Raw genomic sequence first — 49905 nt, 5'->3', positions numbered from 1 at the left:
TATATATGGCAGCACTGGAACTCGATAAAAAATGGACCATGCCTCTCAGAGGATGGTCTCAAGTCTATTCTCAGATCGCTATATTGTTTGAGGATAGGATACAGTGAAAATTGAACTTACACAGTTAGTGAGACAGTCTCGGGAGTGTCTACTGTTTGCGATAACTAATTGCAATCTACCAGTAACGGATATCTCCAACGTCTAAATGAACAAAGCCTGCCCTGGGATAATAACCTACTCCTCCTCCTTGCAATTCCATGGCTGCGACTCTTATAGCTCTTGATGAGTATCCCGGCACACGTATATCAACAGCCTTTCCGTACATATGGAGACTGTTCTTTGCGACCCCTTTTTTCCATTTTCTTAATTTTGCATTAGTCTGCGGGGAACGGTATCCGGATACAATATGAAGCGGTTCGGAAATTCTCAATTTTTCCTGTAAAGCAAAAAGCAGGTCTAAGAGGTTTGTATCAATCACTTCGATAGCTTCCGTTAAGTGATCGCGGAATATATGATTTACATCTGACAGCACATCTGTCAGGTACTGGCCATTGCTCCAATAATCAGCTTTCAGTTGCTCCCCTGTATAAACATTATAAAAGAACAATGAACGGTCCGGGGATAGAATATCCTTAACTGCTGAGAAGGCCTTGCGAGGGATAAAACTTGAGGCGATAGTTACAAGCCCTCCAGTTAGTAATCCTCTTCTGCTTACCATAAGATCTAATACAGACTTTATTTTTTTCTCAAATAAATTCAATGTATTACACCTCCTTTTAGAAATAAGGTAAAGTATATCATTTAAAGAAAGGATTTTGCAAACAACACAATAGATATGTCCGGGAAATCCTCCATCGCAAATGACCTCAACAGGGTTTATTCTTCCGCCTCTTTGAACTGACCGGGGAACACACCGTTACTTCTCATTTGATAATAGCTAAAAAAGGAACTAACCTTAAATGGCTAATTCCCTTGATGTTAATAGTGAGCCTGGAAGGATTCGAACCTTCGACCCGCTGATTAAGAGTCAGCTGCTCTGCCAACTGAGCTACAGGCCCTTCTCACTTCTACGCGCCTGAGAGGATTCGAACCTCCGACCCTCGGCTTCGGAGGCCGATGCTCTATCCATCTGAGCTACAGGCGCATTTTTTAGCTTTAAGCTAAAACCTGACCGCTAAAGGCTGAATGCCAAAATTTTGCTCTGCAAAATTTTGGGGTGAGTGACGGGGCTTGAACCCGCGACCCTCTGAGCCACAGTCAGATGCTCTGCCAACTGAGCTACACTCACCATGTAAGAAAGTAAATTGTGACGAGTGAATAGTGAACAGAAAAAACTTGTCTTCTTTACTTCTTTTCACTGACCACTTGTCACTGCAAATTTTGCAAAGCAGAATTTGCATGGCGCGCCTGAAGGGATTCGAACCCCTGGCCCACTGCTTAGAAGGCAGTTGCTCTATCCGACTGAGCTACAGGCGCATCCTAACAAATGTAGGGGCACAGCGCGCTGTGCCCCTACATTTGGCACGATGTATTTTAATCGAGACGCCTGAATATGGCAAGTATATGGAGAGAAAATTTCCGGAAGCGCTCAGTCCTCTTCGATCGTTATGGCGTCTACGGGGCAATTCTCCTCGGCCGCCTCGCAGCAGCCGGCAAACTCGCAGGCATCAGGATCGATCACCTTTGACTTTTCGTCAATAAGCTGAAAAACCGCAGGGCATATTTCCGCGCAATTGCCGCAGCCGATACACAATTCCTCGTCAACAACGGGTCTCATTTCTTCTTTTCTTTGTCTCCTCAATTACAGCGGCAGCCAGAAGCGGAAACATTATTTCGTGATGGCCGGTCAACGCGTATGAATTGCCTCCTGAAAGCACGGGCCGCCTCAGGACATTTTCACGGCCTCTGTAGTGCTGGGTAAAATCCATATTGACGGTCGTAAAATTTTTCACATCGAATTTGAGGTTCCTTGTAACCGCGACAGCCTTTAAAAAAACCTCGGGCAGGACAACGGCCGAGCCGAAGTTTATATACACCCCGCCCTTAAGGCCAGCGACAACCGATGAGAAAAGCTTGAAATCCCTCATGCTCCCCTCTCCTATGGAGGCCCCATCCGCTTCAGGGTGCATGTGGATGATATCGGTGCCTATCGCAACATGCACAGTTGCAGGGACATCCAGTCTCGCTGCCGCCGCCAGGATACTTAATTTCCTGTAAGCCGCGCTGCTCTTTAAAATATATTCGCCAACCGCTTTGCCGATGCCGAGACCTTTCTTCACCCCATCTTTAATAGCCTTGTTCAATTCCGCGCCCGTCTCCTCTGCCATCCCGAATGTTCCACGGCAAAGTTCAACGTCAACATCTTCCGAAGTCTGACCCATCAGGCTGAGCTCAAAGTCATGGACTATGCACGCGCCGTTCATTGCGATAGCGGTGATCAACCTTTTCTCCATGAGGTCGATGATAAGGGGTGAAAGGCCCACCTTTATGGGATGGGCTCCCATGCCGAGGACAACCGGTTTATCTTTCTTTCTTGCTTTAATTATTGCATTGACTACGGATTTGAAATCTCCGGCGGCAAGAATATCCGGCAGCGTGTCGAGAAAATCCTTGAAGCTTCCTCCGCCGAAGGGCCTCCCGATCTTATTAAGCCGGACCTTGCTTTTTCTGCGCTTCAGGCGGCAGGTTGTTATTTTCTCTAATGATAACGGGATATATTTATTAATCACATTGAAAATATAACCTCCGGATATTTATTAGTCAAGAGATATAATCATTCCAGCGTGATAGATTTATATGCCATCAGAGACTGCTATGGCACATAAATTTTTACACTTTCCTTGACAAGAAGAAGGTGAAAATTATTAAATAAATGATTCTTACACACTTCATGGAGGCGAAAATATGAAAAAAAGGAATTACCTGTTTACATCTGAGTCTGTAACCGAAGGGCATCCCGACAAGATCGCAGATCAGATATCCGACGCAATACTCGACACAATCATAGCATCAGATCCAAGGGCGAGGGTTGCGTGTGAAACAATGCTGACAACCGGTCTTGCATTTGTCGCGGGAGAAATTACTACTGACTCTTATGCAGATATCCCTACGATAATAAGGGAGACCATCAGGGACATCGGTTACACCAGGGCTAAATATGGTTTCGATTATGAGACATGCGCTGTAATCACCTCCATACATGAACAATCACCGGATATCGCCATGGGCGTTGATACGGGCGGCGCAGGAGACCAGGGGCTTATGTTCGGATTTGCCTGTAATGAAACCCCTGAACTCATGCCGATGCCGATAATGCTTGCGCATAAACTCGCCATGAGGCTGACTGAAGTAAGAAAGAAAGATATCCTCAGCTATCTAAGGCCCGACGGAAAGACACAGGTCACCATCGAATACAGAGACGGCGTGCCTCTCAGGGTTGATACAGTCGTGGTCTCTTCACAGCACAGCCCTGAGATCACATTAAAAGAGATGAAAGAAGACATCATTGAAAAGGTCATAAAACCTATTATCCCCAAAAAACTCCTTGACGAAGAGCATATCACATATCATATCAATCCCACGGGAAGGTTTGTAGTCGGCGGACCGATGGGGGACACTGGACTGACCGGAAGAAAAATAATTGTTGACAGCTACGGCGGTGTAGGGAGTCACGGCGGCGGATGTTTTTCAGGCAAGGACCCATCGAAGGTCGACAGGTCGGCCGCGTACATGGCGAGGTACGTGGCAAAAAATATTGTTGCCTCCGGACTTGCCGACAGGGCGGAGCTGCAGATCGCATATGCGATAGGCGTCCCTGAGCCTGTGTCCATTCTTGTCAGCACAGGTAACACAGGAAAAATTCCCGACGCAGAAATTGAAAAATTGGTGAGAAAGCTTTTTGATCTGAGGCCAGCGGCGATCATAAAGAAACTCAATCTAAGAAGGCCGATATTCAAAAAGACTGCCGCATACGGCCATTTCGGAAGAAGCCTGCCCGAATTCACATGGGAAAAGACAGACATGGCAGAGAAACTTAAAAAGGCCGCAAAGTAATGGGGAAACTGTTTCCGCTATTCTCTGAAGTTTTATAAATAATAACCATCTGATAACCCCGCATAATTTTCTGCGGGGTTATTTTTCTTGTAATAGAAGATAGAACGCATTACGCGTAACGCATAACGGTTTTTAAAGGGAGGAAATTATATGTCTACAGCAGCATTAAAAAATAGCGCTACTGACTATAAAGTAGCTGACATCAGCCTGGCTGATTGGGGTAGAAAAGAGATCGAGATCGCTGAACAGGAAATGCCCGGTCTCATGTCAATAAGGGCGAAATACAAGGCGGCAAAACCTCTCAAAGGGGTCAGGATATCCGGCTCGCTTCACATGACCATTCAGACAGCGGTACTTATAGAGACCCTCGTTGATCTGGGCGCAAGCGTAAGATGGGCGAGCTGCAATATTTTCTCAACACAGGACCACGCCGCAGCGGCAATCGCAAAGGCAGGCGTTCCGGTTTTCGCATGGAAAGGCGAGACGCTTGAAGAATACTGGTGGTGTACTTTGAAGGCCTTAACATTCCCGGAAGGAAAAGGCCCCCAGTTGATCGTTGATGACGGAGGCGACGCGACCCTGCTTATTCACAGGGGGTATGAGGCGGAAAACAATTCCGCGATACTTGATGAACCCACGGACATTAAAGAGCTTCAGATCATTAACGACACACTGAAAGCCCAGTTGCAGGAAGACAGCCAGTGGTGGCATAAAACCGTTAAGGAATGGAAAGGCGTCAGCGAAGAAACCACTACCGGCGTTCACAGGCTATATGAAATGATGAAGAGCGGGACCTTGTTAGTCCCCGCGATCAACGTTAATGATTCTGTTACCAAATCAAAGTTTGATAATCTCTACGGCTGCAGGGAATCTTTGCCGGACGGGATCAAGAGGGCAACGGACGTGATGTTGGCCGGAAAGGTCGCGGTCGTATGCGGTTATGGAGACGTCGGCAAAGGCTCAGCAAGGTCATTGAGGGCCTTCGGGGCAAGAGTGATTGTCACTGAGATAGACCCCATCTGCGCGCTCCAGGCAGCAATGGAAGGCTATGAAGTGACAACTGTGGAAGACACCCTCGGCACCGGGGATATTTATGTAACAACGACCGGGAATGTAGACATTATCACAATCGACCATATGGCAAAGATGAGAGACCAGGCGATCGTCTGCAACATCGGACATTTTGATAATGAGATCCAGATGAACAAACTGACTGTCTATCCCGGGGTCAAAAGGATAAATATCAAACCGCAGGTCGACAAATATGTTTTCCCTGACGGACACGCCATCTTCATTCTTGCGGAGGGAAGATTAGTAAACCTCGGCTGCGCAACCGGACACCCTTCATTTGTTATGTCCAACAGTTTTACCAACCAGACATTGGCCCAGATGGACCTTTGGAAAAACAGGGACGTCTATGAAAAGAAGGTGTACAGGCTTTCCAAACAGCTTGATGAAGAAGTCGCAAGACTCCACCTCGAAAAGATCGGCGTGAAGCTGACAAAGCTCTCCAAAGAACAGGCGGATTATATCGGAGTTCCTGTCGAAGGCCCGTACAAGCCGGAGCATTACAGGTATTAAACATAAACATCATTCCCGCGAAAGCGGGAATCTATGAATATAGAAAAAAGGACGGATCAAAAAAATCCGTCCTTTTCTTATTGCCTCAAAACTACTAACGCCCTCTTATGCAAATCTTCATTCGCAGACGCGAGGAGAGAGGTTGACCTCTTGACGCCGATCTCAATTTCATCAATGTCTTTTCCATTGATGTCTGTGACAATCCCGCCTGCTTCTTTTATCAGAAGATATCCTGCCGCGAAATCAAAGCTCCTTGATTGTGAGGGAACAACGAACACACTGACAGCGCCCTGCGCGAGAAACGCCATGTCGAGAGCGGTTGAGCCGAAACATCTTGCCCGGCGAAAAAGGGAAATGAGTGGCATGATCCTCAGAATATCTTCCTTCGGGGTTTGTGCCTCATAGGCGATGACTTTCAGTGTGTCATCCCGTTGTGTCGTAATCGGTGTTCCATTTAAAAAACTTCCCTTGCCCTTTATTGCCCAGAATTCATCACCGCTTATTAAATTGATAACGTAGCCCAGGGCGGTATTGCCTATAGTGTCGCCGTCAATGATCGCTATTGAAGTGGAAAACAGCGGAACGCCGCTTAATGCGTTCCTGCTTCCGTCAATCGGGTCTAATAAGAGCTTCACCCCGCCGCCTCGGATTTCCTTGGTCCCGCATTCTTCAGAGACGATCGTGACGGGAATGTTTAATTTTTCCGCTTCTTCAATGACAATGTCCTCAGCCCTCTTGTCAACTGCCTGTGTGGTATCACCGCTTGCGCCTTTGCCAAGTGGAGCCGCCTTGCGCAATTCTTCAAGGTGGGAAGAGATCTCTGCTCTTAGCCGTGTCCCTATTTTTCTTAAGTTTGTAATGTTCATTATAGATTCCATAGTCATTGACTTGAAAATACATTTGAAACTGTCATTCCGGCAGTCCTTAAGCCGGAATCCAGTTCCTTATAAAAAATACTTCTGGATTCCCGCTCAACAGACTGCCAACAGTAGGTGCTTTAGGCACGGGAATGACATAACCTGTCACGCGTTACGAGTCACGATATATTCATTCACCTTCTCTACTTTAAATGATTCATCATTCAGAACGCCATGCACAAAATTGAAGATCTTTCTCCTGTTCTCAGGCGTCACGTCTGGATAGAAAACCGGATTGGCAATCACTGCCCCGCGAAATGCATAGAACGGCGCGACTACTTCGAGAAGTTCCGCGTCTCCGGTCTTTTGAATGTACTCGTCATAGAACAATTTCAACGCCTCAAGGTAAGTCCCCTGCACTTTACCGTAATGATTGATCGAGAAGAAGATGTAATTGACCGTCAACGCCGTTACATCATCAGCAGCCTCGCCCCACGGCCCCCTGCTTCTGTCAAGAAGGACGAAGTCAACGGGCGCCGCGAGTTTGGAGTCCCGTTTTTTTGGATTTAAAATTTCCAAACTCTTGACTCTCAAGTCTTCACTATTAGCTTCCCTGAACCATATATTACCCGGATGAAAGTCGCCGTGTATCTGGCAGAGCCTTCTGGACTTTGGTTTCAATCCTGCCCGCCAGTCCACACACTTTTTTTCGATCTCCGCCATTTCTGAATAGCTGATGGTCCCGTCCGGATATGTATCGAACACCCCCATCAAGCATTCGCCGTGCCCGATAGTGTCTCTCACCTTTCGCCAGTAAAGATGCCGCGATTCCTTTTTGACCGCATGGATCTCCGCGAGATAGGAAGTCATCGACTTTATCTTTTCCATATCGGCAACTGTAAGTTTTGCCTTTTTGGAGAATGCGGTCAGGTCGTTGAAGTAATGTCTGCCTTCAGCCCTTTCCATCAGGAGGTAATATTCCCTGCCTCCGCCGATGGATTTTATTGAGCCGTCTTCCATTTCAGACAGCACATCAACTGCCTTCACGTGCTTGGGGAGATTTTTGAATTCATCAAGATCAAGGAGAAATACCCCTGCCCTGTCCGCCGGGTAATCATGCTCAAGCCCTTCCGGGAAGAGGCCTTTTATCACATATGAGTTACGGCCCTGCTTCGTCTGCATGTCGATCAGGAAGCCCGCGCCCTGCACGCCCTGGCCGAGCTTTTTGATCTCTACGTGGACAACGTCCTTGAATTCTCTCTTGATGTAATCCGTAATCGCTTTTTCGTTAATCATATTGACAAAATAAGTTAAAAGTTGAGAGTCAAAAGTGTAAAGTTTCACAATACATCGTCTTTAACCTCTTAACTCACAACTTTTACTCCGGTTGCACTGCGGACGCGGCATACATCCGCCTGTCGTAATTGTATCACTGCATAAGAAGCGATACAAGGATAAGCAGCGGCAAGTTTAATTTATTGACACGCTATCATCAATACTAAACCTTACGGTTCTTGTGTATGGATGATCACTGCCGTATAAGCTCTTACATTCATGGAAGGGAACTGACTTTGCTTAAGCATGGATATTTGTTGTTTTACACTTCCGCAGTTATAACCTGTTGCTGACGACCTTTACTTCTTCCAGTTTCTTCAATGCTGCACCTGAATCTATTGCCTCGTTTGCCGTTTTTATCCCCTCTGAAAAACTCTTTGCCCGGCCTCCTGTTATCAGCGCCGCTGCCGCGTTCATAATAACAACATCTCTCCTCGGTCCTTTTTCTCCTTTGAGTATTTCAATTGTTATCTGCGCGTTTTCCTGCGCGGTCCCTCCGGTGAGGTCTGTTTTTTTAGCTGCTTCCAGACCGAGGTCTCCCGGAGAAATAAAATAAGTATCGACCCTGCCGTCTTTCAACTCGGAGATCTTTGTCCTGTCCGTATTGGTTATCTCATCAAGCCCGTCTTCGCCGTGAACGACAAAGGCATGTTTTACCCCGAGGTTGGCAAGCACCTTTGCCAGTGTCTCAGTAAGCGCGTCATGAAAGACCCCCATCACCTGTCTTTCCGCGCCTGCGGGATTTGTCAGAGGCCCTAAAATATTGAACACCGTCCTGATCCCCATCTCTTTTCTTGGCCCGATCGCGTATTTCATCGCCGGATGAAACAGGGGCGCGAACATGAACCCGAACCCGGTGGACTCAAGGCATCTTTCAACCTTATGCGGTTCGAGGTCAATCTTTATCCCGAGTGCCTCAAGCACATCAGCGCTTCCGCATTTGCTTGATACCGAACGGTTGCCGTGCTTTGCAACAGGAACTCCGCAGGCCGCGACAACAATCGCCGTAGTAGTTGAGATATTAAACGTGTGTGACATGTCTCCGCCAGTGCCGCAGGTGTCAACTGTAAAAGCGGGGGCCTTTATCTTCGTCACTTTTTCGCGCATCACCTTTGCCGCTCCGGTGATCTCCTCAACGGTCTCTCCCTTTATCCTGAGCGCGGTGAGAAATGACGCGATCTGAGCGTCAGTAGCCTGGCCTTCCATGATGTCCCTCATGGAGGCAATCATTTCGTGTTCGGAAAGATTTTTCCCTTGCACCAATAAACTTATCGCCTCTTTGATCATTGCAATCCCCCTTAAAATTTTTAATTGATGAATGACAATTTTATCATAGATGAGCGTGTCTTAATAAGACCGGCGATAAGCTTAACCGTTTATACTGTCACCCTGAACTTGTTTCAGGGTCTGTTAGTTTGCTGAAATTATCAGATGCTGAATCAAGTTCAGCATGACATAGGAAAAGGTTACTAATCCACTTCATCAAGCTTTACGAGTGTACCGATCTTTGAACCGTATCTGAATACGGTTATTCCTTTGCAACCTTTTTCATAGGCGAGAAGGAACGCCTTCGCAACGTCGTCACGCGTTGCCCTGTGTTTGAGGTTGATCGTTTTGGACACAGCATTGTCCGTGAATTCCTGAAACGCGGCCTGGACCTCTATATGATCTTCAGGCGCTATCTCGTGCGCGGTTATGAAGATCTTTTTAATATCATTAGGGATATCTTTGAAGCCCCTCAGGTCGCCTTTTTTGCTTACCTGCTGAATAAGTTCGTCGCTGTAGAACCCCCTTTGCCTTGCAGTCTCAAGAAACAGGGGATGTATCTCATAAAGCTCCGTGTCAAGGACAAGCCTTTTATACGCGATCGCGAAAAGAGGTTCAATGCCGCTTGAACAGTCGGCAATTAACGACAGCGTGCCCGTAGGCGCGACGGTGGTGGCGGTTGCGTTTCGCAGGCCGCCTTTTGATACAAATTCAGGAGTGTCATAGATCGAACCATAAAAATTGGGGAAGGCCCCTCTCTGCCTCGCGAGTTCCGCCGAAGCTTCCCGCGCATGACCTCTGATGAAACTCATGACCTCACGCGCTAATTTGTACGCCTTTGGAGAATTGTATCTGATGCCGAGTCTTATCAGCATGTCCGCCCAGCCCATAACTCCAAGGCCTATCTTCCTGTTGCCTTTATGCATCCTCTCGATTTCCGGGACCGGATATTTGTTCACGTCAATAGCGTCATCCAAAAACCGAACACCAAGCCGCACGAGGGATGCAAGAAGGTCCCAGTCGATCCCAAAGGCTGAAGGCTGAAGGCTGAAGGCTGAAATATTTTCAACTTGTTCTTTGCTTCTGACTTCTGACTTCTGTTTTCTGACCTCTTTTACTATCTTCGACAGGTTTATAGACCCTAACACACATGCCTCGTAAGGCAATAACGGTTGTTCGCCGCAGGGGTTTGTGCTTTCGAGCTTTCCGATATGCGGAGTCGGGTTGGCCCCGTTGATCCTGTCAATGAAGACAAGCCCGGGATCGCCGGTTTCCCACGCGCTTTCAACGATCTCGTCAAAGACCTTTCTTGCCTTCAACCGTCCCGTAGCCTGATCACTGCGCGGGTTTATCAGGTTATATTCAGAATCATTTTTCAGCGCGTTCATGAATTCATCCGTGACCGAAATTGAGATGTTGAAATTTGTAAGCTCTTCTTCATGACGTTTTATCTTGATAAACTCAAGCACGTCGGGATGGTCGATCCTCAATATGCCCATGTTCGCGCCGCGCCGCGCCCCGCCCTGCTTGATGACCTCGGTCGCGGTGTTGTATATCCTCATGAATGAGACAGGTCCGCTCGCGATGCCGCCTGTTGATTTCACAACATCAGCCCTCGGCCTCAGATGGGAGAATGAAAACCCTGTGCCGCCTCCGCTCTGCAGTATGAGCGCCGCGTTTTTGAGGGAATCAAAAATGCTTTTCATTGAATCGTCCACAGGAAGGACAAAGCATGCTGCAAGCTGTCCCAGATATTTGCCCGCGTTTATGAGAGTAGGGGTATTGGGGAGAAAAAGCAGACCGCTCATCGCGTCATAAAATTTTTCCTCCCACTCATCAGCATTGCCTCCGTAAAGCGATTCGGCGGAGGCAATGAAGCGCGCCACCCTGCGGAAGAGCCCTTCCGGCGTTTCTTTTATATTCCCCTGTTCGTCCCGGAGCAGATAGCGGGCTTTTAATGCCTTGAGGGCGTTTTCAGAAAGTTCCATATAAAAATTATATCAGATAGGTTATGACTTGGTTGACAAAAGAGTATACGCATCACTAATATTCTTAGTTACATTAATAAAATCTAACAATGGGAATTTATAATGGAAGTCAAAAAGGTTTTCTCAAAGAATAGAATAAAACTGGGACAGTTCTTCATGGCGATGCTGGGCATTGCCATCCTGTTCACCGGCAGCCTCTGGGAAGAGAACGGCATTGCCGGAGGGGCGCTGTTTCTACTTGGAGCAATTCTATCAGCCACCGCAACAGTGGGCCGCATGTGGTGCTCGGTTTATATCTCAGGATACAAGAAAGATGTGTTGATAACAACCGGGCCATATTCGATGTCCAGAAACCCGCTGTACTTCTTCAGCCTTCTCGGCGCTGTAGGCGTGGGACTGGCAACAAGAACGCTCGCGGTCCCCGCGATCATATTTATCGCCTTTATGCTTTATTACCCTGTTGTCATCAGCAGGGAAGAAGAACGCCTGACAAAAATTCACGGGGAGGATTTTAGGAATTTCAAGAAAAGGGTCCCGATGTTCTTTCCTTCATTTTCATTGTTTCATGAGCCGGAGGAGTACACCATAAAACCCAAATTCCTCAGGGGGAGATTTTCAGATTCACTCTGGTTCGTGATTATGATAGGTATACTCGCGCTCATTGAATCACTTCACCGCCACGGCATAGTGCCTGTATATTTCAAGTTGTATTGACCAGTGATGGATGACGCGGCAACGATAATTCCTATCGCGCTTTCAGTTTTAATTGTGATCATATGGGCCGGATATGCCTACAGTAAAAGGCGTGCTGAAGCCTTTCATTCGTTTGCCCGGAGGCGGGGATTATCTTTTTCAAAGCTTGCCGCAATTGATGTAGGAAAGTCATTCAGTGGATTCCGTCTTTTTTCCGAAGGCTTCGAAAAAAAGGTGAACAATTTCATCAGCGGCAAGACCGGCGGCGTCCCGGTCCACATCTTCGATTATAGTTCTAAATATATCTTCAGGACCGGCGAAGAAGGGCAATCGCCTCAGACACAAAGCCAGACCGTACTCATTTTGCAATCAGACAGTCTGGACCTTCCGTCATTTCTGTTGTACCCGAAAAACATCCTCAATAGGATCTTCAGCGCCCTCGAAAAACAGTTCATTGACATTCAGGGACACGGAGAATTCTCAGACGTCTATGTGCTGAAGGCTGATAATGAGGATGACATCAAAAGAGTATTCGGGGATCAGGTGCTGACTTATCTTGGCAAGCACAGAGGATTGACCATCGAGGGAAATGGAAATAAGTTAGTATGCTATCGCTCCAATATCTTGCTGAAACCTGATGAACTCAATTCATTCCTCGAAGAGGGGCTTGAGCTTTTCAGGATGATGAAATGACTTTCTTTATCGAAGGGCTCAAAGCTGACAGCTGATTGCTGACTGCTGTTTTTTTCTGTTTAATCCGGATCGTGATAAAATCAAGAAATGAAGATCAGGGAAATTATGGCAAAGAGTGTCCTCTCAAAGTCTCAGGTCTATGAGTACGCCTTAAATCCGTATGTCGGCTGCGCGCACGCCTGCGTTTACTGCTATGCCAAATTCATGAAGAGGTTTACAGGCCATGCCGAGCGCTGGGGGGATTTTGTTGATGTGAAAATAAACGCCCCTGAACTTTTGGCCCATGAGGTAAAGAAGAAAAAGGTTGGACGCGTATGGATAAGCGGCGTGTGCGACCCCTATCAACCCCTTGAGAAAAAATATATGATCACGAAGAAATGCCTTTCCATCCTCGCTGATAACGGCTGGCCTTTCACCATTCAGACCAAATCCCCTCTTGTCCTGAGGGACATTGAGATACTGAAGAGGGCAAGCGATGCCGAGGCAGGGTTCACGATAACTACGGCCGATGAAAAAATAAGAAGCATCTTCGAACCGGGGGCCCCGCCCGTGAAAAAGAGGATCGAGGCGCTTGCAGATCTTCACTCCGCAGGGATCAGGACCTTTGCCATGATAGCGCCGGTCCTGCCGGGCGCCGAGGGACTGGTCAGCGAATTAAAAGGGAAGGTGGACAATGTGCTTATAGACAGGCTGAACTACCATTACGCGGACTGGTTATACAAAAAGCACGGGATGCAGTGGGCCATGGAGGACAGTTTTTTCACGGAGAAGGGAAAAGAGCTGATGAAGGGATTCGAAAGGGAAGGGATTGAGTGTCAGATACTTTATTGAACTCAAGACCCGGCCCTAACTAACCCTTAACATCTTTAAACGATTCTAAGAGATCGCTATTGCTCGGATATTTCTGAAGCAGCTCTATCAGCTTTTCCATAGCGGCAACACTATTATTCATCGATGCCATGCCCCGGCGCAATAATTCAAGGCGTCTGTACTCTTCCGGTTCAAACAAAAGCTCGGCACGCCGGGTACCGCTCTTTGACACATCGATTGCCGGGAACACCCTCTTTTGTGCCAGCTCTTTTGATAGCACCAGTTCCATATTCCCCGTACCTTTAAACTCCTCAAATATGACATTATCCATAGCGCTGCCTGTATCGACCAGGATCGTCGCAAGGATCGTTATAGAGCCCAGACCCTCTACATTGCGGGCAACACCAAAAATACGGCGGGGCACCTCAAGGGCGCCGGCAGTCACTCCTCCGGACATCGTACGCCCGCTGCCCCGGTGCTGCGCGTTATGTACCCGCGCCAGACGCGTAAGTGAATCAAGCAATATCATCACATTATGCCCTGCGGCAGCTTCCTTAAAGGCCTCTGCGATGACCTGATCGACAACCTTAATATGACTTTCCTGACTATGGTCCATAGACGAGGAATATACTTTGGCCTTCACACTGCGCGTAAAATCGGTCACCTCTTCGGGACGCTCATCAACAAGCAGGCAATATACCTTCATGTCAGGATACCCGTTCGTTACCGCATTACTGATATTCTTTAAAAATGTTGTCTTACCCAACCCGGGCGATGATACCACAAGACCGCGCTGTCCCATCCCTATAGGACAAATAAGATCAAGCGCACGCACTGACAGATCATCACTTCCCTTCTCAAGAATAATACGCGTATGCGGATTTACTGCCGTACCGGCAAGAAACTTTTTCTCATCTGGTGAAACAACCCTGCGCGCCGGCACATTCGAACGCTGCTGCGGCCATGATCTCCCACGCCGCGAATTTGATCTAAACGAACTCATATATACTCCTCACTTTATTGTTTTTCTTTTAATAGTAGGTCTTCATCCTGGAGATGATACAATGTTTTTCGATTCAACTTCCGGATCTTTAAATACCGTAGTATCTATAGGACGTTCATTAACCCCACTGTAAGTTTAACAGATATTTCTTTTTCAAGTATCCATTATTTGTTTTTTGTAAAAGAAATTGGGCGGGAAAGTTTGATTATGAGGGAGAAGGAAAAGTAAGAAAGTCTGCAAGAGTTTTAGCCCTTTCCGCCTTACTGGCTTACGAGCTTTCACGCTTACGCACTTTCTGCAAGATATCTGTTGAAATATATGATTAACGGGGTTAATATTATGCGTGGCTTTTAAAGGGGCAATATGAAGCAGGATTTTTTGATGTATTGAAAAAGAGGCTGAAGGAGTTTGCGGAGGAACGGGACTGGCGAGTGCTGATGGGTTGAACCTCGGTAATTCAAAATCAAAGCACTGACTCTCCGGGTGATGAGCTGAGGAATTGCGACATGAGAGACAAATTAAAGATCGTCATTATTGCAGGCCCTAACGGTGCGGGGAAGACCACGTTTGCGAAAGAGTATCTCCCCAATGAGGCGGACTGCCCCGACTTTATAAATGCCGATCTTATAGCAGCCGGGCTTTCACCATTTAAGCCTGAAGCAGCAGCATTACATGCCGGGCGTCTCATGCTTCAGGAGATAAAGTCCCGCGTGAAACAACGAAAAAGCTTTGCCTTTGAGACGACGCTAAGCGGCCGTTCATATGCCCAAATGGTTCCACAATGGCAAGCCCTCGGCTATCATGTTAAACTGATATTCCTTAATCTTCCGAATGCCGAAATGGCGATGGCCAGAGTTGCGGCCCGTGTTATCCAGGGAGGACACAACGTTTCGGAAGAAGTGATTCGGCGCAGATTCAGCGCAGGGTTACGCAACTTTGATAACATATACAAGGAGATAGTTAATGCATGGATATTGTATGACAACTCAGGCAGCGTGCCAGTGCTGCTGGACTGGGGAGAAAAGACATGAGAGTAAAAAAAGTATTACCTAAGGATTCCGATCTTGCAGGTGTTGACAAGGCGCTCAGAAGGGCGGCAAGGAAAGCTAAGAAGTTGGCGGTCAAGACCCACACTCCCTTATATGTATTTGAGAATGGCAAGGTTGTGGATTTGACCAAACAAAAAAGAAAAGCCGGATGAGGGGATATTAGCGGCCCTGATAGTCGATGCTTGAATCGTTTCAACCGTTTGAGCCGTTAACGCTGGAACCTTTATTTAATATAAAGGGGAGTGCGGGGAAGTACAGTGATTATGAGTTGGTTGAGTTGCTGTTTGCTTTGATGCTTTCCCACATTACGCGCTTTCGAACTTTTCGCGCTTACGTCTGTTCCCACTTTTTCACTGCTGGTATATAATAGGGCATTCCGGTAAGTGACGTTATCATATGAGCGTGAGCGCTTTTGATGAGTAAGGACACTAAGAAGTATCAATGAAACATATACATGTCACGTGTGCCATTATTGAACTCGGAGGGAAAGTTCTCTGTACGCAGCGGAGTTCATCCATGAGCCTGCCGCTAAAGTGGGAGTTTCCGGGTGGAAAGATCAATGAGGGGGAGAGCCCTGAAGAATGTCTCAGGCGTGAATTAACAGAGGAACTGGGGATCGAGGTAACCATTGGAGAACCGCTGACTGTATCAACTCACCATTACCCGTCATTTACAATAACTCTTTATCCATTCGTGTGCGAGATTGTTTCAGGAGAGATCACCCTTCATGAACATAGTGCAATGGTCTGGCTGCCGGTAGAAGAATTGCACATGCTTGACTGGGCTGAAGCGGATTGTCCGGTTATTAGGGAATATCAGGGGCGGGTTGTTAGGAATAATGCATTATGAGAAGAGAATATTATTCTGACTCAATCGAGAATTTTCTGATTTCTCAACCCGAAGACATTTTCAGTAAATTAGCGATGAGTAATGAATTCCCTTTAGAACAATCACAGCGAGATGCGTGGTTAGAAGAAATTAACATTCTGCAGACTGTTCTATCTCATTATCAAGGGTCGATCTATTTTGAGTATTCGATCCCACGAATGGGAAAACGAATTGACGCAGTAATTCTTATTGGCCCTGTAATCTTTGTTCTTGAATTCAAAATAGGCGAAAAAGAATTCACGTCATATGCCACCGACCAGGTTTGGGATTATGCTTTGGATTTAAAAAACTTTCATAAATCGAGCCACGATCATTTTGTAGCTCCTGTGCTCGTAGCCACCAAAGCAAAAAGCGCTACCACATTTGTCGCCGTTACACCACAAAACGACAAACTACTTTTTCCTATTAAGTGCAACGTTGAATTGCTCGGCCAAGTGCTCGCCAATGTCCTACGCTTTGCCGATGGCAAAGACATTGAACGGTCACAATGGGAAAGCGGGCGGTATTGTCCTACACCAACAATCATCGAGGCTGCGATGGCACTATATAACGGTCACTCAGTTAGTGACATCTCACGCAGTGATGCAAGCGCAATCAACCTTAGTCTAACTTCCGAGGCGATTTCAAAAATTATCCATTCTTCAAAAGAAAAATCCTGTAAATCCATCTGTTTTGTGACGGGAGTTCCAGGCGCTGGTAAGACATTAGTTGGGCTCAATATCGCAAATGTTCACTCTGATGAATCAAATGAACTCTACAGCGTGTTTCTTTCTGGTAATGGTCCACTTGTTGATATCTTACGAGAAGCATTGGCGCGAGATAAGGTTCGACACGAAAAAGAACGTGGTGTCAAGATCAAAAAAGGTGAGGCCGTGAGTATAGTTAAGAAGTTCATTCAGAATGTTCATCATTTCCGTGATGAATGTCTTGTTGATTCTAAAAGGCCGCCCATAGAACATGTTGCGTTATTTGACGAAGCACAACGTGCGTGGAATGTGGAACAAACATCAAAATTTATGCGCACTAAAAAGAACACTCCTAACTTTATTAGGTCAGAGCCGGAATTTCTGATCTCATGCCTTGATCGTCATTCGGATTGGGCAGTCATTGTGTGTCTTGTTGGTGGTGGCCAGGAAATTCACACGGGAGAGGCAGGAATTGGCGAATGGATTGAATCATTAGAACGATCCTTTCCGGATTGGCATATTTATATATCTTCTCGACTTATGGACAGCGAGTATGGAGCAGGAAGGGTATTAGACGAAATAAAATTACGTCCAAACATCATGTACAAAGACGAATTACACCTTGCTGTTTCGATGAGGTCTTTTCGTGCGGAGCATGTGTCGCTTTTAATCAAACAACTGCTTGATCTTGAAGTTGAGGAAGCTCAAAAAACGCTCGATAAAGTTAAAGAAAACTATCCGATAGTAATTACGCGTGATCTTGCGAAGGCTAAGCAATGGTTGAAAAAACAAGCCCGAGGGTCTGAACGTTATGGAATTGTTGTTTCATCGCAAGCAGAGCGTCTAAAGCCGCACGCGATTGATGTGAAATCGCCCATGGACCCGATTCACTGGTTCCTTGATGGCAAGGAAGATGTGCGATCTTCATATTATCTTGAGGATATAGCTACGGAATTTCATATACAGGGGCTTGAGCTTGATTGGGTATGCGTTACATGGGATGCGGATTTTCGTTATTCAAAGAAAGGCTGGGAACACTGGTCTTTTCGCGGCGACAGTTGGAATCATATCAGGAAAGAGGAGCGAAAGAACTATCTCAAGAATGCTTACCGTGTTCTCTTAACCCGTGCTCGTCAAGGTATGGTAATTGTCGTCCCGGCAGGTGATTCAGAGGATTTGACGCGTAACCCCCTCTTTTATGATGTTACCTTTAAGTATCTTGAAAAAATTGGATTCAGTGTAATTTAGGATTGAGTTTCTATGATAAATAATGGGTATGAAATTATGCAGTATTCTCTGTGCGAAGGATGGATTAATAATCTCTACGATGGCAATGATAGCCCTTATGTTTTTACTTCTATAGAAGAGGCAGTTGCAGAGTTACAAGAAGAGTTCAATGATTGGCAGACTGAAATTGGGGCTGGTGAGCGCGAGAAGGATGACGGATATGATATTTGCTCTTTTCAAATTATATGCAATACAACTGGCGTGGTGTATAAACTTGATTTAATCGAAGGAACAGTTGTAGTTTCTCACAGATTTTCATGTTACTGAGAACGCCTGTGGTAAGGGCTTTATTTTTGGCATTTTAATCCAACAGCAGCAATTATTCTATTATGCCCGAATCAAGTCCGCTTTAAAACCGAAAGCAGCAATCAGCGTCAAAAGCAAGTAAGTGTGTAAGATCGAAAGCGCGGAAGCTACGCGGAGACTTTAATTCCTTCGTGTTGGATAGGCAGTATCTTGCTGAGATCAACATGTGAAGATGCTTCGAGGATCTCGATCCCAACAATCTTATCACCTGCTCCGATATCCAGAACAACATCCTCGGCGACACGTTTATTGATCACGTCCTGTATACTTTCATCTAAACGGATATAAAGAAGGTCGGATTTCCTGTCATAGGTAACTTTCATCTTGTCTCCTCCCATCTGCCGGTAACTGTAATTATTCTATCACCTTCGATAGTATTATGTGGGAAGAAGAGCATAAGTCCGAAAGAGCGGAAGTTACAGGATCAGTTTTTCCAGTTCCTCAAGATTGAAGGAAGTCTCATGCGCCTTTTTCATCCACCTTGCACAGCGGTTTGCATCGAGCGGTATTCCCACAGGAGAAATATCCATCTCAATGCACATTCTCATTCCCATGGCAAGCTCAGGGACGCAGGCGATCCCCAGTGCCCCCACTGACTTGTGTTCTGCTTTGATCCTCCTGAAGAGCTTTTCAAGGTCCATGGTGACGGAAATGTAGGGGTGGATATCGTATTTTTTAAGCAGGATGCTTCCCAGATGGACAAGACAATCCCGCGAGCATCCCCTGCATACGGTCTCGTATTCTCCCGGACCTGCCTTGCAGTCCGGTCTGAAGTCGCGAAGGCAATGGGCGATCAGGGCGAATTTGTAACTGCTTCGTCTGAAGGCCTCCCTGTATATCCTGTTGGCCAGCTCTATCTCGATCATGTAGAGGTGGTACTGCTCCTCTTTTGTCCGCAGTATGGCGTCAAAGCGCTGCGAAAGAGGAAGGCCCTTTAAATGCTGACGGACCCCGGTTGTGTATACGGAAAGGGACTCCCGCAGTGTTTGCCGGATAAATGAAACAAGATGCTTATCAGCATCTCTGCCAGGGAGTTTTCTAATGAATGACCTTCGCGCGGCAGCATTCCGCACCTGAGCAAGGAGCCTCTTTTCATCCGGACAGCGATCGAGGAACCTGTCAGTGAGTTGCCTGATAAGCTCATAATAGCGGGCTGACCCCAATTCATCCAGGAAGAGAGAATAGGTTTTACCGCGAAAAGGAGTTTCTTCACGTGCATGCGTCATTTCCCGGCGAGCCCTTTGTACCTGAAGCATTTCCTGATGTGATCGTTCACCATTCCGGTTGCCTGCATGTGGGCATAGAGGATCGTCGAGCCGACAAATTTAAATCCCCTTTTTTTCAGGTCCAAGCTTATGAGGTCTGACAGTTCAGTCTTTGCGGGAAGTTCTTTCAGGGACCTGAACCCGTTATGGATGGGCTTGCCCCCGGTAAAACTCCAGATATATTTATCGAATGTCCCGAATTCCTTCCTGACTTTAAGAAATGCCTTTGCGTTTGTAACAGCGCCCGCGATCTTCAACCTGTTGCGGATGATCCCGCTGTCGTTCAAGAGAGCATGTATCTTTCGTTCGTCATAAGCGGCAACTTTATTGAAATCGAAATTATCAAAGGCCCTTCTGAAATTCTCTCTCTTCCGCAAAATGGTAAGCCAGCTCAACCCTGCCTGGAAACCTTCGAGTATGAGAAATTCAAAAAGTTTTCTATCACTATGGATCGGAACGCCCCATTCCTTATCGTGATATTCAATAAGAAGAGGGTCTGTAGCCGGCCATGAACAGGTTTGTCTGCTATTTCTCATATTCCCTTCCTACTTTATCGCGTCAAGCACTTCGCCGTTCATGGCGCCTTCGAGGGCCTTCACATATGCCTGGGCGACCACGGCGACGGGAGTGCCGATTGACGGGTCCATGTTAAAGGCCTTGAGCGTATCAACTACCCAATTTGGGCTTACGATATTTATGCGGATACCGCGCGGCATTTCCAGTGCCGCTGCCCTGCCGAAGCCTTCGAGAGCTGAGTTTACAAGGCTGATAGCGGTCGAACCTTTCATGGGCTGGCGGCTTAATATGCCGCTTGTAAGGGTGATCGAACCATTGTCTTTAATGTGATCTATCCCAATGCGGGCAACGTTCACCTGCCCCATCAGTTTGTTGTCAAGGCAGAATGCGAAGTCCGCGTCCGTAAGCGAAGACATGGGACCGAATTTCGCGAGTCCCGCTGCGCAGAGCACCGCATCGACCCGTCCCGTTGTCTCGAACATCCTGGCAATGGATGCCCTGTCCGCGATATCAACCTTAATCGATGATTTGCTGAAGCTGACAGGGACCACCTCGTGGCGGTTCCCGATGGCCTGCACGATAGCTCTTCCTATTGTTCCAGTTGCGCCGATGACAATGACCTTCATTGTTAGTCCTCCGAATAAAAGTTTTCAATGTTAAAAGTGTCCTGAATGTTTCTTATTAAAATTATACAGCATGAGCACTGGAGCGGTAGTCCAAAGTGCAAAAGAGCCATAGTGCAGAAGTACAATAGTGCAAAAGGCAGAAGCGTGAAAGAGCGAAAGTTCGTAAGCGCTAATTACGTCCCGGAGAGCTTATATACTGCCCCGGTCAGATAGTCGGCTACATAAATATTTCCAGCTTCGTCCTCGCCAAAGGTGCTGATGCCGAGCCCGGTATCAAGCAGGGCAGCGTTTTCAATATTTGTGCCGCTCCGGCGTATTCCCCGGATGATGCCGCTGCAAAAGTCGCCGAAGAAATAGACACCCTGTAAAGATGCAAAACCCGGCCCGCGGTAGACCATCCCTCCGGTAACAGAACATTCTCCTGCTGAGTGACTGTACTCCGCAACAGGAAGGACGAGGCCGCCTGTGCTGCAGCCGGGGGACAGAAAACATCTGCTGCCTTCCATGATGTTCCACCCGTAGTTTTCTCCTCCTGTGCTGTTTGACGACTGAAAATCGATCTCTTCAACCGATCTCTGCCCGACGTCTCCGATGAAGAGGTCACCGGTCTGCCTGTCAAAGGAAAACCGCCAGGGGTTTCTGAGTCCTGAGGCCCAGATCTCCCCACGGGTACCGGCAGTGTTTGCAAAGGGGTTTGAAGCGGGGATGCTGTATCCGGGCTGGGAAGGATTGGACTCCACGTCAAGCCTGAGGAGTTTGCCGAGAAGCGCCGCGGGATTTTGACCGTTGTTCTGAGGGTCTCCGCCGCTTCCGCCGTCTCCCATGCCGATATAGAGAAACCCGTCAGGGCCGAAGGCCAACTGACCGCCGTTATGGTTTGCAAAGGGCTGATCAACGGTAAGAATGATCTGCTCGGCGGCCGGATCAGCGGTGTCCGGGTCGGCTGTGACCCTGTAGCGGGCCACAACGGTGTCGCCGTCTCCGGCAACAGCGGTGTAATTCACGTAGAAATATTTTTTAGAGGCAAACCCAGGCGGGAATGCCACACTCAAAAGCCCCTGCTCTCCGCCTGCTGACAGCACCTTCTGCGAGATATCTAAAAAAGGCTGCTGCTGAATGACGCCGTTCTTTATGATCTTTATACGGCCTGATCTCTCGACAACAAAAAGCCTTCCGCTCCCGTCTCCGGCATGGGTAATGTGGACAGGCTGACTGAAGCCTGACGCAAGAACATCTATTTTGATCCCGGACAGATCCGGTGAAGAAGCCCCGTTGCCATCTCCTCCGTCACATCCTGTATAAAATTCCGCTGCCGATAGCAGCATCAGGAAAGCAGCGAACCTGATGAACAGTGCATATCGCATGTTTCCTCCTTACAGTTCACAGCACAACAAAACAATGCGCTTATTGAAATTATAGCCGGATCTGTCAGGTTGTCAAATTAACAGCGCCACAGAGCAAAAGAGCAGAAGTGCAAAAGTCAGAAGACTGGCACGCGCTTGCGAACTTACGCTCTTACGAGCTCTTATTTTCTTGCGCTCTTGCGGGCTTCTCTGACTATCTCTGTTCCTATTCCTTTTTCAGTGAATATCTCAAGGAGGAGGGCGTGGGGTACGCGGCCGTCAATGATGTGCGCTTTTTTGACTTCATCTGCCAGGGCGCTCTGACATGCCTGGACCTTCGGGAGCATCCCGCCTGAAATGGTCCCGTTTGCCACGAGGGGTTTGATCTTTTTCGCGTTCAGGTTTGTGAGCAGGGTATTCTTCTTGTCCTTGATGCCTTCAACGTCTGTCAGCAATATCAGTTTTTCCGCTTTTAGCGCTGAGGCAATCGCGCCTGCGACATAATCGGCGTTGATGTTGAGGGTCTCATTGCTTTGCCCCGCGCTTATCGGAGCGATCACAGGGATAAAGCCGTCTCTTTCCATTGAGAACAGGATCTGCGGATTTACCTTCTCCACCTCTCCGACGAGCCCGAGGTCGATTATCTCAGAGGCGCCTGTTTCAGGAGAGACTTTTTTAATGACCTTTTTTCTGGCCTTGATGAGGTTGCCGTCTTTTCCGCTCAGGCCGATGGAGCGGCCTCCGTGGCTGTTTATCAATGACACGATCTGCTTGTTGATCAGCCCGCCGAGGACCATTTCAACTATGTCAATTGTCTCGCTGTCGGTAAAACGCTGACCGTGGATAAAGGTCGGCTTCTTTCCCATCTGCTCCATCACCTTGTTTATTTTCGGGCCGCCGCCGTGCACTATCACGGGCTTGATGCCGATGAAGTTCAGAAGCACGACATCCTCGGCAAACGCGTTTTTCAGGGCCTCGTCCACCATGGCTGCGCCGCCGTATTTTATAACAAAGGTCTTGCCGTAGAATTTCTTTATGAACGGCAGCGACTCTATGAGTATGTTTGCCTTTTCAATGAGGGTCTTCATATACTTTCTCCTTGTAAATTAAATCCGCAGATTTCGCAGATTGCACAGATGAAATAAAAAATCTGCGCGGATCTGTGTAATCTGTGGATGGGCCTCTGCAGCATTAAGCTTTTCCCTGCAATTCGTCGATCTTCCTGCCGATATCTTCGGACTTCATTATAGCGGTGCCGATGAGTACGGCGTCTGTCCTTGTGGCCTCAAGCGCCTCAACGTTAGCCCTTGTATCTATGCCGCTTTCACTGACTATGATCCTGTCATCGGGGATGTCCTTCAGAAGCTGGAAGGTCGTATTTAAATTTATATTGAGGGTCTTCAGGTCCCTGTTATTTATCCCTATTATTCCCGCGCCGCAAAACAGGGCCGTGTCAAGCTCTTTCCAGTCGTGTACCTCCACAAGGCAGTCAAGCGAGAGCTCTTTCGCTAATTCAAAGAGGTCAGTGAGCTGAGGTATCTCAAGTGCCGCGACTATGAGCAGGACCGCGTCAGCATTATTTACCCGTGATTCATATATCTGATACTCGTCGAAAATAAAGTCCTTGCGCAGCAGCGGCTTCGCGGTTTTCTTTCTTACCTTGCTCAGGTATTCAAGCTTGCCGGAAAAGTAGTGCTCTTCAGTGAGGACGGATATGGCGGCGACATCCTTTTTGTTGTAGATCGACACAATTTCGGCAAGGTTGAAATCTTTCCGTATCAGCCCTTTTGAAGGAGACGCTTTTTTAAGCTCCGCGATGAGTTTTATTGGATTGCCTTTTTCCCTTGCAACAGCGTCTTTAAAAGACCTTGGGGCTGCGGCGTCCTTTGCCCGTGCCTTCAGGTCTGACAGGGGGACAGCGCCTTTTACAGCCTTCAGCTCTTCTTTCTTATATGCCAGAATTTCCTTAAGAATGCTCATTAGAGAAGATTTTATAGGTAAGGCATGAAGTTTTTCAAGGGAAATTGACTTTTGCCCTATACGGGCCTAAACTAAAAAACTATTATGGTAATGGATTGTCTGAAAGAAGGTTTTAAGCTTGCCAATAGAAATTTCCATCTGATATTCGTCCGCATCGGCGTAACAATTATTAATTTCATGGGCCTGTTTTTCTTTGTCGGCGTGCCGGTGATCGTCGCGATAATGTATCTGGGTTTTGACCTGGCCCGCGCGGAAACCCTGCTGCCTCAGATAGCTGGAGACCCGATTGCATATGCGTCAAGGTATCTGGGACTTGTCCTGCTTATCGGCATGTCATTCGTTTTATATCTGATATTTTCATCCATGATAATTCTGTATTCATTAGGGGGCACATTGGGTGTGTTGAAAAACGCCGCTGTCAATATCCAGTACGGGTTCAGTCTGTCTTCATTTTTCAGGGAGGCAGGCAGAAACTTCCCCCGCCTCTTGAGGCTGGTTTCCCTGCTGCTCCTGATCGTTACGGCTTTGCTTGCCGCCTTTATTGCCGCAGGCGGTATCATTGCCGCTGTCATTTATGGTTTCTCAAAAGCGGACACTACTCTTGAAGTGTTCTTCAGTTCATTTGCCTTGATGGCAATGATAATTTTCGGCGCGATAATCTTTTTGCTCTGGTTTATGCTCATGCTTTTTTCGATAATAGCTTCGGTTATTGAAGAGAAGGGGGCGCTGGAGTCTGTCAAAAGGGTGTTAGTGTTGTTAAAGGAAAAACCTCAGGCCCTTATGCTTTTCCTTGCTTTGTTCGCGGGGATCATAGTTATAAACATTATTTCCATCGCGCTGATGGTACCTTTAAACATGCTGCTCATGTTTGCCCCTGTAAGCATCATGCTGTCTTTCGTAAGCGCCGTGATCCAGAACTATCTTGTGATCACCGCGTGGAGCGCACTGATCGTTTATTACATAAAGGCGACGGGCCATCCGGTCTATACCGCCACGTATGAGATATAACCAAGATAGTGATAAGTGACGAGTAACGAGTGACGGGAAAGAAGTTGAAAGTTAAAGGTTTCACAATGCATCGTCTTTAACCCCATGCTCTCTGCTCTTTGCCCTATGCTTTTACCGTGAAAAATTCCATTCCCCGGTTGAATATTTGTTTGCTTCAAGTTCTTTTGCGAGGCTGAGTTCAAATTTAGTGGGGGCGTCGGAGATGAGTTTAACATCCAGTCCTTTTTCAAAGGCCTCTTTTAGTGAGGCCTTGAGATCACCGAAAGATATATTCCCGGCGCGATCGTTGATCGAACCGATCTCTTTGAAATTCTTTTCATTGCCGTTCAGCACATTGCGCAATTCCCTCGCATCGAAACTCAGCATGATGGAGCCCTGCTGAAGGAAACCGTCGTGATAGCGTTTCTGCGCGCTGCCGATTATTTTCTTTCCATCCACTGTTACCTCTCCATATGACACGGACCTGAAACACGCGGGGTCCCTGTGCCCCACGCTTCTTTTTCTCACGAAAGATATCTGCGCGTCGACTCCTGTAAGTTTAAGTCCAAGGACAAGCGCCTTGCTGATCGTTGTGTAGTTTTCAAGCAGGCTGCCGCTGAACAGCGAAAAATCCTTTGCCGAGGAAAAACTGTATGTGAGTTCCGAGTCATGGAGGATGGCCCTGCCGCCGGTGATCCTTCTTACTACGGGATAACCTTTTTCACTGCAATAGGTCACGTTGATGTCTGTGATCTTCTGGAAGTATCCGACGGTAACTGACGGCGTGTCCCATTGATATAACCGCAGCGTGGCAGGAGAGAGCTTCTGCCTGACGGCCTCTGACACGGCTTCATCAAGGGCCATGTTGAAGGCTGCGGGATGCGGGTCCTGTGTGATGATACGGATGAATTGCATGTTAAGAAAAAAAGATTAATCCGCAGATTACACAGACGAACGCAGATTTTCTGAAAAATAATCTATGACATCTGCGGAATCTGTGGATGAAAATTTATTATTCCTTCTTCAGGATGATCTTGTGCTTTATGAGAGAGATCTCTTTTATCGTGCCTTCAAAGAACTTCTGCTCGCCGAAAAGGTTTTTCAGATAAATTTTCCCTCCTTCGGGTTTCAGGACATCGACGTTTTCCAGATAGAGTTCTTCCTTGCCGTCTTTTTCAATATATGCGTTTGCCTCACACATTTTTTGTAATCTCCTTTATCTTTTGAATAAGAGCGTCCGCCAGATGGGGCAGGGGCTCTTTTACGGTCCCGATTATATCCACCTGCTCCTGGTTGAGAGGGAGCAGCAGTTTTTTTGCAGGGCTTGATGACAATGCCTCAGCCATTTTGGGCGTCAATTCACCAAGCATTGCGTTTGCAAGCATGATGCTGACGGGGCCGGTGATAATATCCACCCTGTTTGCGTTCCACACGATTGCGTTCTCTCCGCTGGCGCCTTTGTCAGCGCCTGCCTTCAGCATTGTTGTCGACGCTACGGCATTAGTCCCAAGGGCGGTTATTTCAATTGAGTCCCCGAATTCCTCTCTGAGCTTCTTTACAACGAGACTGCCGATGCCGCCTCCCTGTCCGTCGATCACAGCTATTTTCAGCATATGAAAAAGTATAAAGAATAACTGCGGGAACAGTCAATGAAGGTTTCCCTGGTTAGCTTAAATGGAAGACTGCTACAGAATTTCTATAATCGACAAACAAAACAGCAGTAAGTAGTTGGTAGTTAGTAGTTAGAAATTCCCCGACTACTTGCTGTTGCCTAATGACTACGCCGTAATTGTTTTCCCCCGACTACTATCTACTGTCTACTTTTTAACGGTTGCGGGTTAGAGTGACTACCGGCTCGCCTCCGCGAGAAATTCTGACGCGAGGAGTTTCTTGCTAAGCAGGTGGGTGAGATGTTTATCGAGCAGGGTGGAAAGCTCGGTGAGTATTTTTTGCTGCGGTTTGAGGCGGTTTGAGATGTGGATCGGCCACTCAATGCTGTGCGAGTAAAAGTGTATGGTGTTGTCATTGATCTGCATGAAGGGCTTCCCCTTTCCAATCGGGGTCACGGCGCATTTTCTGCAGAGCGTGGTGCCTGAGTCGGGATAAAAGTTCAGGCTCTTCTCCCCGCACCTGCCGCATCCTTTCAACCTCGGAGCATAGCCAATCGTCGCGAGCAATCTGATCCGGGTGATGAGATGCAGGGCGTCTTTTGGCTCCTGCTCTGATGACTTTACGGCATGGAGGATATTTAGAAAAAAGGTGAAGAGCTTTTTATTGGGAATTCCCTCAGGCAGGAGGTTGATCAGTATCTCGACCAGCTTTGATATGTTGATGAAGTCCTGAAAATTGTCCCTTATCTGATGGAAGGAATTGATGATGTCGGCCTGTGTGATCTTCGGCAGTGACGTCTGCTCCTTGCCCCACAGGGAGATCTTTGCGTGCGTTAGAGGTTCGAGGCTGCTTCCGAACCTGCTTTTGGTTTTTCGCGGACTTTTTGCGAAGGCCTTGATTATCCCCTTTTCAGAGGTCAGGAAGGTCACTATGAGGTCGGCTTCACCGTATTTTTGCGTCTTAAGGACTATGCCTTCTGTTCTCGTCAGCACTTCACATGATATTCCCGAAGTCTTCCGGCTTTAATTTTTCCAGCCAGTCTTCAAGCTCGTCATTGTTCCTGTGTTCTATGACCTGCTCGTCTACGAATATCGGGGCGTTTATTCTTATCGCCACCGCGATGGCATCGCTGGGCCTTGAGTCAATGGGGATCTCCTTGCCGTCGCCCTTGTCGATGTAAATCCCTGCATAGTATGTGTTGTCGACTATCTCGGTAATCACGATCTTTGTGACCTTCATTTTCGTGCCGTGGATCACGTTTTTCACAAGGTCATGAGTGAGTGGACGGGGCGTAACTATCTTCCCCAATGCGAGGGCAATTGAGTCCGCTTCGGGCTTGCCTATCCAGATGGGCAATGTATTATGGCCGTCTATTTCTTTCAGAAGCAGGATATACATATTGCTTCTTGGGTCAAATAATAGTCCTTCAATCTTCATTTGTTTTACCACTTCTGATACCTCGTTGCGTGAGAAGTTTATTTTTTAATATGATACCTTATGGCGGGAAATTTTTCTATTAAAGAACCGGGCTTCAAAATATCAAGCCCGATCAGGATATTGACCCAAGATGGGACCTGATAATAACGCATGAAAAGGGAAACGGGTCCTAATCAAAAAGGGGCGTTTAAGCTCACACCTGAAACCATCCGGCCATTGAATTGAGTTCTGTTGCAAGTCTTGCAAGGTCATCAGATGAGCGCTTTATTTCAGAGACGGAGCTGCTTAAATGCCTTGTTATACCGGAGATGCTCCCCATATTATTTGACACCATGTCGGAAGTTGAAGTTTGTTCTTCTGTCGATGCGGCTATCTTCTGCACCATGTCGGCCACATTCTCCACATGGACCACTATTTCGTTTATTGATTGAAGCGTGTTTCTTACGCTGTGGACCACATTCTCGGCATGGGCCCGTTCCTGTTTCATGGCAGTTACAGAGCCGTTGATTTCCGTTTCCATGTTATTTATTGTCTTTGTAATATCATCAGCGGCCAGGGTTGTTCTTTCAGCAAGCTGCTTGACATTGTCCGCCACAACGGCAAATCCCCTGCCCTGTTCACCGGCGCGGGCCGCCTCTATGGCGGCATTGAGCGCCAGGAGATTAGTCTGGCTGGCTATCTCTTTGATCAGTGTAACGATATTATTTATCTCTTCAGATTTATGCCCGAGCGATTCCACTTTAACAGCGGACCCCTTAATTGTTTCAATAAATCTTGTTAAATCCGTCATGGTCACATCCATTTCTCTTTTTCCATGAATTGCCGTGTCCTTCATCTTCTGCGCTGTCGCTGAAGTCGCCGCGGCGTTTTTCGCTACATCCAGTATGCTCTGTGACATCTGGGTCAAAGCTGTAGCGGATTGTTCTACCTGCGAGGACTGTTCTTTTGAGCTTCCTTCAAGTAAAGTTGCTGTAGCCGACAGCTCTTCTGAACTGCTCGCAAGACCGTCTGTCGCGGTCCTCATTTTCCCTACTATTCCTCTGAGATTATTTACCATCTTTGCCATTGATGACTGTACCGTGCCGATTTCATCTCCTGAATTAACGCACAATTCATCCTTTAAATTGCCCCGTGATACTTCATCTGAAGCCTGTATCAGATGGATCAACGGCTTTGCGATCGAACGGTAAACCCAGATGCCGAAGCCAATGCCGAACACCAAAGCAGCCACGCTGATAAACCCCATCAGCGCTGTGCTGTATCCAACCATTTTATTGACCATGCCGATGGCTTTTTCCTGCTCGCCCTGCGCTAATGTAACCGTCTCTCTGCCTTTCTCCGCCTGTTTTACGACTATATTTTTTAATTTCTCGGTGGTCTGCAACGCCTTCTCCTGCATGTTCATTTTATGCTTGAGTTTTGCAATCACACCGTCCTGCGAGAGGAGCAGCCCCTTCGTAACATTCACCGCCGTTTTGGCTTCCTGGAGGATTTTCATCTCATTGATTGCGTCTATCTTTTTTAAGCCCCGCTCCAGATTTTTAGCTACTGAATCCATTAGATCAAAGGCCTTGTTAATCTCATCTGCTATATGTTCAATATCATTAATTGATGCTGCAATAAATAGTTTTGTTGTTAACCCTTCCAGTGACATCCCGATTGAGAGAAGCTCCGCATTGGATGCCAGGATATTATTGGCGACATTTACCTGAAAAAGGTTCCCCTGTTGTTTTTCAGTCTCTGCCTTATACTTTTCGCTGCCCGTGGTAACTTCCTGCTCAATTACCAGTATGACCACCGAAAGCCTCTCTCCTATCTCCTTTTTGACTTTCTCATAATTTGCTTTTGTATCCTCACCTGTTTCTCCGAGAAGAGAAGTCTTGAGTTTTATCAGCTCTTCTACCTTTTCTGTTATGACTTTTATATCTGCTGAGATATTTTTTGAGCTTTTCAGATGTTCGTTCTGAAATATTTTATTTGTTGCCACATTAATCTTGCTGCCGGTAATAAGCACTGTCCTTTTATCTTTAGCAGCCTCTATTTCCGAAAGTGCGACCTGTATGTCCTTCAGCGAAGAAAGTAATAATTGAATAGACTTGACGTCAGTTGTAATTGTTTTTGTCTCATCCAGTGACATTATGAAGTTTGCCGAGCGGTTAAGCTGAAGGCTTCTTACCTTCTTGTCCATTTCACTTAATTTAATTGATGATTCCCTTAATTTTTCAGTAATAGCTTTATTTGCGTTTTCAGCATCCGTTTCGGCCCGCAGCCTCGCCTCTGTTGTGTCAAGAAGTTCAGAAGCTGTTTCATGCAGTTTCTCATACGTCTCCATTGTAGCGTTGCCTGTTAAAGCCGCAAGAGAGTCCTGTGTATTTTTAACGCCTGACAAAGAAGTCTCAGCTTCTTTGCGATACGCGTTATATTCCTCCGTATTTTTTGAGACACTTACTCTGATCAGGTTGGCAGTAACTTCCTGAACTGTTTTTTGAAATTCAACAGTCCTTATCTGATAAGGCGTACTGCGTTCCGTAAGGTAGGAGAGCTTGTTCTTAACAAAACCCATACCGATAATGCTCGTAGCAGAAACAGCGGCCACAATTACGAGCACGATAACAACATTCAGTGTCAACTTGGTTTTGATCGTCATATTCATTTACCTGGAATCAAGAGGATAAAGGGGTCCGGGAAAACCGGCCCCTTTTCCCATGAATTCTATAGCCCCATTTTACTCGGTCGGATAACCTTTGCTTTTCCAGTCCGGCATGCCGTCCCTGTACCAGTCAAGCTTCTTGAAGCCCAGATGCTGTAGCATGATCGCCGCCCACGGGGAACGGGGGCATTTAATGCCGTTGCAATACAGGACATATTCTTTTTCCTTGTCAAAACCATCAGCCAGTGCGGGGTTTTTCAGCAGTTCGTCCGCTGACAGATGCATGGCGCCTTCGATCTTCTCAGTGTCATACTGGACCTTGTTGCGGGTATCAAGAACAACTGCCTTTTTTGATTTCCAGAGCTTGTACACTTCATCGCCGTTTAGAATAGTTACCCCCTCCAGAGACGCCGGCATCTCCTTTTTCTCCTGCTCGATCCCTTTTATGACATCGATCTTCTGCGTGACAGAATCGGGCCAGTCCGCAAAGCATACGCCGGTTAGGACGAGCACAGCTAATACCATTAATGGTACGCATTTTAATGTTTTCACAGTTATATCCTCCTTCTTCGGAATTAAACTCACCTAACGGTGGTTTTTTATTTTTTAATATATTTCTGGCCCTCTCCCTTTATGTAGTCGCTGAGCTTCTGTACATCCGCAGAGGGTTTCCCTTTTGTAAATATGTTTATTGGTTTTGTCTTTGAAACCGGGGCCTCAGGGGATTTGACAGAGGCGTCTATCATACCAGCAGGGAGATAACCTATTGCATCAGGAAGAGATGCGAGGCTTTCCTTTACGTCGGCCATAGTAGTTACCTCAAGAATATCTTTTGTCACCGACTCCTTATCGAGTATCGTATCAATAAAGTGTTTATTGCTTGCCTCAAGGAGCTTGCCCCATATAACTATTACAGGTGCATCTTTCCCCCCCACATCTTTCCAGTTTTCGATCTTGCCGGTAAACAATCCTTTAGCCTGCTCACTGGTGAGTTTTGAGACAGGATTATCGTTGTGAACAACAATTATATAACTCTTTGGCTCTTCAATTATTGTCTCCTGAAAGGCCGTTGGATCTTTGACCTCATAGCCATCCTTTTTCAACATATCAATGAGTTCGCCCGATGTATGGGCCCCCATAGCAGCATCAACATTTCCGGCATCCAGTTCTTTCATGGCAGCCTTGCTTCCGTAATTTAATATTGTCAGATTTACTCCTGCGGCTTTCTCAAAGTGCTCTTTAACAGGCGTCAATACCGAGGATGAAGCAGTTGTACCTGCCCCAACCTTGATTTCAGATGCGAACGAACTAATGCCACTCGTCAAAATAAAAGAAACTACTACTACGATAAAGTATTTTTTGAAGTTTCCCATCGTTCCTTCAACCCTCCTTTTATTGGGTCACCCGATCTTCTCATCAGGTTTTCCCCGATTGATATAGTATGTTAGCGGAAATTTGTTGAGGAAACTTTAGTTTTTTGAAAAGGCTGTTTTACAGTCGTTGGTTCTTAACAATCTGATACCCAGGCAATCTTTAAAAAAAGAAAGCTGGCAGCTATCAGATAACAGGTACTGAAAATGCAGAGTTAAATGTGGAACTGTGGCTGATAGAAGACGCAAGCAAGAAGGGGCCGTGTTATATAAGCCGTGACAGCGCCTCTTCGATTCTGTCGAGGCCTTTTTTAATATTCTCCATGGAGGTTGCGTAAGAAAGCCTGATATATCTGTCATCGCCAAATGCCATACCCGGCACCAGGGCGGCCTTTGCCTGTTCAAGCAGGTATGCCGAGAGGTCCAGGGATGAGTTTACGGGCTTGCCGTTAAACTTCTTGCCGTAACAGGATGATACATTCGGGAACGCGTAAAATGCGCCGACCGGAGTTATGCAGGAGACGCCTTTTATTTTATTGAGCCGTTCGACCATGTATTTCCGCCTCCTGTCAAACTCGGAGACCATCTTCGGGATAAAATCCTGCGGGCCTGTCAGCGCTTCAACCGCAGCCTTCTGTGTTATTGATGTTGGGTTTGAGGTGGACTGGCTCTGGATATTGGTCATGGCCTTGATGACATCTTTAGGTCCCGCGGCGAATCCAAGCCGCCAGCCTGTCATCGCGTGAGATTTGGAAAGCCCGTTTACGACGATCGTCCTCTGCTTTACTTCTTCGCCGAGAGAAGCGATGCTGATATGACTGAAACCGTCGTATGTCAGTTTTTCATAGATCTCATCGGAGATGATGTAGAAGTCGTGCTTGACTGCCATCTCCGCTATCATCTCAAGACTCTTTCTGTCATATGCAAGTCCGGTGGGATTTGAAGGGCTGTTTAGTATCAGCGCCTTTGTTTTACCTGACAGTTTTTCCTTTAGCAGTTCCGGCCTCAACTTGAATGAATCCTTTTCATCGGTGGCGGCAATAACAGGGACTGCGTCATTTAATATGATCTGGTCGGGGTATGTGACCCAGTACGGTGAAGGGATAATGACCTCATCACCCGCGCCGAAGAGCGCTTCCGCGATATTGTAAAGGCTGTGCTTTGCGCCGCAGGAAGCGATAATCTCGTCCTTTTCATAATGGAGGTTATTGTCTTTTTTGAACTTCTCGACAATGGCGGTCTTTAATTCATCAATGCCGCCTACGGGCGTGTATTTTGTAAATCCGCTCTTGATCGCTTTAATAGCGGCTTCTTTGATGTTGTCAGGCGTGTCGAAATCAGGCTCGCCAACGCCGAAATTGACAATGTCTTCACCCGCCGCCTTCAACGCCTTGGCCTTAGCATCCATAGCGAGCGTGGGTGACGGTTTGATCGCCTTTGCTCTTTCAGATAATCTCATTTTTATTTCACCTCTTTATTCCCCGATATTTTTTTTGCGTATTTCCTGCTCAAATCCGTGTCACAATTTTCATTTACAACGGCTTGCAAATTTTCATGCTTTCCAGAATCTCTTCCTGAGTGGCCACAGCAGTCCCCATCTTGGCGACTACAATTCCCGCAGCGTGATTAGCGATTATTGTAGCGTCTTTCAATGATGCGCCTGCCGAATGACAGAGAGTCAGGGTTGCGATTACGGTATCTCCCGCGCCGCTTACGTCGTATACTTCCCTTGCGCAGGTCGGGATATTGGTGACCTTGCCGCTTTTCTCAAAAAGGGTCATGCCTTCATCACCCCTTGTAATTATCACGGCCTTGCACCGAAGTTTTTTAAGAAGGACCTTCCCTGCGCTTATTAAAGTTTTTTGGTCAACTATGTCAATGCCCGAGCCAAAAGATGCCTCATTGATGTTCGGAGTGATGAGGCTTACACCGGTGTAATAATCGAAGTGGCCTATTTTAGGATCGACGGTAACAAATATCTTTGAACCCGCGAGATTGAGGATTCTCCCGATGAGGGCTTTTGTAATAAGCCCCTTGCAGTAATCAGAGATAATTATCCCTTTTATCTCAGGCAGGCAGTCTTTTATATATTCAAGGACCAGGGAAAAAGTTGAGTGGCTGATATCGGATTTTACTTCTTTGTCGAAACGCACGACCTGCTGGCTGTGGGCAACGACCCTCGTTTTCACAGTTGTAGGCCTGTCCTTATCTATAACTATCCCGTCCGTGTTAATGCCGCTCTCCTTGAATTTATTGATCAGGATCTTACCGATATCGTCGCTGCCGACCGCACCGGCGACATAAACCCTGCCGCCAAGCGACAGGATATTATTGGCAACGTTGGCGGCCCCGCCAAGAAGCAGGTTTTCATTGGTCACTTCCACGACCGGGACAGGCGCCTCAGGGGATATTCTTTTTACTTTCCCCCAGATATACTGGTCCACCATGAGGTCGCCGACGACGAGGATGCCTGTGCTTTTGAATTTCTTAAAGATGTCTTTCATTGTCCGTCTCAGCTTGCCAGGAATAAATTTAGCATTTATGCTTTTCGTTTGGCAACTATCTGAATTGCTTTGTTTCGCGCTTAAGATTGTCAATAGCTTTCCGTTATGACATAATAGCCGTAGACTATTTAATGGCGGAAAATTATAAAGCATGATTTCAGGCAGGTTTAAGTTCTGCATTTTCCCATCTTGTAATTTTCATGTCTTAGAGGTAAAGAGTTTACTATGAGCAAATTAAAAATTTACATCTTGTTGTTCATGCCGTTTCTGTTGGGGGCATGCGCGCTTTCAAGGGAATCTGTAAGGCCCGAATATTCAAAAGAGTCTAATTATAACTACCTCCTGGCTGTTGAGGCTGAAATGGCGCAGGACTGGGAAGGGGCGCAAAAATACCTGGAGCTTGCCATCAAAGAAGACCCGGATTCGCCTTATTTAAAAACGGAGATGGGCCAGGTATATGCGAGGCTTAACAAATCCGTAGAGGCGATCCGGATGATGGAAGATGTCGTCCGTAAATCTCCGGATTATGAACCGGCGTTGTCTATTCTTGCTCAGCTTTATACAGGTCAAAAGGAGTTACAGAAGGCCGCCGGTATTTACGAAAGATTAATAAAGCTCGACCCGCAGAAAACGCAGAATTACATACATCTCGCATATCTCTATACAGTTGACAACCAGCTTGATAAGGCAATCAGCATATTGAAAGATGTAATTAAACTGGACGCCGAGAACGTAATGGCAAGGTACTACCTCGGTAAGCTATACATAGGCACAAAGCAGTATGACCTGGCAATCTCGGAGCTGCAAAAGACCATTGAACTTAATCCGGCCCTGTGGGACGCATACAGCATGCTGGGAGTCGCCTACGATTCGCTTGAAGATACGGATAAGGCCATTGCGCAGTATGAAGAGGCCGTAAGGTTGAATCCGCGAAATACTGAAGTAAAGAAAAGGCTCTCAATGCTGTATGTCAAGAAGGACCGGGTCAATAATGCCGTTGAGCAGCTTAAAGAAATAGTCAAGATAGAGCCTGACAACATGGAAATTCACGGGATGCTGGCCAAGATATATTTTGAAGACAGAAAATTTGAAGACGCTGAAAAAGAGCTGCGTGTTATTATCTCAAGCCAGCCTGATAATTTGAACGCGGTATTTATGCTTGCCAAAGTCTTGGGCATTGAGCAGAAATATGCGGAGGCTGTTGAGCAATTTGAGAAGCTTGAAAAGTCATTGCCCGACAACCCGGATGTCTTTATTTATTTCGGGCGCTTATATTTACAAAAGAAGGATTATCCGCTTGCCGAGGAAAAATTCAAAAAGGCCGCGGATATCGATCCAAAAAATGATGAGGCATATTTTAATCTTGCGGTAGTTTACGAAAAGACGCAGAGGATCTCGGAGATGTTTTTCTATTTAAAGAAAACCATCGAGATCAATCCCGAGCATGTTGAGGCCCTTAATTACCTCGGGTATTCTTATGCCGAAAGGGGGATAAATCTTGACGAGGCGCTGGCCATAGTTAAAAAAGCTACAGAGCTGTCCCCTGAAAGCGGTTACGTGCGCGACAGCCTCGGTTGGATATACTTTAAAAAAGGCATGTATAATGAAGCGCTGAGTGAAATAAAAAAGGCGTTGGATACCGAAAAGAACGACCCCGTGATCCTTGAGCATCTCGGCGACGTCTATTTGAAATTAGGCGACAAGAATGAGGCGCTTGACGCTTGGAAAAGATCTCTTGAGTTCCAGCAAAAAGAAGAAGGGCTCAAGGAGAGAGTCGAAAAGAAGATCCAGGAATTGAAATGAAATGGCCAAGCGCGCGCCCCTCGTCCCCCATCCGCCATCCCTCACCATAAAGGCCCCTGCAAAGATAAACTGGTTTTTGAATGTACTCGGCTTGCGTGATGACGGCTTTCACGAAATTCAGAGCCTGATGCAGAAGGTGACCCTTTATGATGTGCTGACATTTGCCCCTTCAAAAGAGGTAAGGGTAAAAACAGACGCACAAATCCCTCTTGAGGAAAATCTCGTTTACAAGGCAGCGATGCTTTTGAAAAATACATATGGCGTTACTGAAGGGGCACTAATACAATTAGACAAGAATATACCGGCCGGCGCAGGACTTGGGGGAGGAAGCAGCGATGCCGCCGCCGCTCTCGCGGGACTGAATAAATTATGGTCGCTTGGCCTTTCTAAGGAAGAGCTATGTAGAACGGCGGAAAAGCTTGGCTCTGATGTGCCTTTTTTTCTTCATGATCCGCTTTGTGTTGCACATGGCAGAGGTGAGAAGCTGACTCCCTGTAAGGCTGAACAATCCGCGGATATCCTGCTTGTTAAACCACCTGTCCATATTTCTACCGCATGGGCATACAGAGAGTTTAAATCCCGAATCTCAGGTCCAAAGTCCCAACTCCCTTCAGAGTTGACAAAAAAAGCAGATAAAGATGATAATATTGAGTTTTTGATCCGGCAAATAGAGAGAGCCGAACTTGAAAAAGTAGCGGGTACTGTCTCAAATGATCTTGAATCCGTAGTCATCAAGGGCTATCCTGTAATTAGCGAAATAAAGGAAAGGCTAAAAGAACAGGAGTCGGTGTTTTCCATGATGAGCGGCAGCGGTTCGACGGTCTTCGGGGTATTTGGCTCGGCACAGGCGGCAGAAAAGGCCTCCGGCACTTTTCAGGATTGCTGGACCGCGGTAGTACAGACGATAACGGATTAGAGTTAAGAGTCATGAGTATAGAGTTAAAAAAATACCGATTACTTAACTCCAGACTCTTGACCCCAAACTCTGTAATTGGGGCGTCGACAAGCGGCAAGTCAGGAGATTTTGGATCTCCCATCCGGAGGTTCGAATCCTCCCGCCCCAGCCAATTCAATTTTGCTATGCAAAATTGAGAGTTAAAAGTGAAGAGTTTAGAGTTAAAAGTTGTGATAATAACTTTTAACTATTCACTTTTAATTTTCAACTCTTAACTATTAAAGGAGGTAAGATGCCTTCAGGTATTCAATTATTTACAGGCAATTCCAACAGGGCATTGGCAAAAGAGATTGCTGATGTCTTGAAAATTTCGGTCGGCGATGCTACGGTCTCTACGTTCAGCGACGGCGAGATAATGGTGCAGATAAATGAAAACGTAAGAGGCTCTGACGTATTTGTAGTTCAATCGACGTGTATGCCTGTTAACAGCAGTATAATGGAATTGCTTCTGATGATAGACGCCTTAAGACGCGCTTCGGCAGCGAGGATCACCGCGGTCATTCCGTATTACGGATATTCCAGGCAGGACAGAAAGGCGCAGCCGAGGGTCCCCATCTCAGCAAGGGTGGTTGCGGATTTATTAAACGCAACAGGAGTAAACAGGGTGCTTACCATTGATTTGCACGCAGGACAAATCCAGGGTTTCTTTGATATACCCGTGGACCATCTCTATTCGGCGCCTGTCCTTGCTGATTACGTGAAAAAGGAATATTTAAATAATATCGTTGTTGTTTCTCCTGACGCAGGCGGCGTTGAGAGGGCCAGGGCGTTTGCAAAGAGGCTGGATGCCACACTCGCCATTATAGATAAACGCCGCGAAAAGGCAAATGTGTCTCAGGTGATGCATGTTATCGGCGATGTAAAGGACAAAAGCGCCATCCTGTTTGATGACATGATAGACACTGCCGGGACTATTACACAGGCTGCTGCTGCAATTAAAGCAAACGGCGCAAAACGCGTTGTTGCCGCTTGCGCACATGCTGTGCTTTCAGGTCCCGCGCTGGAGAGAATTAATGAATCAGTCCTTGAAGAAGTAATTATAACGAACACCATTCCGGCATGTGATAAAAAAGAGAAATGTAAAAAACTCACCACGCTTTCGGTAGCGCCGCTGCTTGGTGAGGCAATTAAAAGGATTCACGAGGAAACGTCGATCAGTTCGCTTTTTTTATAAAACAGATAATTGTCACCCTGGACTTGTTTCTCCGCTCCGGCGGACTCGCCTCAGGAGAGAGGGTTTCATAAATCAGAACACAAATAGCTTTATGGAGGTAATAAAAAAATGGAAAAGATTTTAATCAAGGCAGATAGAAGGTCAGAGACCGGAAAGGGGACCGCAAGGAGTTTAAGGAGGCAGGATTTACTGCCTGCCGTGATGTATGGAGTGGGAGAAGCCGTCCCGATTAAATTGAACAGAAAGGAAATACAGAAACTCATATACTCCGGCGGCGGAGAACACGCTCTGATAACCCTTGTCCTTAATGAGGGTGATTCTAAAACATCCGAGCATCCTGTGCTCGTGAAAGATTATCAGAGGGAGCCGGTCTCCGAGGAACTGCTGCATGTGGACTTCATTGAAGTATCGCTGCAGAAGAAAATCAAGGTCACTATTCCCGTCGTCATAATTAAAGAACCGGCCGGTATTAAGATGGGCGGAATTATGCAGCACCGGGTAAGAGAAATCGAGGTCGAATGCTTCCCTACACAGATACCCGACAAGATCGAGATCGACGCCAGCCCTGTCGAGATCGGGCATTCCCTTCACGTGAGCGACATCCCTCCCCAGGAAGGGCTAAAGATTGTTACAGACCCCTCCGAGGTCATACTTTCAGTCACCGCTCCCAAGGAAGAGGTAGTTGCGGCGCCTGTTGAGGCTGCGGCGGTTGCCGAACCTGAGGTGATAAAGGCCAAAGGCAAGGCAGAGGAAGAAGGAGAGCAGAAAGAACAGAAAGGAAAATAAAGTCCAAATGTGGCTCGTAGCAGGACTGGGTAACCCTGGAGATGATTATGCCGATACAAGGCATAATATCGGGTTCATGGTTATGGATGTCTTGTCCGCGAGATTTTCCATCCCTTTAAAAAACAGGACAAAGAATTATATATCAGGAAGAGGCTTTATTGAGGGCCAGGACGCGCTCCTCATAAAGCCTCTTACTTTTATGAACAGAAGCGGTTTAGCGGTAAGGGAAGCGATAAAAAAATACGAAGACATTGATAACATCCTTGTCGTTCAGGATGATATTGATACTGCAACAGGCGTTATCAGGATAAAAAAATCAGGCTCATCAGGCGGGCATAGGGGCGTTGAATCAATAATAGAAATATTAGGAACAAAGGACTTTGTAAGATTGAAAATCGGCATAGGCCGCCCTGACAGGGTCCCAGTTGAAGAATATGTACTGCGAAATTTTACCAGACAGGAAAAAGCAATAATAAAAGAGGCAGTTGAAAAGGCTGTTGACGCGATTCCAATTATCTTTAATAAAGGAATATCTTCAGCCCAGAACATATTTCACAGAGCAAACAAAGTGGAAGAGCTATAACGGGACTTGGAGCGAAGGCCCTTTCCCCGGCGCTTCCGGTTTTCTTACTTTACTCTTCTTACACAGCCCGACATCAATCTCATCTGAAAAAGGGCTTTTTGTCTTTTCAGCCTCTTTTCTCTGAGAAAGGCGGCAAGCTTGCTGTAAGCATTTTTTAATTCACCTAACATATTCTCTTCCCTTCATGGTCGCTATCATTCCCAATGTCGATGGCGCGACCAACTGCTGTTTAGATCTTATTGTATTTTACTGTAGTATGGTCTTTTATACAGGTGAGGGGAATCACAATCTCAAAAAAAGAATTTTGGGGAAGGACAGATGAATTTATGCGTTTGGGAAAAATTAATATAAATAGCTTTCGGTCGTTATATTCCATCTCTCCGGCGATTCATACCTCAAGATATTATCTGAAGACGGTTTCGAAAGGTCAATGTCATAAGTCGTAATGAATCGTTCTTTTTTTGCATCGTAAACAGCGCGGACCACCGGATGCAGCAATCCTTTTTCACCATGCTCGATCACTACGCCAAGCAGGCCGCTTTCAAGCCGCACCAGCGTGCCGACCGGATAGATACCAACACAACAGATAAATTGCTCTACAAGCCCTTTATTAAAATAAATATCACTCCACTCAAACACCCTTCTTAAGGCCTCGGTAGGCGGCATTTTAGTTTTATAACATCTGTCGGATGTCAGTGCATCATATACATCCGCAATTGCAGCCATCTGCCCGAACCGGCTGATCTCGTCCCCTTTCAGATTCCCGGGATAACCTGTGCCGTCTAACCGCTCATGGTGATGGGCAGCCACACATATAGAGGTTTCACAGATACCGGCGTTTTGTTCAAGGATCGCGCAACCGTGGAATACGTGTGCTTTCATCTTATAAAATTCCTCTTCCGATAAAGCCCCTTTCTTGTTAAGGATCTCTTCTGGCACCTTCACTTTACCGATGTCGTGCAATAGCCCACCGACGCCGACAGCCTTTATTGTCTCGTAATCAAGATTGAGGTGCTCTGCAAATGAGATCAACAATGCGCATACAGCCAGTGAATGCATGTAAGTGTATTCATCTTTCTGTTTTATCCTGCCGAGGCTGATAAGCGCATCTTTATTATTGAATATTGAATCGGCCATTTTTTCGACAATGTGTTCGACCTGTTTGACCTCGATCTGTTTGCCGAGCCTTGTCTCTTCCATGAGGTTATGAATTGTTATTGTCGCCTCTTTTATTATTTCCTTCGCCCTGACAATCTCTTCTTTCAGCGGGATACGTGGGCTGACCTCCGGCTTTGCGCCGGCAAGTGTATCAAGCCCTGCCTGAATTTCCAGGTCTACCTCATTTTTGGTCCGGGCCTCTGCAACATCCAGTCCTTTGTCGGTGTCAATGTAGACTTCGTGGATTCCGTATTTGATGATCTTTTCAATGATTGCGTCGTCTTTGACTTTGATCTTGTTAGTCAGGAAAGGGTGCTGCAGCCAGTCGCAATTTAAATCGTGGATAAAAATTCCCGGTTTTAACTGACCAACTTTAATCCTTTTAATCATGGCTTATTACCCCCCATCATTTCGCGTTGCCTATCAGCTTCAGTCTATGTATTGATTTTATCGGGAAGTTATAAGGGAAACTTGAGTGTGAAACGTCCCGGCATGATGACCTTGACTTTGCCGCTGGACATGCTAATCTTTATTGTGAACATACGGCCTTGATGATTTCAGGGAAGGTCAAATCCCTTCTGACGTCTCTTGATGCCGTAACGAACAAAACAGCATTCAGTGCATGTTTACAATTGATATATGGGAGGCAGTCCGTGATTTTTCTGCAGGATTACGAAGAGATATTGAAAGACATCGGGAAGGAATATTTTATACATAACGTGCAGTACGTTTCTGATATTAAGGCATGGGCCAAAGAGAACAAGGCCGAATTAAGCGAGCCGCACCAGGTGATGAAGCTTGTTGCTGAAACGGGGAACAAACTAACCATGGTGATACAATCGGACATAAGCAGCGGGATGCTCGATGATGTCATAAAAAATCTAAGCATAAGGTGGGCGCTTAAGGATACCGCCACCAATATTGATATAAAATTGAATTCCCTGAAGAAGAGGATGGCCTACTGTTTCCTGAAGGAATATGCCCGCAGCGTCAGACGCATAGGCGATGAAGAGCTTGTGCAGGACGAGTGGGCGCTGAATGAAATGGAAACCCTCGGCTTCTTCAAAGAATAGGATAACGGTCATGAGCACAATAATAATCACTGTTGATTTAGGACATTTTAAAGCTTACAGAGTCACCAGGCAGCCCGTTGGAAGCCCCAAAATCGAATTGGTGGAAGGTTATGATTCTATTGAAGGACACGGCAAGTTGTCGGAGAAATTAAGCGATACCGCGGGAAGATTCACCGGAGGAGGGGGAGAAGGTGAAGTTGCAAAGGGATATGGAGAGCCTCACCATCTGGAGCTGGAAACCAGAAAAAAACTGGTCAAAACAATAGCAGCGGACATCAACGCTTTAATAAAAAGAGAAGATTGTGTGAATTGGCATCTGGCAGCCACCGAAAAGATCAATAAAGACATTATCAAAAAATTAGAGCCGGAAGTAAAAGCCAGGTTAGACAAAAATATTTCTGCTAACCTGACCAAAATTCATAAGGCTGAGATACTTAGCCGCTTTGGATAGCCGATATTATTTTTTGATGTCGCCTTCTTCCACTATCACGGAGTATTTATACCCGCTTCCAAAGTCCTTGTCTTTAGCTAAGATGCCTTTTGCCGTTACAGTATCCCCCACTGACGGAAGGTCCTTTGATGTAACTAAAATATCATCAGTGCCCTTTGAAGCGTCTCCGGTCCCGTCCTGAATGTGTATCCAGTTCTTCCCCATGATCTCGGCCGACACCTTGACGACCTGTCCCCTGACAACAACCTCTTTTTTGTCGAGCTCGCTTCCCTTCTGGTAAAGTTCGGCTACAGTGTATGCGTTTGCCCCTGAAGCTTTTTTGACCTTGATTGCTTTAGCTGCCGGGGCTTCAGCCTTTTTGTGACCGGCAGGCTCGGCTGCTGCACCCGATCCCTGCTCCATGATCCCGCCCGAAAAAATTATTGTATCGAAAGTCCGGTGCAGAGTTTTGCTCTCGAAATTCTCCATGGGCATGCCGGGCTGAAAAGATAAAGTCTGCCCCACCTTCACCTGTGTTTCAGGAACAGCCACCCATATCTTCTTACCGTTCCTCTCAATATTGCAATACGTGTAACCGCCGCTGTTCATTGTTTCCACTACTTTGCCGGACAGGGTAGACGCATCTTGCTGCGTGACAATGTCCCCGTGCTTCGGCGATAATTCAGCTGACTTCGGCGTCCCGGCATATGCGCCGTTTGAAACCATCAGCATTAAAGTTAACGACAAGACAACTAACATTGAAATTTTCTTCATTTTATATCTCCTTTATTTTTTGTGACCGTTGGGACCAGTCTTGTCATGTTAAAATATTCACCAGGAAATATCAACAAGCCCGGCTCCGCGCTGGTTGCGAGACTTCCCTATTTCGCGGAAATATTATATAACAGGAGGCGGGATTCCCAATGAACAAGAACCACGAGAGAATACATGCTGACGAAAAAAACCTCTGCAGATTGTGCATGAGCGAGCTTGATGCAATCTATTCCGACCTCGCGCTTACTGAAGACGAACTTGAAATACTTGCAATGCCGAGGCGTGCTTTCATCGTGCATTTCCCCGTGAAAACCGAAGCGGGGAAGACAAAGATGTTCCTGGGCTACAGGGTGCAGTACAACGACGCAAGAGGGCCGGGCAAGGGCGGCATCAGGTTTCATCCCGATCTGACAGTGGAGCACATAAGCGATCTTGCGTTTCTCATGGGGCTTAAATGCGCTGTGGTAAACATCCCCTTTGGCGGGGCAAAGGGCGGTGTAGCGGTAAACCCGAAGGAACTCAGCAGGAGCGAGCTTGAACTGGTGACACGCGGATACATCCGCGCCATTGCGGATTTCATAGGGCCGTTCAGGGACATTCCTGCGCCTGATGTTTATACCGATGAGCAGATAATGGCATGGATACTTGACGAATATGAAAGGATAACGAGAAAACATTCCCCCGCAGTGGTAACAGGCAAGCCGGTTGAATTAGGCGGTATAAAAACCAGACGGTACTCTACGGCGCTTGGAGGCATTTACATACTTGAAGAGGCGATGAAAAAGCGCGGCATTGAAAAATCCGGGGCCTGTGTAGCTGTCCAGGGGTTCGGACACGTGGGCGAAAACACGGCGCGCATCCTGCATGAAGAAGGATACAGGGTCATTGCCGTGAGTGATTCAAAGGGGGCCATACTAAATCAAACGGGGCTCGACATTCCCGGCGTGATAGCTCACAAGGAAAGGACCGGCAGCGTGGCCGGTTTCCCGGGCACACAGAATATCTCCAATGACCAGTTGCTCGCCTGCGCCTGCGACATTCTGATCCCCGCGGCTTTATCAGATCAGCTTAACGGGAGTAACGCGGGGGACATAAAGGCAAAGATAATCCTTGAACTTGCCAATGCCCCGACAACAACAGAGGCGGACAGGATATTTTTAGAGAGGGACATTATGCTGATACCTGATGTCCTCGCCAATTCAGGCGGCGTGGTGGTGAGCTATTTTGAGTGGAGCCAGAATTTAAATAACGATTACTGGGAGGAAGAGAAGGTCCTGCAAAAATTAAAAAATACCATGATCTCTGCTTTTAATGATGTCCACTCACTCTGCCGTGACCGGGAGTGCAGGATGAGAGAGGCGGCATACCGGCTTGGAGTGAAACGGATCCTCCATGCGGAGAGACTGCGCGGCAACCTGTAGCTATCATTGTTTTTTCTTTCAACACATAACTGCTTTTTCAAATCATTTACCCGATTAATTCATTCCATTGCCAACCGCTCCCAAAGCCACTATAATTTAATTAGGAAATAATAAATAGAAAGAAGGTGACACAATGAGGACAAGTATTTTGACGGTTATCGTTATTAGTCTGCTGACTGTTTTCTGGATTGAAACAGCAGGGGCCTTGCATAACCTGTTTAAGGAAATGGACAAGAACCAGGACGGGGTAATCGAGCGCGGCGAATTTTATGAGGACATAAAAAAGGACACCTTTAATAAAACAGATACCAATAAAGACGAGGCCATTTCGCCTGAAGAGTGGAATACCATGGAGGGCATCGAAAACAAGCAGGAGGTGTTCAGGTCCGTTGACAAGAACGCTGACAAAAGGATCAGTTTCCCGGAGTTTTCAAATTACGCCGATAAGTATTCAAATATCATTGAAGCCTTCATGGTCATGGACAAAAACAAGGACGGCGCCCTGGCCCCTGATGAAGTCTCGGTCCGTCCTCTTTTCAGGTGGATTATAATACGCTACTAAACTGAACTACCGGCTGCGGCAGTCATTGATAACTCCGCGCCAATCTGCGAAAATCAGTGGCAACTGCCGTTTTTATGTATAACGAACAACAGGAAGGAGGACAGGATGAGAAAATTTCTGATAGCTGGATTTTTTCTCACAGGTATTTTATTTTTAAATACCGTAGAGGCCATGCAGACAAAAGTGATCGTCAGGGTAAAATCAAAAGACGCGAAATTCGTCGGCACTTCAATGGGCGGCGCGCTCATTACGATCAAGGACGCTGAAACCGGGAAGGTCCTTGCAGAGGGACTGACATCCGGAGGAACAGGCGACACAAACAGGATCATGAATGAACCCGTACGGCGTTTTGCCCGATTGACCGATGACGCGACCGCAAAGTTTGAAACTACTGTTGACATTACGGAACCGGCGTTAGTCACGATTGAGGCGGAAGCGCCGGTGTCAAGGAAGCCTGATACCGTGAAAAGCTCAACACAGGTGTGGCTGATTCCGGGGAAGGACATGGTAGGAGACGGGATAGTCGTGGAAGTTCCGGGGTTCTCTGTTACCGCAGATGTTCCAGGGGAAATACGGTTGAGCGGCAATAAAGCAGCCGTTCCCGTACAGGCTAATATCGTAATGATATGAGGATGCCATTTGACCCCGGGCGGGTTATGGGATTCAAATAAATACGAGATCAAAGCCATTGTTAAATACAACGGAGAGATTATCAACACCGTCCCTCTCGGCTTTGCAGGCACGCCCAGTCTTTTTAAGGGTGAATTGAACGTCACCAGGAGCGGCACATACGAAGTGACCGTGTACGCGTATGACCCTCAAACCGGAAATACAGGCGTGAATAAAAAGACAGTGAAGGTTTTATAAAGACAACTCACCTCTTCTTGCAGGAGCAGGCCTGTGTGCCTGCCTTTTTATTGTTATAATTTTTATTGATTGAAGGGACAACAATGATCATCAAAAACGAAGACGTAAAAGCTGTCATCGCTGAAATCCCTGAAGGGCATAGACACCTGCGAACCACAATCTTGCTTCAGGACGGCACGGAGATGACATTCCAGGAAGCCGCTATTGCAAATCTCGTCAGGGCGTATGTGACCGTCAAGACCCATCCGAAAATAAAAAAGGTCGTGTTAAAGGGAACGCAGCTTCAGCAGAGAAAAGAAGGCTACGCGGAGTGGCAGTTGGTGGAGGATGAAGAAGAAACATAAGCTCCATCTGTTTAAATCTGAGGCTGTTATTTGACCGGCGTCCATCCGAATTTCACTTGCAGGCACCGGTCCTTCTCAGCGGCAATCATGAACGGATTATCAGGAGAACCTGCTTCCTCCGCTTTAAACATGGCTATTTTTTCACATTCATAGATTTCACGTTCTAAATCCTTTGCGCCTTTGGTCGAATGAGTATAAGGTGTTGAAGCGCAAGCGCTGATTAAAAGGACCAGCAAAATAAACATCCCTTCAGTCTTCATAAACTCCCCCTTCATTTTTTCAAGTTGAGATTGTTTCAGTAATCGGGAAACCCAATTTTCCCATCACCCCTGATTCAAAAAAAAATTGACCGATACATTTTTCAGTCAACACAGAATAAACATTCTGCAAATCGCCGCTACTAAATTTAACGGCAATTATGAACAATTTATCAATAGGGATATTTCTGAAATTTTGTCAGGAAATTAATCTGATAGATATACCTTTCCCTTAGTAGTAACAGGAGGCGAGATTCGCTCAATAGTAAAAAAGATATTGCGAGGTTGATGCAAAAACGGTCTTCTGACTAAGGGAAGTCGTATGTGATGGACGTCACATCACTTTGCAAGCGCTGAAAATAGAATAACGATATAAGATGGATGAATTAAAAAAATTGATCCGGCTTTTGAAGTATAAATGTCAAACTGGAAAATTATGATAATAAATGTATCGAACAAACTTCTGATCCTAATAATCATTTTTCTTGACGTGACCTTTTTTTCAATTAATAATATTTCAGCGATTCAACTGGACAATCTGCCCAAAAATAGAAATCATATACGTCTTTACAAAAACTTTGGGATAAAAGAGGAAATTTCGAGAAATAGATATGATCTGTCTTTCATTAAAGAAGTGAAGGATTCCGACCATGAACATATTGCCCTTATTTATGACTTGAACACTGAAATGGAAGTTCCCTCTGAAAAAGCCGCCCGGCTTGAGCAGTGGAGTATAAGTAACGGCCTTACTACGAGCGGCATACCTGAAAAGATGTTCCTGCATTTTAAAAATAGTGCGACAATAAATCTTCCGCTGAAAAACATGACAAATGCAACAGAAACGCGGACTGTTCCCGGCTGGGATACTACTAATCCTGCAGCATCAAGGATACCATCTTATTACTGGGGAGCCGGAACTGCTGATGCCCCTTTTAATTATGCCATGAACGTAGGCGATCCGGACTATCAGAGGTTTATGGCGGAGCATTATGTCCCCTATGTCTTGAACAAAGCAGACAATGCAAAGGTCGATGGGATTTATTTTGATACGGCAGTAGGTTATTGGCGTATAAAAAACGAGTGGATTGACGGCCCAAAAATTGTAGAATACGACAACTATTTTAAATATTTTACAGATGACTTTAATTTGTTAAAATCTGTAATTGCGAATATTCCTGCAGGCAAGATAATAATTGGAAACGGCTGGTATAGCTCTCCACAAGTACTTCACGGCTCTCAATGGGAAACATTAATAGATATTTCCAAACCTTTTAAAGAGTTCAAGAACAGCATTGATTTTGTCAGGAGCGATCTTTCCCGCGGATCAATTAATCTTTTCCAGTTTAATCCGGTTTATCACAAAAACTTCGCTCCACTTGGAATTCAAGTTCCTGTTTCCCGCGAAAGGGATCAAATCTACGCTTTGGCTGGTTATTATCTTGCGGCAGGAGACAGAAGCTACTTTGCATACGGAATGCATCCCTATATTGATTTCAATGGTGAATTATTTATCAGTGCAGTTGAAGTGGATGTCGGCTATCCTGAAGGGGACTACTATATTTTTTCAGAGGCAAATGAACAGGAGATAAATGTTTTAAAAGACAAGAACGGGGATTTCGAGATTCAAGACAGCAATAATGACCCCGCTTACTGGGTCCCGGCAGAACCGGTTGAGATAGCGCCTGCCTCTGACTGTCAGTTGAACGGGCAATGTGTGAAGATCGAATCTGCCGATGTTGTAAACAACAGCAACAGGCTGCCTGTCACGCTTAAACCACACACAACGTATTCGCTGTCAGGTTATATAAAGACTAAAGATGTAAAAGGGACCTACTGGTTTTCAGGAGCCAATTTTTATCCTTACGATTTTGATGATAGTACGCCTAAATCAGGTGAATGTGGAGCAACGTTAAATGGAGATACTGACTGGACATTCGTTTTTTGCACCTTTACCACCGGAGATGATATTTACGGTAACATTTATTTCAGATTATTTTATGCCCAGGGCGCTTCGTGGTTTGATAATATTAAACTCAGAGAAGGTTTGCTGCAGACGGTTTTGGCGAGAAAATATTCCAAGGCTTTAATTCTGGTCCGTCCGAGGATCAATGACCAGGCAGGCTACAATGACCCTGAAGTGTTCCGGATGCATAATATGTATCGGCAGGTGTCAGCGGATGGTAGTGCTGGCAGCCCGTCAAATATCGTGACATTAAATTCAGGTGAAGCGGCCATTCTGACATGTACTCACTGGAACGGGAATGAATATGCCGCCGGGGCAAACTGCGTGGCCGGAGATCTGGATAATGACGGTAATGTAAACAGCAATGACCTTACTATACTTAACAACTACAAGGACCAGCCGGCAAGTGCGTGCCCTGAGTGCGATCTTGATGGCAATGGAATGATAACAGATATTGATTCAAACAAATTAGAAAATATGTATACAATACTTGCCCCCGGCCCTGTCATAAACAACCCGCCATCTCCGCCTTCCGCGGCTGAGCTGGTCTCGCCAGCAGACAAGCAAACAGGATTAGATACGGCGGTCACCTTTAAATGGAATAAAGCACAAGACCCGGACGGTGACACAGTGACTTATAAACTCAGCTATTGTGCAAATCAGGACTTCATAGGCTGTGAACCGGTAAAAGTTGCTTCGCCTGTTCTTCAAGGGGTTTACTACGCAAGCACTGGCAGCACCGCAGAGCTGTTATTACTGGGAATGTTAATGGCTGCAAATATAAAAGTAAGGAAAAGGACCGTGTCGCTGATTGCTGCTATCGTTATTACTGGAGGTATTTTAATGGCCTGCGGCGGGGGCTCAAGCGGCGGGGATAGCTTAGGTATTTCTCTTGAGTCTGACTCCGATATAAGCTATACAGTGAACGGATTAAATCCCGGCACTGCCTATTACTGGAAAGTCACCGCAGA

Annotated in this window: 52 protein-coding genes and 5 tRNA genes (1 of these 57 cut by a window edge); 25 read left to right on the top strand and 32 right to left on the bottom strand. The window is 46.4% G+C overall.

Annotated elements, in window-relative coordinates; genetic code table 11:
• Positions 1 to 175: 175 nt before the first annotated feature.
• The 7 genes from HZB61_05440 to HZB61_05410 form a co-directional block, all read right to left on the bottom strand.
• Complete coding sequence (locus HZB61_05440) at positions 176 to 718, bottom strand: DUF882 domain-containing protein (GenBank protein MBI5056039.1); 543 nt, start codon at positions 716 to 718, stop codon at positions 176 to 178.
• A 267-nt stretch (positions 719 to 985) separates the two neighbouring features.
• Positions 986 to 1058, bottom strand: a tRNA-Lys gene (locus HZB61_05435).
• A 12-nt stretch (positions 1059 to 1070) separates the two neighbouring features.
• Positions 1071 to 1144, bottom strand: a tRNA-Arg gene (locus tag HZB61_05430).
• Positions 1145 to 1212: 68 nt separating this feature from the next.
• Positions 1213 to 1288, bottom strand: a tRNA-His gene (locus HZB61_05425).
• A gap of 111 nt (positions 1289 to 1399) precedes the next feature.
• Positions 1400 to 1476, bottom strand: a tRNA-Arg gene (locus HZB61_05420).
• 112 nt (positions 1477 to 1588) lie between these two features.
• Positions 1589 to 1777, bottom strand: a complete 189-nt coding sequence (locus HZB61_05415; GenBank protein ID MBI5056038.1) for a ferredoxin — start codon at positions 1775 to 1777, stop codon at positions 1589 to 1591.
• On the bottom strand, positions 1761 to 2726 hold the full coding sequence (locus HZB61_05410; protein ID MBI5056037.1) for a hypothetical protein: 966 nt from the start codon (positions 2724 to 2726) through the stop codon (positions 1761 to 1763). Before HZB61_05410 ends, HZB61_05415 begins: the two co-directional genes overlap by 17 nt.
• A gap of 178 nt (positions 2727 to 2904) precedes the next feature.
• On the opposite strand from HZB61_05410, the gene HZB61_05405 reads away from it, so the two are divergent.
• Together HZB61_05405 and HZB61_05400 are read left to right on the top strand one after the other, a co-directional pair.
• The gene (locus HZB61_05405; protein ID MBI5056036.1) at positions 2905 to 4053 is read left to right on the top strand and encodes a methionine adenosyltransferase; all 1149 of its coding nucleotides are present in this window, start codon (positions 2905 to 2907) and stop codon (positions 4051 to 4053) included.
• Between the two features lie 150 nt (positions 4054 to 4203).
• Positions 4204 to 5634 (top strand): adenosylhomocysteinase, encoded by a 1431-nt coding sequence (locus tag HZB61_05400; protein MBI5056035.1) that lies wholly within the window; start codon positions 4204 to 4206, stop codon positions 5632 to 5634.
• Between the two features lie 77 nt (positions 5635 to 5711).
• Here the strand turns inward: HZB61_05400 and HZB61_05395 are convergent, their stop codons facing one another.
• From HZB61_05395 to HZB61_05380, 4 genes are all read right to left on the bottom strand, one after another.
• Positions 5712 to 6500, bottom strand: coding sequence for a hypothetical protein (locus tag HZB61_05395; GenBank protein MBI5056034.1), 789 nt, complete (start codon positions 6498 to 6500; stop codon positions 5712 to 5714).
• A 156-nt stretch (positions 6501 to 6656) separates the two neighbouring features.
• A complete protein-coding gene (locus HZB61_05390) occupies positions 6657 to 7787 on the bottom strand; it encodes a phosphotransferase (GenBank protein ID MBI5056033.1) in 1131 nt (376 codons plus the stop codon).
• A 315-nt stretch (positions 7788 to 8102) separates the two neighbouring features.
• Positions 8103 to 9113, bottom strand: a complete 1011-nt coding sequence (gene trpD / locus HZB61_05385) for an anthranilate phosphoribosyltransferase (GenBank protein ID MBI5056032.1) — start codon at positions 9111 to 9113, stop codon at positions 8103 to 8105.
• Positions 9114 to 9295: 182 nt separating this feature from the next.
• On the bottom strand, positions 9296 to 11080 hold the full coding sequence (locus tag HZB61_05380) for an adenosylcobalamin-dependent ribonucleoside-diphosphate reductase (protein ID MBI5056031.1): 1785 nt from the start codon (positions 11078 to 11080) through the stop codon (positions 9296 to 9298).
• Between the two features lie 102 nt (positions 11081 to 11182).
• Between HZB61_05380 and HZB61_05375 the strand changes: the two genes are divergently transcribed.
• From HZB61_05375 to HZB61_05365, 3 genes are all read left to right on the top strand, one after another.
• Positions 11183 to 11794: an isoprenylcysteine carboxylmethyltransferase family protein gene (locus tag HZB61_05375; GenBank protein MBI5056030.1), complete on the top strand. Its 612-nt coding sequence runs from the start codon at positions 11183 to 11185 to the stop codon at positions 11792 to 11794.
• A gap of 6 nt (positions 11795 to 11800) precedes the next feature.
• Positions 11801 to 12466 carry a hypothetical protein gene (locus tag HZB61_05370; GenBank protein ID MBI5056029.1) on the top strand — a complete coding sequence of 222 codons (666 nt, stop codon included), beginning with the start codon at positions 11801 to 11803 and terminating at the stop codon, positions 12464 to 12466.
• Between the two features lie 87 nt (positions 12467 to 12553).
• On the top strand, positions 12554 to 13297 hold the full coding sequence (locus HZB61_05365; protein MBI5056028.1) for a radical SAM protein: 744 nt from the start codon (positions 12554 to 12556) through the stop codon (positions 13295 to 13297).
• A gap of 19 nt (positions 13298 to 13316) precedes the next feature.
• Here the strand turns inward: HZB61_05365 and rho are convergent, their stop codons facing one another.
• A complete protein-coding gene (gene rho / locus HZB61_05360) occupies positions 13317 to 14279 on the bottom strand; it encodes a transcription termination factor Rho (GenBank protein ID MBI5056027.1) in 963 nt (320 codons plus the stop codon).
• A 506-nt stretch (positions 14280 to 14785) separates the two neighbouring features.
• Between rho and HZB61_05355 the strand changes: the two genes are divergently transcribed.
• The 5 genes from HZB61_05355 (at position 14786) to HZB61_05335 (ending at position 18456) form a co-directional block, all read left to right on the top strand.
• Positions 14786 to 15310 carry a zeta toxin family protein gene (locus tag HZB61_05355; GenBank protein MBI5056026.1) on the top strand — a complete coding sequence of 175 codons (525 nt, stop codon included), beginning with the start codon at positions 14786 to 14788 and terminating at the stop codon, positions 15308 to 15310.
• The gene (locus tag HZB61_05350; protein MBI5056025.1) at positions 15307 to 15480 is read left to right on the top strand and encodes a hypothetical protein; all 174 of its coding nucleotides are present in this window, start codon (positions 15307 to 15309) and stop codon (positions 15478 to 15480) included. The genes HZB61_05355 and HZB61_05350 overlap by 4 nt, the downstream gene beginning before the upstream one ends.
• A 289-nt stretch (positions 15481 to 15769) precedes the next feature.
• A complete protein-coding gene (locus HZB61_05345; protein ID MBI5056024.1) occupies positions 15770 to 16177 on the top strand; it encodes a (deoxy)nucleoside triphosphate pyrophosphohydrolase in 408 nt (135 codons plus the stop codon).
• Complete coding sequence (locus HZB61_05340) at positions 16174 to 18150, top strand: DUF2075 domain-containing protein (GenBank protein ID MBI5056023.1); 1977 nt, start codon at positions 16174 to 16176, stop codon at positions 18148 to 18150. Before HZB61_05345 ends, HZB61_05340 begins: the two co-directional genes overlap by 4 nt.
• Positions 18151 to 18162: 12 nt before the next feature.
• Positions 18163 to 18456, top strand: a complete 294-nt coding sequence (locus tag HZB61_05335; GenBank protein ID MBI5056022.1) for a hypothetical protein — start codon at positions 18163 to 18165, stop codon at positions 18454 to 18456.
• Positions 18457 to 18602: 146 nt separating this feature from the next.
• On the opposite strand, the gene HZB61_05330 is transcribed toward HZB61_05335, so the two are convergent.
• From HZB61_05330 to trpC, 7 genes are all read right to left on the bottom strand, one after another.
• Complete coding sequence (locus HZB61_05330) at positions 18603 to 18818, bottom strand: DUF2283 domain-containing protein (GenBank protein MBI5056021.1); 216 nt, start codon at positions 18816 to 18818, stop codon at positions 18603 to 18605.
• 93 nt (positions 18819 to 18911) lie between these two features.
• The gene (locus tag HZB61_05325; protein ID MBI5056020.1) at positions 18912 to 19721 is read right to left on the bottom strand and encodes a DUF116 domain-containing protein; all 810 of its coding nucleotides are present in this window, start codon (positions 19719 to 19721) and stop codon (positions 18912 to 18914) included.
• On the bottom strand, positions 19718 to 20296 hold the full coding sequence (locus HZB61_05320; protein ID MBI5056019.1) for a DNA-3-methyladenine glycosylase I: 579 nt from the start codon (positions 20294 to 20296) through the stop codon (positions 19718 to 19720). The genes HZB61_05325 and HZB61_05320 overlap by 4 nt, the downstream gene beginning before the upstream one ends.
• A 9-nt stretch (positions 20297 to 20305) precedes the next feature.
• Positions 20306 to 20902, bottom strand: coding sequence for a short chain dehydrogenase (locus tag HZB61_05315; protein ID MBI5056018.1), 597 nt, complete (start codon positions 20900 to 20902; stop codon positions 20306 to 20308).
• A 173-nt stretch (positions 20903 to 21075) separates the two neighbouring features.
• Entirely contained in the window at positions 21076 to 22266 is a 1191-nt protein-coding gene (locus HZB61_05310; GenBank protein MBI5056017.1) for a PQQ-dependent sugar dehydrogenase, read from the bottom strand.
• 161 nt (positions 22267 to 22427) lie between these two features.
• Positions 22428 to 23333, bottom strand: a complete 906-nt coding sequence (gene argB / locus HZB61_05305; protein MBI5056016.1) for an acetylglutamate kinase — start codon at positions 23331 to 23333, stop codon at positions 22428 to 22430.
• Positions 23334 to 23436: 103 nt separating this feature from the next.
• Positions 23437 to 24225, bottom strand: a complete 789-nt coding sequence (gene trpC / locus HZB61_05300) for an indole-3-glycerol phosphate synthase TrpC (protein MBI5056015.1) — start codon at positions 24223 to 24225, stop codon at positions 23437 to 23439.
• Between the two features lie 90 nt (positions 24226 to 24315).
• Between trpC and HZB61_05295 the strand changes: the two genes are divergently transcribed.
• Positions 24316 to 25233: a hypothetical protein gene (locus HZB61_05295; GenBank protein ID MBI5056014.1), complete on the top strand. Its 918-nt coding sequence runs from the start codon at positions 24316 to 24318 to the stop codon at positions 25231 to 25233.
• 111 nt (positions 25234 to 25344) lie between these two features.
• On the opposite strand, the gene HZB61_05290 is transcribed toward HZB61_05295, so the two are convergent.
• From HZB61_05290 to rfaE1, 10 genes are all read right to left on the bottom strand, one after another.
• Positions 25345 to 26127, bottom strand: a complete 783-nt coding sequence (locus HZB61_05290; GenBank protein MBI5056013.1) for a lipoate--protein ligase family protein — start codon at positions 26125 to 26127, stop codon at positions 25345 to 25347.
• Between the two features lie 97 nt (positions 26128 to 26224).
• Positions 26225 to 26413 (bottom strand): CooT family nickel-binding protein, encoded by a 189-nt coding sequence (locus HZB61_05285; protein ID MBI5056012.1) that lies wholly within the window; start codon positions 26411 to 26413, stop codon positions 26225 to 26227.
• Positions 26406 to 26822, bottom strand: a complete 417-nt coding sequence (locus HZB61_05280) for a DUF3842 family protein (protein ID MBI5056011.1) — start codon at positions 26820 to 26822, stop codon at positions 26406 to 26408. The genes HZB61_05285 and HZB61_05280 overlap by 8 nt, the downstream gene beginning before the upstream one ends.
• 237 nt (positions 26823 to 27059) lie before the next feature.
• Entirely contained in the window at positions 27060 to 27815 is a 756-nt protein-coding gene (recO, locus tag HZB61_05275) for a DNA repair protein RecO (GenBank protein ID MBI5056010.1), read from the bottom strand.
• Between the two features lies 1 nt (position 27816).
• Positions 27817 to 28272, bottom strand: a complete 456-nt coding sequence (locus HZB61_05270) for a bifunctional nuclease family protein (protein ID MBI5056009.1) — start codon at positions 28270 to 28272, stop codon at positions 27817 to 27819.
• Between the two features lie 181 nt (positions 28273 to 28453).
• Complete coding sequence (locus tag HZB61_05265; GenBank protein MBI5056008.1) at positions 28454 to 30907, bottom strand: methyl-accepting chemotaxis protein; 2454 nt, start codon at positions 30905 to 30907, stop codon at positions 28454 to 28456.
• A 78-nt stretch (positions 30908 to 30985) separates the two neighbouring features.
• Positions 30986 to 31462 carry a rhodanese-like domain-containing protein gene (locus tag HZB61_05260; GenBank protein MBI5056007.1) on the bottom strand — a complete coding sequence of 159 codons (477 nt, stop codon included), beginning with the start codon at positions 31460 to 31462 and terminating at the stop codon, positions 30986 to 30988.
• Between the two features lie 47 nt (positions 31463 to 31509).
• Positions 31510 to 32283 (bottom strand): substrate-binding domain-containing protein, encoded by a 774-nt coding sequence (locus HZB61_05255; GenBank protein ID MBI5056006.1) that lies wholly within the window; start codon positions 32281 to 32283, stop codon positions 31510 to 31512.
• A 262-nt stretch (positions 32284 to 32545) separates the two neighbouring features.
• On the bottom strand, positions 32546 to 33739 hold the full coding sequence (locus HZB61_05250; protein ID MBI5056005.1) for a pyridoxal phosphate-dependent aminotransferase: 1194 nt from the start codon (positions 33737 to 33739) through the stop codon (positions 32546 to 32548).
• A gap of 73 nt (positions 33740 to 33812) precedes the next feature.
• Complete coding sequence (gene rfaE1, locus HZB61_05245; protein ID MBI5056004.1) at positions 33813 to 34784, bottom strand: D-glycero-beta-D-manno-heptose-7-phosphate kinase; 972 nt, start codon at positions 34782 to 34784, stop codon at positions 33813 to 33815.
• A 225-nt stretch (positions 34785 to 35009) separates the two neighbouring features.
• On the opposite strand from rfaE1, the gene HZB61_05240 reads away from it, so the two are divergent.
• From HZB61_05240 to HZB61_05215, 6 genes are all read left to right on the top strand, one after another.
• Positions 35010 to 36587 carry a tetratricopeptide repeat protein gene (locus tag HZB61_05240; protein MBI5056003.1) on the top strand — a complete coding sequence of 526 codons (1578 nt, stop codon included), beginning with the start codon at positions 35010 to 35012 and terminating at the stop codon, positions 36585 to 36587.
• Position 36588: 1 nt separating this feature from the next.
• Positions 36589 to 37503: a 4-(cytidine 5'-diphospho)-2-C-methyl-D-erythritol kinase gene (gene ispE, locus HZB61_05235; GenBank protein ID MBI5056002.1), complete on the top strand. Its 915-nt coding sequence runs from the start codon at positions 36589 to 36591 to the stop codon at positions 37501 to 37503.
• Positions 37504 to 37579: 76 nt separating this feature from the next.
• A tRNA-Gln gene (locus HZB61_05230) sits at positions 37580 to 37654 on the top strand.
• 120 nt (positions 37655 to 37774) lie between these two features.
• Entirely contained in the window at positions 37775 to 38716 is a 942-nt protein-coding gene (locus HZB61_05225) for a ribose-phosphate pyrophosphokinase (GenBank protein MBI5056001.1), read from the top strand.
• A 108-nt stretch (positions 38717 to 38824) separates the two neighbouring features.
• Positions 38825 to 39502: a 50S ribosomal protein L25 gene (locus HZB61_05220; GenBank protein ID MBI5056000.1), complete on the top strand. Its 678-nt coding sequence runs from the start codon at positions 38825 to 38827 to the stop codon at positions 39500 to 39502.
• A gap of 7 nt (positions 39503 to 39509) precedes the next feature.
• Positions 39510 to 40085 (top strand): aminoacyl-tRNA hydrolase, encoded by a 576-nt coding sequence (locus HZB61_05215; GenBank protein MBI5055999.1) that lies wholly within the window; start codon positions 39510 to 39512, stop codon positions 40083 to 40085.
• 342 nt (positions 40086 to 40427) lie between these two features.
• Here the strand turns inward: HZB61_05215 and HZB61_05210 are convergent, their stop codons facing one another.
• Positions 40428 to 41633: an HD-GYP domain-containing protein gene (locus tag HZB61_05210; protein ID MBI5055998.1), complete on the bottom strand. Its 1206-nt coding sequence runs from the start codon at positions 41631 to 41633 to the stop codon at positions 40428 to 40430.
• A gap of 263 nt (positions 41634 to 41896) precedes the next feature.
• On the opposite strand from HZB61_05210, the gene HZB61_05205 reads away from it, so the two are divergent.
• Both HZB61_05205 and HZB61_05200 read left to right on the top strand, forming a co-directional pair.
• Entirely contained in the window at positions 41897 to 42316 is a 420-nt protein-coding gene (locus HZB61_05205; GenBank protein MBI5055997.1) for a hypothetical protein, read from the top strand.
• A gap of 10 nt (positions 42317 to 42326) precedes the next feature.
• The gene (locus HZB61_05200; protein ID MBI5055996.1) at positions 42327 to 42767 is read left to right on the top strand and encodes a host attachment protein; all 441 of its coding nucleotides are present in this window, start codon (positions 42327 to 42329) and stop codon (positions 42765 to 42767) included.
• Positions 42768 to 42773: 6 nt separating this feature from the next.
• On the opposite strand, the gene HZB61_05195 is transcribed toward HZB61_05200, so the two are convergent.
• Positions 42774 to 43520, bottom strand: coding sequence for a DNA-binding protein (locus HZB61_05195; protein ID MBI5055995.1), 747 nt, complete (start codon positions 43518 to 43520; stop codon positions 42774 to 42776).
• 149 nt (positions 43521 to 43669) lie between these two features.
• On the opposite strand from HZB61_05195, the gene HZB61_05190 reads away from it, so the two are divergent.
• The 5 genes from HZB61_05190 to HZB61_05170 all read left to right on the top strand — a co-directional run bounded on the left by HZB61_05190 (position 43670) and on the right by HZB61_05170 (position 46714).
• Positions 43670 to 44941, top strand: a complete 1272-nt coding sequence (locus tag HZB61_05190; protein ID MBI5055994.1) for a Glu/Leu/Phe/Val dehydrogenase — start codon at positions 43670 to 43672, stop codon at positions 44939 to 44941.
• Positions 44942 to 45074: 133 nt separating this feature from the next.
• Positions 45075 to 45503: an EF-hand domain-containing protein gene (locus HZB61_05185; protein ID MBI5055993.1), complete on the top strand. Its 429-nt coding sequence runs from the start codon at positions 45075 to 45077 to the stop codon at positions 45501 to 45503.
• Between the two features lie 105 nt (positions 45504 to 45608).
• Positions 45609 to 46133, top strand: a complete 525-nt coding sequence (locus tag HZB61_05180) for a hypothetical protein (GenBank protein MBI5055992.1) — start codon at positions 45609 to 45611, stop codon at positions 46131 to 46133.
• 9 nt (positions 46134 to 46142) lie between these two features.
• Complete coding sequence (locus HZB61_05175) at positions 46143 to 46370, top strand: hypothetical protein (protein MBI5055991.1); 228 nt, start codon at positions 46143 to 46145, stop codon at positions 46368 to 46370.
• Positions 46371 to 46435: 65 nt separating this feature from the next.
• On the top strand, positions 46436 to 46714 hold the full coding sequence (locus tag HZB61_05170; GenBank protein ID MBI5055990.1) for a hypothetical protein: 279 nt from the start codon (positions 46436 to 46438) through the stop codon (positions 46712 to 46714).
• A 26-nt stretch (positions 46715 to 46740) separates the two neighbouring features.
• Here HZB61_05170 and HZB61_05165 read toward each other — a convergent pair whose 3' ends face one another.
• The gene (locus HZB61_05165; protein ID MBI5055989.1) at positions 46741 to 46974 is read right to left on the bottom strand and encodes a hypothetical protein; all 234 of its coding nucleotides are present in this window, start codon (positions 46972 to 46974) and stop codon (positions 46741 to 46743) included.
• A 415-nt stretch (positions 46975 to 47389) separates the two neighbouring features.
• On the opposite strand from HZB61_05165, the gene HZB61_05160 reads away from it, so the two are divergent.
• On the top strand, positions 47390 to 49905 hold the 5' portion of the coding sequence (locus HZB61_05160; GenBank protein ID MBI5055988.1) for a hypothetical protein. Its footprint extends 55 nt past the window's final position; 2516 of the gene's 2571 nt are visible here — the first part of the coding sequence; its start codon is at positions 47390 to 47392; its stop codon lies off the right edge, out of view.

Source organism: Nitrospirota bacterium, from assembly GCA_016214845.1.
Classification (GTDB): Bacteria; Nitrospirota; Thermodesulfovibrionia; order UBA6902; family UBA6902; genus SURF-23.
Note: the sequence above shows the minus strand (reverse complement) of the source record. Positions and strands in the feature narration are given on the sequence as shown.

What these genes read in the sequence shown, in the direction of transcription:
- HZB61_05375 (MBI5056030.1), top strand. Translation starts at nt 11,183, where the DNA reads ATGGAAGTCAAAAAGGTTTTCTCAAAGAATAGAATAAAACTGGGACAG.
- HZB61_05395 (MBI5056034.1), bottom strand. Translation starts at nt 6,500, where the DNA reads ATGAACATTACAAACTTAAGAAAAATAGGGACACGGCTAAGAGCAGAG.
- HZB61_05165 (MBI5055989.1), bottom strand. Translation starts at nt 46,974, where the DNA reads ATGAAGACTGAAGGGATGTTTATTTTGCTGGTCCTTTTAATCAGCGCT.
- rho (MBI5056027.1), bottom strand. Translation starts at nt 14,279, where the DNA reads ATGAGTTCGTTTAGATCAAATTCGCGGCGTGGGAGATCATGGCCGCAG.
- HZB61_05255 (MBI5056006.1), bottom strand. Translation starts at nt 32,283, where the DNA reads ATGGGAAACTTCAAAAAATACTTTATCGTAGTAGTAGTTTCTTTTATT.
- HZB61_05310 (MBI5056017.1), bottom strand. Translation starts at nt 22,266, where the DNA reads ATGCGATATGCACTGTTCATCAGGTTCGCTGCTTTCCTGATGCTGCTA.
- HZB61_05340 (MBI5056023.1), top strand. Translation starts at nt 16,174, where the DNA reads ATGAGAAGAGAATATTATTCTGACTCAATCGAGAATTTTCTGATTTCT.
- HZB61_05220 (MBI5056000.1), top strand. Translation starts at nt 38,825, where the DNA reads ATGGAAAAGATTTTAATCAAGGCAGATAGAAGGTCAGAGACCGGAAAG.
- HZB61_05335 (MBI5056022.1), top strand. Translation starts at nt 18,163, where the DNA reads ATGATAAATAATGGGTATGAAATTATGCAGTATTCTCTGTGCGAAGGA.
- HZB61_05400 (MBI5056035.1), top strand. Translation starts at nt 4,204, where the DNA reads ATGTCTACAGCAGCATTAAAAAATAGCGCTACTGACTATAAAGTAGCT.
- HZB61_05355 (MBI5056026.1), top strand. Translation starts at nt 14,786, where the DNA reads ATGAGAGACAAATTAAAGATCGTCATTATTGCAGGCCCTAACGGTGCG.
- HZB61_05290 (MBI5056013.1), bottom strand. Translation starts at nt 26,127, where the DNA reads ATGCAATTCATCCGTATCATCACACAGGACCCGCATCCCGCAGCCTTC.
- HZB61_05190 (MBI5055994.1), top strand. Translation starts at nt 43,670, where the DNA reads ATGAACAAGAACCACGAGAGAATACATGCTGACGAAAAAAACCTCTGC.
- trpD (MBI5056032.1), bottom strand. Translation starts at nt 9,113, where the DNA reads ATGATCAAAGAGGCGATAAGTTTATTGGTGCAAGGGAAAAATCTTTCC.
- HZB61_05380 (MBI5056031.1), bottom strand. Translation starts at nt 11,080, where the DNA reads ATGGAACTTTCTGAAAACGCCCTCAAGGCATTAAAAGCCCGCTATCTG.
- HZB61_05195 (MBI5055995.1), bottom strand. Translation starts at nt 43,520, where the DNA reads ATGAAGAAAATTTCAATGTTAGTTGTCTTGTCGTTAACTTTAATGCTG.
- HZB61_05440 (MBI5056039.1), bottom strand. Translation starts at nt 718, where the DNA reads ATGGTAAGCAGAAGAGGATTACTAACTGGAGGGCTTGTAACTATCGCC.
- HZB61_05210 (MBI5055998.1), bottom strand. Translation starts at nt 41,633, where the DNA reads ATGATTAAAAGGATTAAAGTTGGTCAGTTAAAACCGGGAATTTTTATC.
- HZB61_05185 (MBI5055993.1), top strand. Translation starts at nt 45,075, where the DNA reads ATGAGGACAAGTATTTTGACGGTTATCGTTATTAGTCTGCTGACTGTT.
- HZB61_05365 (MBI5056028.1), top strand. Translation starts at nt 12,554, where the DNA reads ATGAAGATCAGGGAAATTATGGCAAAGAGTGTCCTCTCAAAGTCTCAG.
- HZB61_05330 (MBI5056021.1), bottom strand. Translation starts at nt 18,818, where the DNA reads ATGAAAGTTACCTATGACAGGAAATCCGACCTTCTTTATATCCGTTTA.
- ispE (MBI5056002.1), top strand. Translation starts at nt 36,589, where the DNA reads ATGGCCAAGCGCGCGCCCCTCGTCCCCCATCCGCCATCCCTCACCATA.
- HZB61_05325 (MBI5056020.1), bottom strand. Translation starts at nt 19,721, where the DNA reads ATGACGCATGCACGTGAAGAAACTCCTTTTCGCGGTAAAACCTATTCT.
- HZB61_05180 (MBI5055992.1), top strand. Translation starts at nt 45,609, where the DNA reads ATGAGAAAATTTCTGATAGCTGGATTTTTTCTCACAGGTATTTTATTT.
- HZB61_05250 (MBI5056005.1), bottom strand. Translation starts at nt 33,739, where the DNA reads ATGAGATTATCTGAAAGAGCAAAGGCGATCAAACCGTCACCCACGCTC.
- HZB61_05240 (MBI5056003.1), top strand. Translation starts at nt 35,010, where the DNA reads ATGAGCAAATTAAAAATTTACATCTTGTTGTTCATGCCGTTTCTGTTG.
- HZB61_05415 (MBI5056038.1), bottom strand. Translation starts at nt 1,777, where the DNA reads ATGAGACCCGTTGTTGACGAGGAATTGTGTATCGGCTGCGGCAATTGC.
- HZB61_05390 (MBI5056033.1), bottom strand. Translation starts at nt 7,787, where the DNA reads ATGATTAACGAAAAAGCGATTACGGATTACATCAAGAGAGAATTCAAG.
- argB (MBI5056016.1), bottom strand. Translation starts at nt 23,333, where the DNA reads ATGAAGACCCTCATTGAAAAGGCAAACATACTCATAGAGTCGCTGCCG.
- HZB61_05200 (MBI5055996.1), top strand. Translation starts at nt 42,327, where the DNA reads ATGAGCACAATAATAATCACTGTTGATTTAGGACATTTTAAAGCTTAC.
- HZB61_05350 (MBI5056025.1), top strand. Translation starts at nt 15,307, where the DNA reads ATGAGAGTAAAAAAAGTATTACCTAAGGATTCCGATCTTGCAGGTGTT.
- HZB61_05215 (MBI5055999.1), top strand. Translation starts at nt 39,510, where the DNA reads ATGTGGCTCGTAGCAGGACTGGGTAACCCTGGAGATGATTATGCCGAT.
- HZB61_05285 (MBI5056012.1), bottom strand. Translation starts at nt 26,413, where the DNA reads ATGTGTGAGGCAAACGCATATATTGAAAAAGACGGCAAGGAAGAACTC.
- HZB61_05320 (MBI5056019.1), bottom strand. Translation starts at nt 20,296, where the DNA reads ATGAGAAATAGCAGACAAACCTGTTCATGGCCGGCTACAGACCCTCTT.
- HZB61_05370 (MBI5056029.1), top strand. Translation starts at nt 11,801, where the DNA reads ATGGATGACGCGGCAACGATAATTCCTATCGCGCTTTCAGTTTTAATT.
- HZB61_05405 (MBI5056036.1), top strand. Translation starts at nt 2,905, where the DNA reads ATGAAAAAAAGGAATTACCTGTTTACATCTGAGTCTGTAACCGAAGGG.
- HZB61_05315 (MBI5056018.1), bottom strand. Translation starts at nt 20,902, where the DNA reads ATGAAGGTCATTGTCATCGGCGCAACTGGAACAATAGGAAGAGCTATC.
- trpC (MBI5056015.1), bottom strand. Translation starts at nt 24,225, where the DNA reads ATGAGCATTCTTAAGGAAATTCTGGCATATAAGAAAGAAGAGCTGAAG.
- HZB61_05345 (MBI5056024.1), top strand. Translation starts at nt 15,770, where the DNA reads ATGAAACATATACATGTCACGTGTGCCATTATTGAACTCGGAGGGAAA.
- HZB61_05265 (MBI5056008.1), bottom strand. Translation starts at nt 30,907, where the DNA reads ATGACGATCAAAACCAAGTTGACACTGAATGTTGTTATCGTGCTCGTA.
- rfaE1 (MBI5056004.1), bottom strand. Translation starts at nt 34,784, where the DNA reads ATGAAAGACATCTTTAAGAAATTCAAAAGCACAGGCATCCTCGTCGTC.
- HZB61_05225 (MBI5056001.1), top strand. Translation starts at nt 37,775, where the DNA reads ATGCCTTCAGGTATTCAATTATTTACAGGCAATTCCAACAGGGCATTG.
- HZB61_05295 (MBI5056014.1), top strand. Translation starts at nt 24,316, where the DNA reads ATGGATTGTCTGAAAGAAGGTTTTAAGCTTGCCAATAGAAATTTCCAT.